A 56686-nucleotide genomic window follows, 5' to 3' on the forward strand; every position below is an offset into this window, starting at 1 on the left:
GGCAGCATGCGTTCCATCAGGCCGACCGGCCAGGTTTCCAGGGCTTCGGGCAACAGGGTGTGGTTGGTGTACGACAGGGTTTCGACGGTCACATCCCACGCGGCTTCCCACGGAATGTCGTGCAGGTCGACCAACTGGCGCATCAACTCAGCCACGGCGATCGAGGGGTGGGTGTCGTTGAGTTGGATCGCCGCGTGTTCGCCCAGGCTCAGGACCGAGCCGTGCATGTTTTTGTGGCGGCGCAACAGGTCTTGCAAGGAGGCGGCGACGAAGAAGTATTCCTGGCGCAGGCGCAGTTCCTGCCCCGCTTCGGTGCTGTCCGCCGGGTAAAGCACTCGGGAGATGCTCTCGGCGCGGGCCACTTCGGCGACGGCGCCCAGGTGGTCACCGGCGTTGAAGCGCTCCAGGTGCAGGTCTTCCACCGCACGGGCACGCCACAGGCGCAAGGTATTCACGCTGGCGCCGCGCCAGCCGACCACCGGGGTGTCGTAGGCAACGGCACGCACGGTTTCGTTGGGCGTCCACACCTGGATCAGCTTGCCGGAGGCATCCGGCAGGGTCTCGACGCTGCCGCCAAAGCCAATCGGGTAAATCACCTCGGCCCGCTCGAATTCCCACGGGTTGCCGAAATCCAGCCAGCGTTCGGTCTGTTCCTGCTGCCAGCCATCGACAATCGCCTGGCGGAACAAGCCGTGCTCATAACGAATGCCATAACCATGGCCGGCGATGCCCAAGGTCGACATGCTTTCCATAAAGCACGCGGCCAGACGGCCGAGGCCGCCGTTGCCAAGCGCCGCGTCGGGCTCCAGCAGGCGAATGCGTTCGAGGTCCACACCCAGCTCGGACAAGGCTTCGCGAGCGATCTCCAGCACGCCGAGGTTGCTCAGGCTGTCGTAGAGCAGGCGGCCGATAAGGAATTCCAGGGAGAGGTAATAAACCCGCTTCTGGCCTTTGCGGTAGATACGCCGCGTGTGATCCATCCAGTGGTCGACCATCTGGTCGCGGGCGGCCAAGGCAATGGCTTCGAACCAGTCATGGTCGAAGGCATGGTCCGGGTCTTTGCCCACCGCGTAGGTGAGTTTGGTCAAGACAGCATCGCGGAATGCGGCTACCTCTGCTTCTCGTGCAAGCGGTTCCTGAGACATCGGTGTGACCTCGGGCGAGATTGAAAGAGTTGCTAGAGCCTAGTCGGTCTGACAGACGGTAGACGCTCTGGTTCGGCAGTTTTTTAACTCATTCACCTTTACAGGCATTTGATGCAGGGGTCGTGCCCGATCGGCCCATGTCCAGCCTTTGAGCTGAAATACGCAAAATATTGTTCAAAAAACCACCAATCCCGGTATGATCGCGCGCCCGGATACAGCCCCACCTTTTGGAACCCCGATGAAGCCTCAACTGATCGCCGCCGCGGAACTCGACCGTCTCGAGACTTGGCAGAAATATTCCGCCCATATGTGCGGCGGCTGCGTGTCCAGCTGCTGCACGCTGCCGGTTGAGGTGAAGATCAAGGACCTGATCCGCATTGGCATCGTCGATGAATTCGAGCGCGGCGACCCGCCGAAGAACATCGCCAAGCGGTTGCAGAAGGAAGGCATCGTCGAGCGCTACAACAACAAATCCGAGATTTTTACCCTGCAGCGCATGAGCAACAACGACTGCCTGTACCTGGATCGTAAGACGCGCTTCTGCACTATTTATGACAAGCGCCCGGATACTTGCCGCAACCACCCGAAGATTGGGCCGCGCCCGGGGTATTGCGCGTACAAGCCGAAGGAAGTGGTGCGCGAGACCAAGTTCAAGACCCTCGACAAGTTCTGATCACAACCTTGTAGTGAGCGGGCTTGTTGTGGTGAGCGGGCGTGCCCCGCGCTGGGCTGCGAAGCGGCCCTAACCCGGTCTCTGCATTTTTCCAGATAAAACTCAGGTGCCTGGATTTGGGGTGGCTTCGCCACCCAGCGCGGGGCAAGCCCGCTCACTACAAGAGCCCGCACAACACAAATTGCAGGCAAAAAAAACGCCCCCGGCCTTTCGACCGGGGGCGTTTTTCATTCAGCCTGAGTTAACTCAGTTCTTGGCTTTCTTGGCAGCGCGGGTACGCTCGCCTTCGTCCAGGATCTTCTTACGCAGGCGGATCGACTTAGGCGTGACTTCGCACAGCTCGTCGTCCTGGATGAATTCCAGGGCCTGTTCCAGGGTGAAGCGAACAGGTGGGACCAGGGCGATGGTTTCGTCTTTGCCCGAAGCACGCATGTTGTCGAGCTTCTTGCCTTTGGTTGGGTTGACGCCCATGTCGTTGTCACGGCTGTTCAGACCAACGATCTGACCGTTGTAGATCTCTTGACCGTGCTCAACGAACAGCTTGCCACGCGCCTGGAGGGTTTCCAGGGAGTAGGTCAGGGCCTTGCCGGTTTCTACCGATACCAGAACACCGTTCTGACGGCCGGACATGTCGCCGGACTTCATGGTGTCGTAGCGATCGAAGATCGAGGTCAGGATGCCAGCACCGTTGGTCAGGGTCAGGAACTGGTTACGGAAACCGATCAGACCACGAGCAGGAATGTTGTATTCCAGACGCACACGGCCTTTGCCATCCGGCACCATGTTGGTCAGGTCGCCTTTACGCAGACCCATCTCTTCCATGACCTTGCCCTGGGATTCTTCCGGGGTGTCGATGGTGACGTTTTCGAACGGTTCCTGCTTCACGCCGTCAACCTGACGGATGATCACTTCTGGACGACCAACGCCCATTTCGAAGCCTTCGCGACGCATGGTTTCGATCAGTACCGAGAGGTGCAGCTCACCACGGCCGGAAACCTTGAACTTGTCAGCCGAGTCGCCTTCTTCAACGCGCAGTGCAACGTTGTACAGCAGCTCTTTGTCCAGACGTTCCTTGATGTTACGGGAAGTCACGAACTTGCCTTCTTTACCGCAGAAAGGCGAGTCGTTTACCTGGAAGGTCATGGAAACGGTTGGCTCGTCGACGGTCAGAGGCTTCATCGCCTCAACGTTGTCCGGCTGGCACAGGGTGTCGGAGATGAACAGGGAGTCCATGCCGCTCACGCAGACGATGTCGCCAGCGAAAGCTTCTTCAACGTCGATACGGTGCAGACCGTGGTGACCCATCAGCTTCAGGATACGACCGTTACGCTTCTTGCCGTCGGCGCCGATAGCAACAACCGGGGTGTTCGGCTTGACGCTACCACGAGCGATACGGCCAACGCCGATAACACCCAGGAAGCTGTTGTAGTCCAGTGCCGAGATTTGCATCTGGAACGGACCATCACGGTCAACTTTAGGCGCCGGTACGTTGTCGACGATCGACTGGTACAGCGGGGTCATGTCTTCAGCCATGTCGGTGTGTTCCAGACCGGCAATGCCGTTCAGGGCCGAGGCGTAGACGACTTTGAAGTCCAGCTGTTCTTCGGTGGCACCCAGGTTGTCGAACAGGTCGAAGATCTGGTCCAGAACCCAGTCCGGACGCGCGCCTGGACGGTCAACCTTGTTGATGCACACGATCGGACGCAGGCCGGCTTCGAAAGCCTTCTTGGTCACGAAACGGGTTTGCGGCATAGGGCCGTCTTGAGCGTCAACCAGCAGCAGAACGGAGTCAACCATCGACATTACGCGTTCTACTTCGCCGCCGAAGTCGGCGTGGCCCGGGGTATCCACGATGTTGATGTGGTAGCCGTTCCAGTTGATAGCGGTGTTTTTTGCCAGGATGGTAATACCGCGCTCTTTTTCCTGGTCGTTGGAGTCCATCACGCGCTCGTCGTTGAGCTCGTTGCGCTCCAGGGTGCCGGATTGACGCAGGAGTTTGTCTACCAGGGTGGTTTTACCATGGTCAACGTGAGCAATGATGGCGATGTTACGTAGATTTTCGATCACTTGTGTATCTCGATCAGAGGATTCGGTGTGCTGACAGGTCGTGGCAGCGATTAACAGTAGAGTCAGGCCTTGCCGTTACAGCTTGACGGCAGAGTCGGGGGGCCGGTGACGCAGGCCACAGGCAAACAGCCCCGGGCTCTTAGCTCGGTCGATAAACGCGCACATTGGCATGCCCCTCACTGAGCAAATGGTGGGCATGCAGGCGACTCATCACGCCTTTGTCGCAATACAACAGGTACTGACGGCTGTTATCCAGTTCCTTGAAACGCGCGTTCAATGCATAGAACGGCAGCGTTTGTACGTCGATGCCGGCGACTTCCAGCGGCTCATCTTCAGCGGCATCCGGGTGACGGATGTCGATGACGATTTGTCCGGCCAGGGCTTCGCTGACTTCTTCGATCTGCACATCCTGGCCCAGTTCGTCGATCACACGATCGATCGGGACCAGCTTGGCGTTCTCGAGCGCACGCTCCAGAACCGCCATATCAAACTGTTGTTCTTCGTACTCCACGCGGTTGCGCTTGGCGTGGGTCTTGGGGTTCACCGAAATGACCCCGCAATATTCAGGCATGTGCTTGGCAAAGTCGGCGGTGCCGATTTCTTCTGCCAAGTCGATGATGTCCTGCTTGTGGCTGGCGATCAGCGGACGCAGTACCAGCTTTTCAGTCACGCAGTCGATCAGTGACAGGTTCGGCAGCGTCTGGCTGGAAACCTGGGAAATCGCTTCACCGGTCACCAGCGCGTCGATCTGCAACTGATCGGCGATTCGGGACGCTGCGCGCAACATCATACGCTTCAAAACTACGCCCATATGACTGTTATCGACTTTACCGAGAATTTCGCCCAGCACTTCCTCGAACGGTACGCTCACAAATAGCACGCGCTGGGAGCTGCCGTACTTCTTCCAGATAAAGTGCGCAACCTCCATCACGCCCAATTCGTGTGCACGCCCGCCCAGGTTAAAGAAGCAGAAGTGGCTCATCAGGCCGCGGCGCATGATCTGGTAGGCCGCTACCGTGGAATCGAAACCGCCGGACATGAGGACCAGGGTCTGTTCCAGGGCGCCCAGCGGGTAGCCGCCGATGCTGTCGTGCTGGCTGTGAATCACAAACAACCGTTGGTCGCGAATTTCCATGCGCACTTCAATTTGCGGCGCCTTGAGGGAAATTCCGGCGGCGCCGCACTCGCGACGCAGCTTGCTGCCGACGTATTTCTCGACGTCCATGGAGCTGAACGGGTGCTTGCCGGCACGCTTGCACCGCACCGAAAAAATCTTGCCTTCAAGGCTGTCGCCGAAGTGCCGTTTGCATTTTTCGGTGATGTCGTCGAAGTCCCCCAGCGGGTACTCATCCACCTGCAGGAAATGCGCGATACCCGGCATGCAGCTCAGGCGCTCGGTCATGTCCTTCAAGGCTTTGACGTCGGTCAGGCGGGTTTCCAGCTCGAGGTTGTCCCACACACCGTTCACCACCACAGCCGGGTCCAGATCGCGGAGCACGGCACGGATGTTCTTGGCCAACTGACGGATGAAACGCATCCGTACCGGTCGGCTCTTGATGGTGATCTCGGGGAAGACTTTAACGATTAATTTCATGGAAACAGCGCGCGCAGGGCCTGCCGAAAAAGGGGGGCGCGGATTATAGCGGAAATCGCTCAAGGTTTAACCAGTTAATATGCACAACACTCGACTCGCACTAAAGGGGTGCATTTGCATCGCCTTGCGCCACATTTCGGTGCTCGTATTTCAGGCTTTTGTCGCTATGTACCCTTTATAGGGCGTTTTTGGAGCAAAAAACCCATGTTGGCGCACTGGCATGCAATTTGCTCTCTTGTGAGGCAGGTTGCCATGGCGGACTATCCGCGCCGGCATCACCCACATTCTAAGGGCTAACTCCACTACCCCAGCCCGAAGCCACCCGGAGGACACTATGTCGAAGTCGGTTCAACTCATCAAAGATCATGACGTTAAATGGATTGATCTGCGCTTCACGGACACCAAAGGCACTCAGCACCACGTGACCATGCCGGCTCGCGACGCGCTGGATGATGCTTTCTTCGAAGAAGGCAAAATGTTCGACGGCTCCTCCATCGCTGGCTGGAAAGGCATCGAAGCCTCCGACATGATCCTGATGCCGGACGACAGCACTGCCGTCCTCGACCCGTTCACCGAAGACCCAACCCTGATCATCGTCTGCGACGTGATCGAGCCTTCGACCATGCAAGGCTACGACCGCGACCCACGTGCGATCGCCAAGCGTGCCGAGGAATACCTGAAGTCCACCGGTATCGGCGACACCGTATTCGTAGGCCCGGAGCCGGAATTCTTCATCTTTGATTCGGTCAAGTTCAAGTCCGACATCTCCGGTTCGATGTTCAAGATCTTCTCCGAACAAGGTTCGTGGATGTCCGACCAGGACGTGGAAGGCGGCAACAAAGGCCACCGTCCAGGCATCAAAGGTGGCTACTTCCCGGTTCCGCCGTTCGACCACGACCACGAAATCCGTACCTCCATGTGCAACGCCATGGAAGAAATGGGCCTGGTCATCGAAGTTCACCACCACGAAGTGGCGACTGCCGGCCAGAACGAAATCGGTGTGAAATTCAACACCCTGGTCGCCAAGGCTGACGAAGTCCAGACCCTGAAGTACTGCGTACACAACGTGGCTGATGCCTACGGCCGTACCGCTACCTTCATGCCTAAGCCGCTGTACGGCGATAACGGTTCGGGTATGCACGTTCACCTGTCCATCGCCAAAGAAGGCAAGAACACCTTCGCTGGCGAAGGTTATGCCGGCCTGTCCGACACCGCCCTGTACTTCATCGGCGGCATCATCAAGCACGGTAAGGCCCTGAACGGCTTCACCAACCCGTCGACCAACTCCTACAAGCGTCTGGTCCCAGGTTTCGAAGCACCGGTCATGCTGGCCTACTCGGCTCGCAACCGTTCCGCCTCGATCCGTATTCCTTACGTATCCAGCCCGCGCGCTCGCCGTATCGAAGCTCGCTTCCCGGATCCAGCAGCCAACCCATACCTGGCCTTCGCTGCCCTGGTCATGGCCGGCCTGGACGGTATCCAGAACAAGATCCACCCTGGCGACGCCGCCGACAAAAACTTGTACGACCTGCCGCCTGAAGAGGCCAAAGAGATCCCACAAGTGTGCGGCAGCCTGAAAGAAGCCCTGGAAGAGCTGGACAAGGGCCGTGCGTTCCTGACCAAAGGCGGCGTATTCAGCGACGACTTCATCGATGCCTACATCGAGCTGAAAAGCGAAGAAGAAATCAAAGTACGCACCTTCGTACACCCACTGGAATACGAGCTGTACTACAGCTGCTGATCCGGTAGCGCTGCTAAGGTGGCGTGATGCGAAAAGACCTCCTTCGGGAGGTCTTTTTTTGCCTGGGGATTGTCAGGTGGCTGCTCGGCGGTCGAGCATATGGCTGACCATCGAAGACGGAGGGCGGTGGATTTGGGGTTGGCTTGAGCCCTACGCGACCACTGTAGGAGCGAGCTTGCTCGCGAAAAACGCCAGGGCACCGCATTTCTTCAACATTTACGCGTTATCGTTAACGACCTTCGCGAGCAAGCTCGCTCCTACAGGGGGATTTCCTTTGAAACATCGACTTGCGTTCACTTTGTTCTTTATCAGCGCCAGTGCATTGGCTGCGCCACCTACGCTTGAGCCTTTACTCAACAGCATCGCCGAGCGCCTGGAGATCGCCGACCAGGTGGCCTTGAGCAAATGGGACAGCAAAAAACCGGTGGAAGATAAGAAGCGCGAACAAGAAGTGATCGCCAGCGTTGTCGCCCAGGCGCCGAGCTACAAACTGGCACCCGCCGCCGCCGAGCAATTCTTCTCGGCCCAGATCGAGGCAAACAAGCTGGTGCAGTACACCCACCTGTCCGATTGGCAGTTCCAGGGCAAGGCACCCGACGATCCGCGCCCGGACCTGGTGAAGCAGATTCGCCCGCAGCTGGATCAATTGCAAACACGCCTGCTGCAACAACTGGCGGACTTCACCCCCCAACGTACCGACCCGCAGTGCCCTCACTGGCTGGCCGAAGCGGTGCATGAGCCGCTGAACGACCCGCTGCGGCAACTGGCGATGATCCGCGCCACGGCCGAGCTGTGTATTCGCACAGGCCAATAACGGATGACACCCACATTATTTTAGGCACCTTCCGGCATCCCTCCCCGAACAGCGATCGTAGCCTGACCGGCCACTCAGCGAACGGGATGAAACCAACCATGGAAGCCCTCAAATGCTTGATCGCAACAGCGGCCTGCTTGTCTGCCCTAGGCTGCAGCAGCCAGCCGAAAGTCGTCGTGCAAATCGAAAAGGAAATCCTGCTGCAGAGCAGCGCTTCATGGGACGGAACACCTTACAAGGCTTATCCCTCCGGCCCGCCGGAACTCACGCTGTTGCGACTCAAGATCCCCGCGAATACGCAGTTACCCTGGCACAGCCACCCCATGCCGAACGCAGCGTATATCCTCTCGGGCGAGTTGATCGTTGAAGCCCGTAAAGGTGGGCAAGCCCTCACCCTGACACAAGGGCAAACCCTGGCCGAGATGGTAGGCACAGTCCATCGCGGCAGAACCGGGAGCACACCGGTGGAACTGCTGGTCTTTTACGCCGGCAGCGCGGGCATGCCACTCTCCCAGCCACACTGATAAAGCCCCACCACTGAGATCGCTCTCGCACAGCCGCCGAGAGCCCTCTCTCATCACTTCCTGAACAAACCTCACAAAACCGCACTATATTGGTGCGACGACCTGCACCCTTCCCACTGACTCACCCCATTTTGGTTCGAAACTTCCCGGCCAAGCTGGCAGAACGCCACAGTTTCGCGCCTTAAACCCCTATTTCAGGGGATTAACGCTTCTTTTCGGAGCCTTGGTTTGGTTTTTGCATTTTCCTTGTATCAGCGCGTGCCTCAAGCCCGCGCCTTGCTCCAAAAGAGGTCCCGATGACCATCAGCGATGCACTGCACCGTTTGTTACTCGACAATCTGACTACCGCGACCATCCTGCTCAATGACGACCTGCGCCTTGAGTACATGAACCCGGCGGCGGAGATGCTCCTGGCCATCAGCGGCCAGCGCAGCCATGGGCAGTTCATCAGCGAATTGTTCACCGAGTCGGCCGAAGCCTTGAGTTCATTGCGCCAGGCGGTGGAGCAGGCACATCCGTTCACCAAGCGTGAAGCGATGCTCACGGCACTGACCGGCCAGACGCTGACCGTCGACTACGCCGTCACCCCGATCCTGAGCAACGGCGCGACCCTGCTGCTGCTCGAAGTGCACCCCCGCGACCGCCTGTTGCGCATCACCAAGGAAGAAGCCCAGCTGTCCAAGCAGGAGACCAGCAAGATGCTGGTGCGCGGCCTGGCCCATGAGATCAAGAACCCGCTGGGCGGCATTCGCGGCGCGGCGCAGTTGCTGGCCCGCGAGCTGCCGGACGAGCACCTCAAGGACTACACCAACGTCATCATCGAAGAGGCTGACCGCCTGCGTAACCTGGTGGACCGCATGCTCGGCTCCAACAAGCTGCCGTCGCTGGCGATGACCAACGTGCACGAAGTACTTGAGCGCGTCTGTCAGTTGGTAGAAGCCGAAAGCCAGGGCTGCATCACCTTGGTGCGCGACTACGACCCAAGCATTCCCGACGTGTTGATCGACCGCGAGCAGATGATCCAGGCGGTGCTCAATATCGTGCGCAACGCCATGCAGGCCATCAGCAGCCAGAACGAGCTGCGCCTTGGCCGCATCAGCCTGCGCACCCGTGCCCTGCGCCAGTTCACCATCGGCCACGTGCGCCATCGCCTGGTGACCAAGGTCGAGATCATCGACAACGGCCCAGGCATTCCTGCGGAACTTCAGGAAACCATCTTCTTTCCCATGGTCAGCGGCCGCCCGGACGGTACCGGGCTGGGCCTGGCCATTACCCAGAACATCATCAGCCAGCACCAGGGTCTGATCGAATGTGAAAGCCATCCCGGCCACACCACGTTCTCGATCTTTCTGCCTCTGGAACAAGGAGCCCCATCGACATGAGCCGTAGTGAAACTGTGTGGATCGTCGATGACGACCGTTCTATCCGCTGGGTCCTCGAGAAAGCCTTGCAACAGGAAGGCATGACCACCCAGAGCTTCGACAGCGCCGACGGGGTGATGAGCCGCCTGGCGCGCCAGCAGCCCGACGTGATCATCTCCGACATCCGCATGCCCGGCGCCAGTGGCCTGGACCTGCTGGCGCGGATTCGCGAGCAGCACCCGCGCCTGCCGGTGATCATCATGACTGCGCACTCCGACCTGGACAGCGCTGTCGCGTCCTATCAGGGCGGCGCCTTCGAGTACCTGCCCAAGCCATTTGATGTGGACGAGGCCGTGGCGCTGGTCAAGCGCGCCAACCAGCACGCCCAGGAACAGCAGAACCAGGAAGCCCCGCCGACCCTGACCCGCACCCCGGAAATCATCGGTGAAGCGCCGGCGATGCAGGAAGTGTTTCGCGCCATCGGGCGCTTGAGCCATTCCAACATCACCGTGCTGATCAACGGCGAGTCGGGTACCGGTAAAGAGTTGGTGGCCCACGCCCTGCACCGCCACAGCCCGCGGGCGGCCTCGCCGTTTATCGCGCTGAACATGGCGGCGATCCCCAAGGATCTGATGGAGTCCGAGCTGTTCGGCCATGAGAAAGGCGCGTTCACCGGCGCCGCCAACCTGCGTCGCGGCCGCTTCGAACAGGCGGACGGCGGCACGCTGTTCCTCGATGAAATCGGCGACATGCCGGCCGACACCCAGACCCGCCTGCTGCGCGTACTGGCGGACGGCGAGTTCTACCGCGTGGGCGGGCACACACCGGTCAAGGTCGATGTGCGCATCATCGCCGCGACTCACCAGAACCTGGAAACCCTGGTGCACGCCGGCAAGTTCCGTGAAGACTTGTTCCACCGTCTCAACGTGATCCGCATCCACATCCCACGTATGTCGGACCGCCGCGAAGATATCCCGACCCTCGCCCGCCACTTCCTCAGCCGCGCCGCCCAGGAGCTGGCCGTCGAGCCGAAGCTGCTGAAAAGCGAGACCGAGGAATACCTGAAGAACCTGCCATGGCCCGGCAACGTGCGCCAGCTGGAGAACACCTGCCGCTGGATCACCGTGATGGCGTCCGGCCGCGAAGTGCATATCGGCGACCTGCCGCCGGAGCTGTTGAGCCTGCCGCAGGATTCGGCACCGGTGACCAACTGGGAACAGGCGCTGCGCCAATGGGCCGACCAGGCCCTGGCACGCGGCCAGTCGAACCTGCTGGACAGCGCCGTACCGGCCTTCGAGCGGATCATGATCGAAACCGCCCTCAAGCACACCGCCGGCCGCCGTCGCGATGCCGCCGTGTTGCTGGGTTGGGGTCGCAATACCCTGACGCGCAAGATCAAGGAGCTGGGCATGAAGGTCGATGGTGGTGATGACGATGAGGGCGACGACGCCTGATCTCCAATCTATCGAGGTCTAATGTGGGAGGGGGCTTGCTCCCGATAGCGGTGGATCAGTCAGATAGATATCGACTGACACTCCGCCATCGGGAGCAAGCCCCCTCTCACATTTGGACCTCCACACGGACTCAGAACCGTGCACCGCTTCAATGCACCCTGTTCTAGCATCGCGCACACGTTCCAAGCCCGAAATAAGCGTTTTGTTAAGAAAATACTGACCCCCGAAAATACCAAAGCCCCGTATTCCGGGGCTTTGCGCTTTCTGGAGAAATTTTTTGGCACAACTCAGCCACTCTGGCACGCGCCCTGCAATAACCCCAGTACAACCCAGTTTCGGGGACCTTGGTACAGGCAGGCCGAGAATCCCCTCTTTACACCCGGGGTGCTTGATGCGAACCGCGTCGCGCTCCACACCGCTTTCGGGAACCTCGGTACAGGCAGGCCGGGGATTCCCTCTTTAACACCGAAGCCTCTGGCTTCACCCCGTTTTGGGAGCCCTGGTACAGGCAGGCCGGGAACTCCCTCTTTTATTGCTCTTGGAGATGGATCTCCAGCCGCCAGCGGTCATCGACCTCCTCGCCCTTCCACTCCCCGCGCAACGGCCGAGCCGCCACCAGGTTCAGCAGCAAGCCCGCATCGGTCTTGCGCACGCGCCAGTTCACATCCTTGTCGTTGACCTTGAGCTGCCCGCTGGCGGCTTTGCCTTGTGCATCGAACAACAGCGCCACGGTGCCGTCGATGTGCTCGCCGTGCAGCTTGGGTTCGCTGTTGAACCACACCACCACACCGTCCGCCGCCGTCTCTATCTGCTGCAACTCTACCGGGTCAGGGGTGGTCAGGCGGCCGATCATCAGGCCCACCATCAGGCCGACAATCGCCAATGAGCCCATGACCCTCGGCATTAGCTTCGGTCTTGGGTCTTCTTCAGGGGTAGAATGCAGCGCATCTTTGCCTTCGGAGCCGTGCATGTTTCACGTCATCCTTTTTCAACCAGAAATTCCGCCGAATACCGGCAACGTTATCAGGCTGTGCGCCAACAGTGGCTGCCACCTGCATTTGATCGAGCCCCTGGGCTTCGACATGGACGACAAGCGCCTGCGCCGTGCCGGCCTGGACTACCACGAGTATGCCACCCTGCAGCGCCATGCCGACCTGGCCAGCTGCCTGGAAAGCCTGGGCCACCCACGGCTGTTCGCGTTCACCACCAAGGGTTCGCGACCGTTCCATGATGCCAGCTTCGCCGAAGGCGACGCCTTCCTGTTCGGCCCGGAAAGCCGTGGCCTGCCGGCCGACGTACTCGACGCCCTGCCGGACGGGCATCGCCTGCGCCTGCCGATGCGCGAAGGCTGCCGCAGCCTGAACCTGTCGAACACCGTCGCCGTTGCCGTCTACGAAGGCTGGCGCCAACTCGGCTTCAAGTAACACACATAACAAATGTGGGAGGGGGCTTGCCCGATGGCGGAGTGTCAGTCGACATCTACGTGACTGATCCACCGCTATCGGGAGCAAGCCCCCTCCCACATTGGGTTCTGCGTCGGGTTCGAGATTACTGAACCGTCGGTGCGCCTTCCTGTTGCATGCGCTGCAGCTCTTGAGCGTACAGGGCATCGAAGTTCACCGGAGCCAGCATCAACGCCGGGAACGAACCACGGGTGACCAGGCTGTCCAGGGTCTCGCGGGCATACGGGAACAGGATGTTCGGGCAGAACGCACCCAGGGTGTGGCTCATGGACGCTTCGTCCAGGCCCTGGATCAGGAAGATACCGGCCTGTTGCACTTCAGCGATGAAGGCCACTTCTTCGCCATTCTTGACGGTGACCGACAAGGTCAGCACGACTTCGTGGAAATCGCCTTCCAGTGCCTTTTGACGGGTGTTCAGGTCCAGGGCAACGCTTGGGGTCCATTCCTGGCGGAAGATAGCCGGGCTTTTCGGCGCTTCGAACGACAAGTCACGCACATAGATACGCTGCAGCGAAAATTGTGGGCCTTGGGCTTCTGCTGCTTCGGTGTTCTGTTGGTCAGTCATCGCAGATCCTTCTTGATCTTGGGGTCTTTTAGGGGTTAGGAGTCAGACGAGCAGCAGCGCATCGAGTTTACCGGCGCGCTCCAGGGCAAACAGGTCGTCGCAACCACCGATGTGTTTGGCGCCGATCCAGATCTGCGGCACTGACGTGCGCCCCGCCTTCTGGGCCATTTCGGCACGCACCTGGGGTTTGCCATCGACCTTGATCTCTTCGAAGGCAACGCCCTTTTTCTCCAGCAGGGCCTTGGCCCGCATGCAGTAAGGGCACCAATCGCTGGAATATACGACGACCTGGCTCATATCACTTCACCAGCGGCAGGTTATCGGCGCGCCAGCTGCTGATGCCACCGGACAGCTTGGCGGCGGTGAAACCGGTCTTGAGCATCTCGCGGGCGTGGGTACCGGCGTGCTGGCCCTGGGCGTCGACCAGGATGATGGTCTTGGCCTTGTGCTTTTCCAGCTCGGCCAGGCGCGCGATCAGCTTGTCCTGAGGAATGTTCAGGGCACCGACGATGTGGCCGGCGGCGAAATCCTTGACTGGGCGGATATCCACCACAATGGCCTCATCCTTGTTGACCAGCGCGGTCAGCTCCGACGTGCTCAGGCTGCGGCCACCACGGCTCAATTCGTGAGCGATCAGCAGCGCCAGCAGGATGACGAAGGCACCCACGAGCAGATAGTGGGCAGTGGCAAATGCAATCAGGTGATCAACCATCAAGGAGGTTCCAGGGCGTTAAAATGGCGGTAAGTATACACAGCCGTCAGGGGGGGCCAACCCCCGTAAAGCGGTGACGTGGTCGGAACTTCGCTTTAAACTGCCACTCCCTTTTCAATTGCCTTCCTTTATTACCGCCGCGAGAGGATCTATGACTACCACGCCTAAACCTTTGGTCCTGATAATTCTCGATGGCTTCGGACACAGTGAAAGCCACCACGACAACGCGGTGTACGCGGCCAAGAAGCCCGTACTCGACCGCCTGACCGCGACGGTGCCCAACGGCCTGATCTCCGGCTCGGGCATGGACGTGGGCCTGCCGGACGGCCAGATGGGCAACTCGGAAGTCGGCCACATGAACCTCGGCGCCGGACGAGTGGTCTATCAAGACTTCACTCGCGTGACCAAATCGATCCGCGATGGCGAGTTCTTCGAGAACCCGACCCTCTGCGCAGCGGTAGATAAAGCAGTGGCCGCCGGCAAGGCCGTGCACTTCATGGGCCTGCTGTCCGACGGCGGCGTTCACAGTCACCAGGACCATCTGGTGGCGATGGCCGAGCTGGCCTTCAAGCGCGGCGCCGACAAGATCTACCTGCACGCCTTCCTCGATGGCCGCGACACCCCGCCAAAAAGCGCGCAATCCTCCATCGAGCTGCTGGACGCCACCTTCGCCGCCCTGGGCAAGGGCCGCATCGCCAGCCTGGTGGGCCGCTACTTCGCCATGGACCGCGACAACCGTTGGGACCGCGTGTCCCAGGCCTACAACCTGATCGTCGACGGCCAGGCCGAATTCCACGCCGCCACCGCCCAGGAAGGCCTGGAAGCTGCCTACGCCCGTGGCGAGAGCGATGAATTCGTCAAGGCCACCACCATCGGCGAGCCGGTCAAGGTCGAAGACGGCGACGCCGTGGTGTTCATGAACTTCCGCGCCGACCGTGCCCGCGAGCTGAGCCGTGTGTTTGTCGAAGACGGTTTCAAGGAATTCGAGCGGGCGCGCCAGCCAAAAGTCCAATACGTCGGCCTGACCCAATACGCCGCCAGCATCCCGGCCCCCGCTGCCTTTGCTGCCGGCAGCCTGGACAACGTGCTGGGCGACTACCTGGCGAAGAACGGCAAGACCCAGCTGCGTATCGCTGAAACCGAAAAATACGCCCACGTCACCTTCTTCTTCTCCGGCGGCCGTGAAGAACCGTTCCCAGGCGAAGAACGCATCCTGATCCCTTCGCCGAAAGTCGCCACCTACGACCTGCAGCCGGAAATGAGCGCGCCGGAAGTCACCGACAAGATCGTCGACGCCATTGACCACCAGCGTTACGACGTGATCGTGGTCAACTACGCCAACGGTGACATGGTCGGCCACAGCGGCAATCTGGAAGCTGCGACCAAGGCCGTGGAATGCCTGGACCTGTGCGTCGGCCGCATTGTCGAGGCCCTGGAAAAAGTCGGCGGCGAAGCGCTGATCACCGCCGACCACGGCAACTGCGAGCAGATGTCCGACGAAACCACCGGCCAGGCCCATACCGCCCACACCACCGAGCCGGTGCCGTTCATCTACGTCGGCAAGCGCGACTTCAAAGTGCGTGAAGGCGGCGTGCTGGCGGATGTGGCACCGACCATGCTGATGCTGATGGGGTTGGAGAAGCCCAAAGAGATGACCGGGACCTCAATTCTGGTCTGATCTCAACAAACATGTGGGAGGGGCTTGTCCCTTCCCACATGGGATCTGCGGTGTTTGGTAGATGTCTTTTTGCCATACCACCGCCGCTCGGCACCTATCTTGCCTTCCAGGCCGAATTGGGCGTTTTTTTTGCAGCGCTTGGCGGGCATACTAGGCCGTCCCTTTCCCTGGTGTCGCCCGCCTCTATGCTTCGCGCCTTGATTACCCTCGCTCTTGTCTGCCTGCTCCAACCGGCGTTTGCCGACGAGCGCGCACAAACTCAACAACAGTTGGACGCTACGCGTCAGGACATTACCGAGCTGAAAAAACTGCTCGGCAAGCTCCAGGAAGAAAAATCCGGGGTGCAGAAAGATCTGCGCGGCACGGAAACCGAAATGGGCAAGCTGGAGAAGCAGGTCCAGGAGCTGCAAAAAGAACTAAAGAAGAGCGAGTCGGAACTGGAGCGACTCGACGCTGAGAAAAAAAAACTCCAGAGCGCACGCGTTGAACAGCAACGCTTGATCGCGATCCAGGCCCGCGCCGCCTACCAGAGCGGCCGCCAGGAATACCTCAAGTTGCTGCTCAACCAGCAGAACCCGGAGAAATTCGCGCGCACCCTGACCTACTACGACTACCTGAGCAAGGCCCGCCTGGAGCAACTGAAAAGCTTCAACGAGACCCTGCGCCAGTTGGCCAACGTCGAACAGGAAATCGCCAACCAGCAGTCGCAGCTGGAGGACCAGAAAGCCAGCCTCAACGCCCAGCGCGACGAGCTGGACAAGGTCCGCAAGGAGCGCCAGCTGGCCCTGGCCAAGCTCAATGACGACGTGAAGGCCCGCGACGCCAAGCTGCAGGCCCGCGAGCAGGACCAGGCCGACCTGGCCAAAGTGCTCAAGACCATCGAAGAAACCCTGGCACGCCAGGCACGCGAGGCCGAAGAGGCGCGACAGAAAGCGCTGATCGCCCAGCAGGAAGCGGAAAAAAAGCGCCAGCGTGAGGCCGAACTGGCAGCCACCACCGATGCCCCGGCGCCGCGCAAACCGGTACATGCCGCCCCTGGCCCGCTGGTTTCCAGTGCCGGCGAGTCGTTCGGCGGCCCTTTTGCTTCAGCCCGCGGCAAACTTCCATGGCCGGTTGATGGTCGACTGCTGGCACGCTTTGGGGAAACCCGGGGCGATGACACCCGTGCCAAGTGGGACGGGGTGATGATCAGCGCCTCTGCCGGCAGCCAGGTCCACGCCGTACATGGCGGGCGCGTGGTGTTTGCCGATTGGCTGCGGGGCGCCGGTTTGCTGGTGATTCTCGACCACGGTAATGGCTATTTAAGCCTTTATGGCCACAATCAGACGTTACTCAAGTCGGCAGGTGATGTTGTAAAAGCCGGTGAATCTATCTCCACTGTCGGTAACAGTGGTGGCCAGGACACCCCGGCGCTGTACTTCGCTATTCGTCAGCAGGGTCGCCCGAGCGATCCCGCACAATGGTGCCGGTCCCAAGGATAGGGTCGCATCTACATTAGGAGTTCGTTCGACATGCTGCATTTGTCCCGCCTCACTTCGCTGGCCCTGACGATCGCCCTGGTCATCGGCGCGCCTCTGGCTTTTGCCGACCAGGCCGCCCCGGCTGCACCCGCCGCCACGGCCGCGACCACCAAGGCGCCATTGCCGCTGGACGAGCTGCGCACCTTTGCCGAGGTCATGGACCGGATCAAGGCCGCCTATGTCGAACCTGTAGACGACAAGACCCTGCTGGAGAATGCCATCAAGGGCATGCTCAGCAACCTTGATCCGCACTCCGCCTACCTGGGTCCGGAAGATTTTGCCGAGCTGCAGGAAAGCACCAGCGGTGAGTTCGGCGGCCTGGGCATTGAAGTCGGCGCCGAAGACGGCAATATCAAGGTGGTCTCGCCCATCGATGACACCCCGGCGTCCAAGGCCGGCATCCAGGCCGGTGACTTTATCGTCAAGATCAACGGCCAGCCGACCCGCGGCCAGACCATGACCGAAGCCGTCGACAAGATGCGCGGCAAGATCGGCCAGAAAATCACCCTGACCCTGGTGCGCGACGGCGGCAACCCGTTTGACGTGACACTCACCCGCGCGACCATCGTGGTCAAGAGCGTGAAGAGCCAGCTGCTGGAGTCTGGCTACGGTTACATCCGCATCACCCAGTTCCAGGTCAAGACCGGCGACGAAGTGGCCAAGGCCCTGGCCAAGCTGCGCAAGGACAACGGCAAGAAACTCAGCGGCATCGTGCTCGACCTGCGCAACAACCCGGGCGGCGTGCTGCAGTCGGCGGTGGAAGTGGTCGACCACTTCATCACCAAGGGCCTGATCGTCTACACCAAGGGCCGTATCGCCAACTCCGAGCTGCGCTTCTCGGCCACCGGCAACGATCTCAGCGAGAACGTGCCATTGGCCGTGCTGATCAACGGCGGCAGCGCCTCGGCCTCGGAAATCGTCGCTGGCGCCCTGCAAGACCAGAAGCGCGGCGTGCTGATGGGCACCACCAGCTTCGGCAAAGGCTCGGTACAAACCGTGCTGCCGCTGAACAACGATCGCGCCCTGAAGATCACCACCGCGTTGTACTACACGCCGAACGGCCGCTCGATCCAGGCCCAGGGCATCGTGCCGGACATCGAAGTGCGCAAGGCCAAGATCACCAACGAAATCGACAGCGAGTACTACAAGGAAGCAGACCTGCAAGGTCACCTGGGCAATGGCAACGGTGGTGCCGACCAGCCAACCGGCAGCAGCAAGAAAGCCAAGCCGATGCCGCAGGACGATGACTACCAGCTGGCCCAGGCGCTGAGCCTGCTCAAGGGCCTGAGCATTACGCGCAGCCGTTGATATGCGTGTTGCCCTGATCATCGCTGTGCTGTGCAGCCTGGCAGGGGTCGCCCAAGCGGCCCCTGCCGGCGAATCCCACAAAGCCTACCTGACCCTCATCATCGACGACCTGGGGCAAAACCTGCCCCGGGATCGTCGCGTGCTGGCCCTGCCTGGGCCGGTGACCACGGCGATCATGCCCGACACGCCCCACGCCGCCGAATTCGCCCGCGAAGCGCACAAGGCCGGCAAGATCGTGATCCTGCACATGCCCATGGACCCCGCCACCGGCCCGTTCGCCTGGCACCCGGAACTCTCCATGGAAGAACTTGGCCAACGCCTGGACGCCGCCTTCAAGGCCGTGCCCTACACCGCCGGCATCAACAACCATATGGGCAGTCGCATGACCGCCCAGCCGGCCGCCATGGCCTGGCTGATGGCGGAACTGCAGCGGCGCAACAAATTCTTCGTCGACAGCCGCACCAGCGCACAGACCGTGGCCGCCGCCGAGGCGCAGAAGATCGGCCTGGCCCATGTCTCGCGGGATGTATTCCTCGATGATGAGCGCACCGAAGCGGCGATTGCCACGCAGCTGCAAACCGCGATCAAGCTGGCGCATAAACAGGGTTCGGCGGTGATGATCGGCCACCCCTATCCGCAGACGCTGGCGGTGCTCGAGCGCGAATTGCCCAAGCTCCAGGCCCAGGGCATCGAGTGGATTGATATCAAGCTGATGATCAGTGTGCGCAGCAATCAAGCCATGGCGGGGCACGGCAAGAACGGCGTCTACCGCTACAAATAGTCCGCCATGATCTGTTCCACCCGCCCTTCAGAGCGCAACTGATCCAACGCTGCCTGCAGCCTGGCCACCGTCTCATCCGGTACATCCTTGTTCAGTGCCAGGTACAACTGGGCGCTGTTGAACCGCAGCACAGTCTTGAGCCCGGTCACACCGACCTGGCGCGCCAGGTAACGCCCGGCCGGGTCGCCGGTGGCCCACAGGTCGATCTGGCCATCCACGAGCTTTTGCGCGTTGTCCTGGTCACGCAACACCACCACCGGGTTAAGGCGCTGCTTCTCCAGGGTCTCGGCGATGGCATCGCCTTTATAGGCGCCGATCCTGTAGCGGCGCGCATGCTCCAGGTCGTCGAGCTGGATCTTGCTGTCGGCCTTGGCCAGCAGCACCCAGTCGTCCGGGCCGATGGGGCCAACCCACTTGAACAGCGCTTCACGATCCGGCAGGCGCGCCATCACAAACACGCCATAGCCGGGTTTCTCCAGGGCGAGCTTATAGATTCGCTCCCAGGGAAAACGCAGGGTGAGATTGTAGGAAATGCCGGCACGCTTGAAGGTTTCGCGCACGATGTCCACGGCGATGCCTTCGATGTTCTCGTCCCTGGCGAAGTTCTTGCCGTTCTTGGCCATGTTGTAGGGCGGGAAATTTTCCGTCAGCAACACCAGGGAGGCGTCGGACGGCTCTTCGGCGTGGGCCGCACTCACCATGAAGATGGAGGTGCTGGCGAGGGCAAGCAGCAGGGTCTTGAACATGAAGGCTACCGGAATCCATGGCAAGCGCAGAGAGTGCCGCGCGCCTGCCATGGTGTCCAGCAACGTTTAGCGAACGACGATACCGCGCGCCGCCATGTAGGCCTTGGCCTCGGGAACGGTGTATTCACCAAAGTGAAAAATACTCGCCGCCAGCACCGCGCTGGCATGGCCTTCGATGACGCCGTCGGCCAGGTGTTGCAGGTTACCGACGCCGCCGGAAGCGATCACCGGAATACCCAGCGCATCGCTGATGGCGCGGGTCACGCCCAGGTCGAAGCCGTTCTTCATGCCGTCCTGGTCCATGCTGGTCAGCAGGATTTCCCCGGCGCCCAGGCCTTCCATCTTCATCGCCCACTCCACCGCGTCCAGGCCGGTCGGCTTGCGACCGCCATGGGTGAAGATCTCCCAGCGCGGGGTTTCGCCCGGGCCGGAGACTTTCTTGGCATCGATGGCGACCACGATGCATTGCGAGCCGAAGTGCTGCGCGGCTTCGCCGACGAACTCCGGGTTGAACACCGCAGCAGTGTTGATCGAGACCTTGTCCGCACCGGCATTGAGCAGGTTGCGGATGTCCTGCACGGTGCGCACGCCACCGCCCACGGTCAGCGGGATAAACACCTGGCTGGCCATGCGCTCGACGGTATGCAACGTAGTGTCGCGGCCGTCGACGCTGGCAGTGATGTCGAGAAAGGTGATCTCGTCGGCACCCTGCTCATCGTAGCGACGGGCGATTTCCACCGGGTCGCCGGCGTCACGGATGTTCTCGAACTTGACGCCCTTGACCACGCGACCGTTGTCGACGTCCAGGCAAGGGATGATGCGTTTGGCCAGCGCCATGGTCAGTCCTCAGCCGTTGTAGGCATCGCAGTAAGCCTGGGCTTCGGCGACGTCCAGGGTACCTTCGTAGATCGCGCGGCCGGTGATGGCGCCGATGATCCCTGGCGCCTTGGCGTCCAGCAGCGACTTGATGTCGCCCAGGTTGTGAATGCCGCCGGAAGCGATCACCGGAATCTTTGTCGCCGCCGCCAGCGCCGCGGTGAACGGCACGTTGCAGCCCTGCATCATGCCGTCTTTGGCGATGTCGGTATAAACGATGGCGGACACGCCGTCGGCTTCGAACTGCCTGGCCAGGTCGATGACTTGCACGGTGCTGATTTCAGCCCAGCCGTCGGTGGCGACAAAACCGTCCTTGGCGTCCAGGCCCACGATCACTTTGCCCGGGAACGCGCGGCAGGCCTCGGCGACGAAGGCCGGGTCTTTCACGGCCTTGGTGCCGATGATCACGTAGCTCACGCCGGCCTTGACGTAATGCTCGATGGTTTCCAGGGAGCGGATACCGCCGCCGATCTGGATCGGCAGGTTCGGGTAGCGCCTGGCGATCGCGGTGACCACCTCGCCGTTGACCGGCTGGCCTTCGAAGGCGCCGTTCAAGTCCACCAGATGCAGACGCCGGCAGCCCCCTTCCACCCATTTGGCAGCCATGCTCACCGGGTCATCGGAGAACACGGTGGAATCTTCCATACGGCCTTGGCGCAGACGGACGCAGGCGCCGTCCTTGAGATCGATAGCGGGGATAATCAGCATCTGGCAAACCTTATTCGATATTCAGCAATGCTTGGGAAATCAGGGTTTCTCAAGCGACCACAGGTCGCTTTCGATGCTTTCGAACCTTTCTTTAAGGAGCGTCTGCGTATCGAAAATCGCCCTGTTGTAATAGTGCGGAGCCACTTCGGTGGTGAACAGCTCAAGAATCTCGGCGACCTCGAACGAGCCCAGCTTGAGCTCGAAGCGGTCTTCCATGAAGCGCTTGATCTTGAGGGTAGCCTCACTTTCCTGCTCTGGCGTGAGGTTCAAGATCGGCAGCTTCGGCTTCCTGGCCATTTACCAGCGCCCATCCCAGGCGGCGAAGTTCTGCAGCAATTGCAGGCCATGGGTATGGCTCTTCTCCGGGTGGAACTGCACGGCAAAACGCGAACCTTCGGCCAACGCAGCGGCGAAGTCGACGCCGTAGTGCCCACCCCCCACCACCTGGCGCGGTTTACCGGCGGCGATGTAGTAGCTGTGCACGAAGTAGAAGCGCGCCATATCCGGGATGTCGTGCCACAGCGGGTGATCCACCGCCTGGCTGACTTCGTTCCAGCCCATGTGCGGGACTTTCAGGTGGGCGCCGTCTTCGTGCAGGTCCTTGCCGAAGAACTTCACCTGGCCGGGGAACAGGCCGATGCAGTCAACGCCGTCGTTCTCTTCACTGCGATCGAGCAAGGCTTGCATACCCACGCAGATGCCGAGGAACGGACGATCCTGGCTGACTTCGCGCACCAGGCTGTCAAAGCCCAGGCGACGGATCTCGGCCATGCAATCGCGGATCGCCCCCACACCGGGGAACACCACGCGGTCGGCTTCGCGAATCACGCTGGCATCGCTGGTGATCAGCACCTTGCCGGCCCCTACGTGTTCGAGGGCCTTGGCCACCGAGTGCAGGTTGCCCATGCCGTAATCGATAACCGCGACCGTCTGCATTACAGGACGCCCTTGGTCGAGGGCATCTGCCCGGCCATGCGCTCATCCAGCTCCACGGCCATGCGCAGCGCGCGGCCGAAAGCCTTGAACACGGTTTCGATCTGGTGGTGGGTGTTGGTGCCGCGCAGGTTGTCGATGTGCAGGCTGACGAGTGCGTGGTTGACGAAGCCCTGGAAAAATTCCTGGAACAGGTCGACGTCGAAGCCGCCCACGGTGGCGCGGGTGTACGGCACGTGCATCTGCAGGCCTGGGCGGCCGGAGAAGTCGATGACCACACGCGACAGCGCTTCGTCCAGCGGGACATAGGCGTGGCCGTAGCGACGGATGCCTTTTTTGTCGCCGATGGCCTTGGCAAACGCCTGGCCGAGGGTGATGCCTACGTCTTCCACCGTGTGGTGGTCGTCGATATGCAGGTCGCCCTTGCTGACGATATCCAGGTCGATCAGCCCGTGACGGGCGATCTGGTCCAGCATGTGCTCAAGAAAAGGTACACCGATATCAAATCGGGCCTTTCCGGTGCCATCCAGGTTGATCGAGGCTTTGATCTGGGTTTCCAGAGTGTCGCGCTCGACGGACGCCTTACGTTCGGCCATCACCAGCTCCGCAAAATCATTGGGCGAAAAAGGCAGCCATTATAGGGGCGCGGGCGCTAAACAGAAACATCGAAGGGGATAAGACTGACGAGTTGAGGCGGGGAATGTCGGGGATAGACATGTATACACAAGCGGGCGCTCCAGGATGGTGCGCCCGCTTGTATTCAACTTAGTGGAACAGTACCGCCGTCTTCTGCAGGGTCACCCACACACCCCACGCCAACGGAATACCCACCACCAGCCAGGCGGCAATTGCCAATGGCACGGTGCCGGAGGCCGCTTTCCACTCCAGGGAAGTACTGGCATCGGCACCCTTGTCATGGCCCAGCGCTTGCTCTGCGGCAAGCTCTGCATCGGTCATGAAGTACTTGTCGGCCACCGGGCGGACCAGCATGTTGCAGATAAAGCCCAGCACCAGCAGGCCGGCGAGGATGTACAAGGTGATGTCATAGGCCGCAGCGCGTTCAACGCCGATGCTCAGTTGATACTCACGCAGGTAGTTCACCAGCACCGGGCCCAGCACGCCCGCCGCTGCCCAGGCGGTCAGCAGGCGACCGTGGATCGCGCCGACCATCTGGGTACCGAACAGGTCGGCCAGGTAGGCCGGGACGGTCGCAAAGCCACCGCCGTACATCGACAGGATGATGCAGAACGCCGCCACGAACAGCGCCACGTTGCCCAGGTGCCCCAGGTTCGGGATCAGCGCATACAGGGCAAAGCCCAGAGCGAAGAACACGAAGTAGGTGTTTTTACGCCCCAGGTAGTCGGAGAACGACGCCCAGAAGAACCGACCACCGATGTTGAACAGGCTCAGCAGGCCGGTGAAGCCCGCAGCGATGGCGGCAATCGACGCCAATTGCCCGGCGTCCAGTTGGCCAAACGGCACATCGACACCCAGCAGCTTGCCACCGAACACTTCCTGCAGCAGCGGCGAAGCCATGCCGAGGATGCCGATACCGGCCGACACGTTCAGGCACAGCACCAGCCATACCAGACGGAATTGCGGGGTTTTCCACGCCACATTCACGTGCACGTGACGGTGGGTGATCATCGCGTTACTGGCTTTTTTCGCCGGTGCGGTCCAGCCCTCAGGCTTCCAGCCAGTGGGTGGAACGCGGTAGGACAGCGCGCCGCCGATCATGAACACGAAGTAGATCGCAGCCATGACCAGGAAACTCTGCCATACGCCCACGCTGGTCGGCGAAGCAAAATGCCCCATCAGCGCAGCAGCCAGCGGGGCGCCCACCATTGCGCCGCCGCCGAAGCCCATGATCGCCATGCCGGTGGCCATGCCGCGCTTGTCCGGGAACCACTTGATCAGGGTCGATACGGGCGAGATATAGCCCAGGCCCAGGCCGATACCGCCAATGACCCCGGAGCCGATCCACATCAGCCAGATCTGGTGGGTATAGATACCCAGCGCCGAGATCAGCAGGCCGCCGCACCAGCACAACGCCGACACAACACCGGCCTTGCGCGGCCCGGCATGTTCCAGCCAGCCACCCCAGATCGCTGCCGAGCAGCCCAGGAAGATGAAGAACAGGGTGTAGATCCAGCCCAGCATGGAGATGGGCCAGTCGCATTGGGACGAGAAGACCTGGGCGATGAAGCTCATGTCCGGCGCACAGGCAACCGGTTTAGTGATACCCAGCGCCTTGGACAGCGGCAGCCAGAACACCGAAAAGCCGTAGGCCATGCCGATGCACAGGTGGATGGCCAGGGCGGCCGGTGGAACCAGCCAGCGGTTGAAGCCGGGCTTGGCGATAATGCGCTCCTTGGACAGGAACGCAGGCTGGGCGGCAGTAGTGCCGGCCACAGTGCTAGTGCTCATTGATGAATCCCCCAGTTATTAGTATGCGTTCGTCAGGCGCTCTCTCCCTCGGCCTTGCACGCAAAGCGTGGCCGTTTTTGTAGAGTGAAGCTCCATTTTGGCGCGACGATAAGTCGCAGAAGGCGAACGAACGGCCGAAGATTAGCATTAGCGAGTGACAGAAAAACCAAAATGACATCATCTTTTTGCGATTTTTCGGTTTTATTGGCGTCAAAAACCCGTTTTCGCCCCTATGGATACAATGTAACGATCGGTGACCTGACGCAGGCCGTCGGGCGTTATACTCTGCGGCTAAATTTTGAAATCGACATACAAGGACTCGCCCATGAAAGCGTTCGGCAAAATCCTGGGTCTGGTACTTCTCGGGCTGTTGCTGATCATTGTGGCTCTGGGCTTCGCCCTGACCCATCTCTTCGATCCCAACGACTATAAAGACGAGATTCGCCAGATTGCCCGCGACAAGGCCCACATCGAGCTGACGCTCAATGGCGATATCGGCTGGAGCCTGTTCCCCTGGCTCGGCCTGGAACTGCACGAAGCCAGCGTGGCGACCCTGACCACGCCGACCCAACCCTTCGCCGACCTGCAAATGCTTGGCCTGTCGGTACGCGTGCTGCCGCTGCTGCGTCGCGAGGTGCAAATGAGCGATGTGCGTGTCGAAGGCCTGAACCTGCGCCTCAACCGCGACAAGCAGGGCCATGGCAACTGGGAAGACATCGGCAAGACCGCGCCGGTGGCAACTGCCGGAACCCCCGCGCCAGCGCAAGCGCCTGCCGAGCCCGAAGCGGAAAAACCGTCCAAGCCGATCCGCCTGGATATCGACAGCCTGACGGTCAACAACGCCCGCGTCGAATACAACGATGAACAGACCGGCAAGCAATTCAGCGCCGAAAGTATCCAGCTGAGCACCGGCGCCGTGCACGAAGGTGCGAGCATCCCGGTGAAACTCACCGCCTTCTTCGGCAGCAACCAGCCAGTGATGCGCGTCAAGACCGAGCTCAACGGCAACCTGCGTATCGAACGCGCGCTCAAGCGCTACCAGTTCGAAGACATGAAAGTCACCGGCGAAGCCACTGGCGAGCCGCTGCAAGGCAAGACCGTGACCTTCTCCACACAAGGCCAGTTACTGGTGGACCAGGCGGCCAATATCGCCGAATGGACCAACCTGAAGCTCTCGGCCAACCAGTTGCGCGCCTTGGGCGAACTGAAGGTCAACGACCTGGACAAGACCCCGCAACTCAGCGGCGCGCTGTCCATCGCCCAGTTTGACCTGGCCAAGTTCCTCGACAGCGTCGGCAACCCGCTGCCGCCCATGGCCGAGGGCAGCCTGAGCAAGGTCGAGCTGGTCAGCCGCCTCAAGGGCACGCCGACCAGCCTGGCGCTGGAAGACCTGAACCTGAAACTCGATGGCAGCACCTTTACCGGTCGTATCGCCGTGGACGACTTTGCCAAGCAGGCGCTGCGCGTGCAGCTCAAGGGCGATACCTTCAACGCCGACAACTACCTGCCGGCCAAGTCCGAATCCGCCAAGGGCGCGACCGCCGCCCGCCAGGCCGAAGTGCAGAACAGCGAAGCCGGCGCCATGGCGGCCGGGGGCACCACGCCACTGCCGGAAGCACCGACCAAAGGCGCCTGGAGCACCGACAAACTGCTGCCATTGGCCCATCTGCGCAAGCTGGATGTGAATGCCGACCTCGCCTTCGGCCAACTGACCCTGAGTAAATTGCCGATCCAGAATGCCGTGCTGAAAGCGTCCGGCGTCGACGGCCAACTCAAGCTCGACACCCTGAGCGGCGGGCTCTACAACGGCACCTTCCAGGCCAACGGCAGCCTGGACGTGCGCCAGGACATTCCGCTGCTGGCCCTGCAAAGCCGGATCAGGCAGGTGCCGGTCGAACGCATCCTGCAGGCCCAGGGGCAAACGCCGCCGGTGAAAGGCCAGGTCACCCTCGACAGCAACCTCAGCGGCCGCGGCAACAGCCAGAAAGCCCTGATCGACAGCCTCAACGGTACCGCCAGCTTTGTGATCAACAACGGCGTGCTGCTCAACGCCAACCTCGAGCAGCAACTGTGCACCGGTATCGCCCTGCTCAACCGCAAGACCTTGAGCGGCGAACAACGCGGCAAGGACACCCCGTTCCAGGAGTTGAAGGGCAACCTGACCTTCCGTAACGGCGTCGCCAACAACCCCGACCTGAAAGTGCGCATCCCCGGGCTGGCGGTCAATGGCAACGGTGACATCGACCTGCGCGTGCTGGGCATGGATTACCGCGTCGGCATCATCGTCGAAGGCGACCAGCGCGAAGTACCGGACCCGGCCTGCGAAGTCGGAGCCAACTTCCAGGGCATCGAAGTGCCGTTGCGCTGCCGTGGCCCACTGGAACTCGGTGCCAAGGCCTGCCGCCTGGACAAGGACGGCCTGAGCCAGGTCGCGATCAAGGCGGCCGGCAACAAGCTCAGCGAGAAGCTGGAAGAGAAGCTCGACAAGGTCAATCCGCAGCTCAAAGATGCTTTGAAAGGCCTGTTCAAACGATGAAAAACGAGCAGTTTTCAACGGCGGTGCTGGACTGGTACGACCGCCACGGCCGCCATGACCTGCCCTGGCAACAGGGCATCACGCCTTACCGGGTGTGGGTTTCGGAGATCATGCTGCAGCAGACCCAGGTCAGCACGGTGCTCAATTACTTCGACCGCTTCATGGCCTCCCTGCCAACGGTCGAAGCCCTGGCCGCCGCGCCGGAGGACGAAGTGCTGCACCTGTGGACCGGCCTGGGTTATTACACTCGGGCGCGCAACCTGCAAAAGACCGCGAAAATCATCGTGGCCGAGTACGGCGGCGAGTTTCCCAGGGATGTGGAAAAACTCACCGAGTTGCCCGGCATCGGCCTGTCCACCGCCGGCGCGATTGCCAGCCTGAGCATGGGCCTGCGCGCGCCGATCCTCGATGGCAACGTCAAACGCGTGCTGGCGCGCTTCACCGCACAAGAGGGCTACCCCGGCGAACCCAAGGTGGCCAAGCAGCTGTGGGCCACCGCGGAGCGCTTCACGCCCCATGATCGTGTCAACGCCTACACCCAGGCGATGATGGACATGGGCGCCACCCTCTGCACCCGCAGCAAGCCCAGCTGCCTGCTGTGCCCGCTGGAAAAAGGCTGCGAAGCCCACCTGCTCGGCCTGGAGACACGCTACCCGATCCCCAAGCCGCGCAAGAGCATCCCGCAGAAGCGCACGCTGATGCCGATGCTGGCCAATGCCGAAGGCGCCATCCTGCTTTACCGCCGCCCCTCCACCGGCCTGTGGGGCGGCTTGTGGAGCCTGCCCGAACTGGACGACCTGCAAGACCTCGAACACCTGGCCAACCAGCACGCTCTCGAGCTGGGCGAGCACCAGGCACTGCCGGGGCTGATCCACACCTTCAGCCACTTCCAGCTGGCCATCGAACCCTGGCTGGTGCAGGTCGAGGAATCCGCCCATCACGTGGCCGAGGCCGACTGGCTCTGGTATAACCTCGCCACCCCGCCGCGCCTGGGCCTTGCCGCCCCGGTAAAGAAACTGCTGAAACGCGCGGCCGATGTATTGAACGCAGGAGAGTCGTCATGACCCGCACCGTAATGTGCCGCAAGTACAACGAAGAATTGCCAGGCCTGGAACGCCCTCCGTACCCAGGTGCGAAGGGCCAGGACATTTTCGATCACATCTCCGCCCAGGCATGGGGCGACTGGCTGAAACACCAGACGCTGCTGATCAATGAAAAACGCCTGAACATGATGAACGCCGAAGACCGTAAATACCTGTCAGGCGAAATGGACAAGTTCTTTTCCGGCGAGGATTACGCCAAGGCTGACGGCTACGTGCCGCCTGCTCAATAATTGATCAAAAATCGGGGTCGGCACGTAAGCGACGGTAATAATTAAATATTTTTTGAAAACTTGCTTGACGACCCCCTGAAAAACCCGTTTAATGCGCCCCGTTGCCCAGATAGCTCAGTCGGTAGAGCAGGGGATTGAAAATCCCCGTGTCGGCGGTTCGATTCCGTCTCTGGGCACCACCTTTCGTTTCCAGGTGATGCCAAGCACACCCGGAAGCACACAAGAAGCCCGCCTCGTGCGGGCTTTTTTGCTTTCTATGGTTCCCCACCGTTCCCTTGTAAGCCCAAACAGATGTGAGTAGATTCGTGAGTAGATCCAGTTCGGTCTAGAAATCTACTCACACCACGCCGGCAGAACGCCCGCCTGGTGCGGCCTGCAAGGGGGCTGCTTTGCCACTGTCAGATACCACCATCCGTACCGCCAAGCCCAAGGACAAGCTTTATCGCCTGACCGATGCCAACGGTCTATGCCTTGAAGTCACCCCTGCGGGATCAAAGCTCTGGCGCTATCGCTTCAACGGTAACGCTAAGATGCTGGCCCTAGGCACATACCCCGCTGTAAGTCTGCTCAAAGCTCGCCAGATGCGCGATGAGAGCCGTCAGATGCTTATTGATGGCATTGACCCAGGCGAACAGAAGAAAGCCGCCAAGCAAGCGCAGAAGGTCGAGGGGATCACATTCGAAACACTTGCACGTGAGTGGTTCGCCTATAACGCTCCTCGCTGGGCAGAAATGGCATCCTCATCGTCAGAATCATTGCCCCGTTCGCGACAGAGGCTGATGCAACAGAGGCAGTAGAACTCTTGAACCGTCGCTATCCAGGCAGCACATCAAGCATCGGCTCGTCCCAATACACGGCCGATCACAATGCTGAGGATCTGGACTGGCTCTATTGCCAAGCTCGAGGCGACCTCGCCGAAGTTTTGACTGACCTCACCAAGAGGGCCGTCCAATGAACCGCGCAGCTCATTGCACAGGCGACGTGCCCAGTGGTTTCGTTCGCTATGTAGTAAACGCCTACTTACCCGAGGCAGGCCTGAACATCCAAGTGGCTCAGTTGACACAAAGGGCGGCGGCGATTGATCTGGCCAACTTGATAGCTCCTGAATTCCCCGGCGCCACGGTACGAATCAGCATGTGGGCAGCTGAGTGCAAAGAATTGCCCGAAGCGAGCTGATGCATTCCTGCCCTGGTTGAGGGCCATCGCTAATGACCGAAACCCTCCGGAGACTGGCAACTTCAACCAGTTCCTCGACACGGCACGGACAAACACGTCCATCGTAGGACTAGGGCTTTCGACAACAACTCTAAGGGCCCAGAAGAGGACGAGAACACCGCAGCCTGGATGGCGAAAAGCACACTGGGTTTCGGTGTCTCTGGCTTTCCGGTCATTCGGGACACTATCGGCTCCGCACTGAGCGGTCACGCAGGGTCGTTGTCAGACGCATACATTGCTGCTCACTCGACTGATAAGCGCGCGCCATCTCAAAATGCATTGCCGTCTAAGCCGCATGCGGCGCTGAAGAGGCCACAGGTCACCTCCAGTAAATCAAACACTGCAGGAGCGCCAGATCCTCATGCGAAATCGAAAGAAGAATTCCAGAGAGTGCTCGACCTCGTGAGAGGGAAAAAACGTTCGTGATTGAAGCCGAATTACACAAACCAGAGGGCGCCTCGATGAAATTTATCATGGACTTCAAAGCAGACTGGCACGACACACTCATAGAAATCATGAGCAACGATTGGGGTATGGAGACGAAAGGACTCACAACAGACATCCCCGTTCATTACTTCAACGCAGCGCAAAGGCGCATATCCTCCAGGCCTAGGACGCTACTAATATCGGATACCTTTCATTGCCCCGCTGAACATCAAGCGGGCTGGGAGCTAATTCAGCAAAAAGTGAAAGATGGGCTAGATCTAATCCCACACTTGAGCAAGCTCATCGAAAAAACGAAAAAAACAGACCTGATGTTGAACGACTGGGGGGTGTATCACCTACATCTTGGAACTCGGATCGAAAACGGCTTCGTTGAAAGAGCGGGCCCTCTGCTTTTCGCTAGGATCACTGACGAATATTTTTATGCGATAGATGTTTACGATCATTCGTCCTGGACTAACGGCGGCATCGTGGAAACCGTTCATCGCAACTGGCCCGAGTCAGTTGCTCGTTGGGTGATGCATGGCGTAAAGGGGTCAACGCTCACCGATGAGGAGCGAGCGGCGCTGAGGAAAGTCCACACAAATACCTTTTTTCTTACCAAGGATGAGACCACATATGGCCCGATAGGAGGCGGCACGGTTGCGTCGGGCCACAACTTATTCTCAGTTATCCAAATGGACGTCGAGCATGATCGTCTTGAATGCTTGGAGCGTCGGCTAGTTGAAATAACCGACGAAATAATGCCTGCCCTTAAAAAAGCTGGTTACACGGATGCGACAGAGGTGATTGCAAAGCTCGTACTAACGGATGAGTTTTATGCCGCGCTTTTTCCTGATTACCGGCTCCTGGTCAACTTCTATCCTCGCGGCGTGTGACCGCTCGGCTATTGGCTACGATTGTTTGTTTGCTCCCCACTTTGACCACACGTTGACGGAAAGCGAGACGGGCATGAGATGGAACACTGGCAGGGCGGGCGCCTGAGACTTTTTCCATGCGCGAGCCTTCAACGGCCTTGGCTTTTCCGTCTCATGCCCCTGACAGGCCCCAGACAGTTATTCACGCCTCAGTGCCATGCTTTCTCCAAAAACGGAGAGCTACCATGACGGACACCAAACTCATCGCCAGCCGATTCGATCACCTTAATCAAAACCAGCTCCGCCTGGCGCCGCAGTGGAGGAACTTCCCAGCGGGGTCGAACAGCGCAGCGGCCGTTGCCATAAGCCTGCACGGCGCGCTAGAAACGCGGGATATGCACTGATGTTCATTGGCCAAGACGTGACTTAGCTGACAGTCACGGTCACTTTGGGCCAGGGCTTGCAAGCCTAGCGCTCGGAACATTCCTGCGCAGCAACAGACTGACATACCTTACCAATGAGACACTGCGAGCATAGACGGGGCAAGAGGCCGGGTATGCTCGGCGCGGTCTAGACTCATTGCTTAACTGTCATCACCGCTTGGATCGCATGAGTATCTGCCAATCTGAGCCAACCCCCAGCCTGTGGATAACTTGCGTAAAGCGCAGAAAAACCCTACCATTTCGTGACTTTTACACCCTCAGTTGATGTCTAACGGGTGTAATCAAGCAGCGCTCGCTGTAGGCCGCGTGAGCAAGGCAGCTCGATATCGCGGCCGCACCAATCTAGGGAGGGGAAATTATGACTACCGTCCAAAGCCTATATTCCGCCCTGGGTAGACAGGGGCTTCCCAAACGGAAGCTGTCTCATCTTCTGCCTGAATGGTGGACGGATGAGATCGAAGCCACCCCGTCAGGTGCTCAGCAAGCCAAAATTTACTTGGCTAAAGCTTTGAGCCTTCGCATGCGCGCATTCAGCGAAACCCCCCCAAGGGTTGAGTTCGACTTGCCTTCCGAAAAACGGTTCAAGCTTTCTGCAAAAACATCAGAGGCTCAGGTAGACCTCGCGGTTGCGCTAGCTCGTAGTGCTTCCAAGATCGCTATTGCAGCACATAACTCTGAGTTCACTCCTCCTCCACCGGACGCCTCTGCGCTCCGAGCTCATTTACTTTCAGCAGGAAGCAATTGGGTTGGGTTATCCGAACTTGTTGATTATTGCTGGAGCTGCGGAATACCCGTCATTCATCTTGCTACTCCATTGCTGGGTAAAAAGATGGATGGCATTGCCATGGCAATAAATGGCAGGCCATCGATTGTTCTGTCAAACAACAGAAGCAGCGGATTTTTGTTGTTTCATCTCGCGCATGAGCTTGGCCACATCGCACTGGGCCACGTCGGCGCGAATGGTGCAATCGTCGATGATGAAATTAAGAAAGTCGAAGATGACTCAAAAGATGCCGATGAAACTGCGGCTGATCGATTCGCTATCGAACTGCTTACAGGCAATGCTCACGGCAATCTCAAGCTTCAGCAATTGGTCAGGGCACCGGTGCTGGCACAGTTGGCAGTAACGTATGGCAAAGAACACAAAATTGATCCTACTCATGTAGTTCTCAATTGCGCCCATAACAATAAAAAGCTTTTTCCTCTCTGCGTTGCTGCTGCCAATCTGATCCCTGGGAACACTACTGATCAACAGTTGATTACGGCTAGGGTTTTCAAAGCTCTGGACGGCGGACTGGCAGAGGATAGCGAGCATTTACTGCGGAACTTGATCGCATAAATGATCCTGTTGACTGACAACGACATTCTTATAAAACTTTCTCAATGCGATCTCGTAGAGACTGCGCTCGATGTATTTCAATGCTCCTTAGCAGATTGCTATGTTCTGGATACCGCAAAACATTCACTCTACCTTTCGAATCCAGATAAATGCATTGAAAGACGCTTGGGAAGCGCTGCCGCCTATGATCGGCTTGCAGGACTGATTGATGGCTGTCGGGAGCTTGGTGCTGCCGGCGAGGATATTGACTTCTTGGAGGAGCTCATGGACGTCGAGGGCATAGATGCGGGAGAACTCTCGCTTCTGATGCACGCGCACGACCTCAATCAATCTGGCTCCCCCTTTCATTTCACCACTGGCGATAAAAGAGCCCTGGTGGGAATCGCCTCGTCTCAGTCTGAGAGAGTAAAACGCTTACTTCATCAGAAAGTCGACTGCGTGGAGTCGATCCTTCTCAAAGCAATCCACATGAAAGGATTTGACGAAATCAGCGGAAAGATTATTTCCGCAATGCAGGTAACTGATCCGAAAAAATTCGACACAGTTATGAGAATGTCGTTTGGTGAGGGCAGAAGCAAGGATCATGCGCACGATTGCCTCGTCCAGTATCTGAACCCAGTTCTGCAGTTCATTCGCCCTTAGATGCTCGATTGCGCCAGGTCTCTGGCTCAACATTTTTCAAGCCCTCACACGGCAACATGAGACAACCTTTCATCGGCGCGTCCAGCTGACCAAATCGAGCGACTTCCACTTGATCTACCTCTGCCTCTTGCAGGAGCAGCATTTCAAAAAGGGAGTAGATTTGTGAGTAGATCAAAAAATCGAAACCATAGAAAACCATAAAAACCGGTGCGTACAGACATGCATTCGATTCCGTCTCTGGCACCACTAATTGATTTCAGGTGGTGCAAAAACCACCCGAAAGCCCACAAGAAGCCCGCCCAGTGCGGGCTTTTTGTTGTCCGGGATTTATAGATGCCGCCTGGGGCGATCGAGCATCGCCCCAGGGGATTTCAGTTAGCTGCGATCCGACATCAATGTGAACACTGCCACCCGCTCCTGATCGGATATCTCAAAACCGCGCTCTTCCACCCGATCCAGCCAGCCCTGGGCTGACAGCTGCTCGCCAAAGCGCACCAGGCGCCCGTAACGCTCGAAGACCGCCCTCAACACATTGATCATCGCCGGATAGCTGCAACCGCCATCAAAGCCAATGCTCAGCCTTCCGATTCGCGAGCGCTCAATTACGTAGCCACTGACGGGCCGCTTAAAGTCCTTTTTTGTCATATCCCTGTGCTTCCAATACGGCAAGTTCAAAAAACGGCACAGCCAATTTGACCGACCGGTCACTCGATCGGCAAACATACAGCAAGGTGCCAGGTCACTTCAGCAAAAACACCATCAGCGGGTTGTCGTTCAATCGCCCCTCTAGGCTCGGCTGCAGGCGCTCCAGGGGCGTTCCCGGCAACAGCGCCGTTTCCTTGCGTGCCACGATCACCCAGGCAGGACGGGGCAAAGCATCCAGCCGTCCAACCTCGTTACCCGCGATAAACACGGGCTGCTCGTCGTGGTCCAGGTTCATCATGTAGCGCACGGCCCAGGTATCACGCCCCAGGTTGAGAAACACCAAGGTACCCGGCTGCTTCACGCGAAGCGCCTCCACCTGCCCCACGAATCTCCGGGTATCGAACTGCAAATCCTTGGCCGGCTCCACGACAGCCACCAACACCAGCCATTGCGCCGCCAATGCAACGAGGCTGAGCCACACCAGTCGCTGCGGCCGTCGCCAGACACCCAGCGTCGCCACTTGCAGCACCAACAGGACAGCAATCAGTAGCGGCAACGAAACGTTAGGCCAGTAACCGTGCTTCTGCCACCCATGCCGACAGACAAACACGGCAACCACGCACAGCGCCGGCAGCGCCGCGACAAGCCACTCGTAGCCCCTACGCACGCCCGAAAGCCAGCCTTGCGCCTGAAGCAGCCCATAGGCCGCGACAGCCGCAAACATCGGCACCATGGGCAGAATGTAATAGGCACGCTTGAAATGCGGCACCGACAAGCCAAGCAGGATCATCAACCCACAGGCACCGAGCCGCACCACCAATTGCACCGGATCATCAAACCGCTCCGCCCAACGATGACGCAGCGCAACCAATGTGACCAACGCCAGCGGCACCACGGGGAAGTAACGGTACAGGCTCAGCTGGAAGTAGAAATAGAACGGCTCGCCGCTTTCATCAAGGCGCCCGCCCACTTGCATCTTGAACACTTCATCGGCAAACCCATCGCCGCCGCTGATGCGCGCCAGCTTCACCAACAGCCACCAACAGGCCGCCAGCAACACCAGGCCGACGATGCCGTGGATCAACACCTGCCTGACCCGCGCTCCAGGTCTGCCCAGCGCCCAATACACGCACACCACGCCGCAGACTTCGATCAAGCCCAGCGGGCCGCGTATCGCGAAACCCAGGATGAACAGCGGGAACACCGCAAGTTGCCTGAGCCGCGAACCCAGGCGCTCACCACTGTGCAGCAGGTAGAAACTGCCGACACACAGCACCGCCACCATCTGGTCCAGGCATACCGAGCGGGACTTTTCGAGCAATTGGGTGGTGAGCAACGTCAGCAGCACCGTGAGCAACGCCCACGGGCGACTCGCCGGGACCAGCAAGCGATAGATCAAGGCTACGACCCCGGCGGATGCAAGGGCAGTGGGCAGCACATTGGCCAAATGGTTGGGCGCACCGAACAACCGGGCAAATACGTAACTGAAGAAGGTCGCGGTACCAGGGTAGTCCGCGTAAGGCTGCCCATAGGTGGTGGGGAAAAGACTCGCGCCATGGCGAAACATTTCCTGCAGGAACAGCGCCCAGCGCCCGTCAAAGCCCTGGGGTTGCTGGTCCCAGATACCCAGCGTGAACAGCAACAGCGCGAACAGGAAAATGCCCAGGGACTCCAGGCGGAAACGGTTGCAGTGATCCATGGGTTGGCCTGTCAGGTAGGGAACGCCGACCTAGGGTGCCGAACGTATCCCTAATAGCACCTGAACAAACCTGAACATTCACGTTTCACCGACCAGCAGGCCACACCAGCCTCGGGATCAGGCGCACGTAGATCAACTCGCCCACCAACTCGACCAGGGTTTGCAGGATCACCGCCGTCGCCGCCACGCCGCGCACGTCTTCTGGCAACGCCAGGGCCAGCGGCAACACCACCAATGAGTTACGCGTCGATGCGCTGAACGTCACCGCCCGTGCCGTCGCCGCCGGCAGCGCGAACAGCTTCGCGGCCAACGCCCCGATCACCGGCGCCAGCAACAGGAACGCCACGTACACCGGGATCGCCGGCAGCAACAGGTTAATGTCACGCACCACCGAAGTGATTTGCGAACCGATCACCACCACCAACACCAGCGCCATCGCCGGCACCGGCAACCATGCCCAGGCGTCGCTCCACGCACTGACGCCCGATGAGCGCCGTGCCAGGAATGTGGTGATCACCGCCAGCCCCATGGGCAGCACGATCAACAACAGGAACGCCTCGATAAACGGCCCCGCCTGCACCACCACCCCGGACTGCGCCCCCAGCATCAACCCCAGGTACACCGGCAACAGCAGCAACTGCAGCAACAACAGCACCGGCGTCGCCGCCAGCATCAAGCGCGAGTCGCCTTTACCGATATGGGTAAACACCACCACATAGTCGATACACGGCGTCAGCAACACCAGCAATGCGCCTACCAGCAACGCCGGGCGCTCCACCAGGCCACGGGTCAACCCCCACACCAGCAGCGGCACGAGGATGAAATTGGCCAGCAGCAGCGCCGACAGAAAGCGCTTATGGCCCAAGCCCTGGCGCAGGTCCAGAAAAGGAATTTGCAGGAACATCGCATACATCAACACCGCGATGGCGGGCGTGACCAGCGCGCCGAGGCCCTGGGCCAACGAAGGCGCGAGCAGGCCGAACGCACCAGCCAGGAGGACAGCGGCGAAGTAGAGGGGGATCTGGTGGTGTTCGAGGGTGTCGCGGGTCATGAAAACGCTCTGGTGGACCGCAGAGGTGCAAGCCTATGCGTCTACTGGCGCGAGGTCGAGTGCAGCGGACCGGTCGCCTCTGAAGGATATTCTTGGCGTGTATGCAATACGGTCAGGATCTCGACCTGTTCCATAACGCGATAGACGACCCGATAGTTTGGATGAACAACCATTTCACGAGTGCCGGACAAGCGCCCTTGCCTGAATCCGTATGGCATTGACGATAAACCCTCAGCGGCCGCCACAATCGTACGGTGCAACGAAGCGGCGGAAGCGGCGTTGTACTGCTCGATGTAATCAATAACTTCGGTCAAGGCGACGATAGCCTCAGGTCGCTATTTAACGAGCAGCACGACGAGCCTTGCGCCTCTCTTCCAGCATCCTATCGACTTCTGCCATTGCCTCATCGTGTGGAATACTTGGGTGAGGATCATCAATGGAAGCCTGTACCTTGGCACGAAACCAACGGTCGTAGCTGGCAGCCTGCTCTTCAGTTTCAAACTCTGAAACGATGGGAGAACGTGGGATGCTCATGGAGACCTCCGGAATAGGTGCCTGCCAGTCTAATCTGTCCATGGTTTGCTGTCGTTTCTCTCGGATGTATGGCTTTCGCCGGGGCTCTGCACGCTTTGCGAGCGCCGAAGGTTAATGACCCAATCAAAGGGCAGACAAGTGCTGGCAAACTGGCTAGCTGTTACTAAAAAATAATAATCCACGCAGGGGCTTCGAAACGATGAATTTGAATGACGCCTCTTCAGTAGAACTTGCAACTACCCCCCAAAATAGCCAAAGCGAATCCTTCAAGGAATCCGCCGCAGACGGCCACCCCCTCGGCGGCTTCACCTGGCGCCACCCGCGCACCGACCTAGAACGCCCGGTCGTCATCATCAACGCCGCCACCTCCGTGCGTTGCCGCCACTACTCACGTTTCGCCGACTACCTGTTTGCCAACGGCTTTGACGTGATCACCTACGACTATCGCGGCATCGGCGAGTCCCGCAGCGGTTCGTTGCGTGGGTTCAAGGCGTCGTGGTCGGATTGGGGCACGCTGGATTTCGAAGCGATCCTGCTGCGGGCGCAGCGGGAGTTTCCAGGCCAGCCGATTGATGTGGTCGGCCACAGTTTTGGTGGCTGTGCGGCGGGGCTGGGCGCATCCGGCGCGGTGATCCGGCGAATCGTGACCGTGGGCGCGCAGTTCGCCTACTGGCGCGATTACGCCGCCGCCGGGCGCTGGCAGATGTTTGCCAAATGGCATGTGGTCATGCCGATGGTCACGGCACTCTGCGGGTATTTCCCCGGCAAGCGCCTGGGTTGGCTGGAGGATACGCCGGCAGGCGTGGTGCGCGACTGGAGCACGCCAACACCCAGGTATGAGACGCGGCCCAGCGGGCGGGCCCTGGCGGACTTGCCATTCAGTCGCGTGAAGGCGCAGGTGCTGGCGATCAGCATCACCGATGACCCCTTCGGCACCGTGGCGGCGATTGAACGGTTGCTGGGTTACTTCGACGGCAGCGAGCGCACCCATCTGCGCATCGCCCCGGAAGACATCGGCGAAAAACAGGTCGGACATTTCGCGTTCTTTCGCAGGGAGTATCAGGATCGGTTGTGGCCGATTGCACTGGCCTGGCTGCAACACGGTCAATTAACGGCGGATACCCTTGGGATTTCCCTCAACCTGCGCTTCAATACCCCACCCAGATCCTGACCCAAGGACGTGAGCCCATGGCCTCGCCGAACAAGCAGCAAAAACGTGCCCACCGGGCCAAGGCCAAGGCCAAGCAGAACCGCACCCAGCGCGCCGTCGCGAGCAAACCGGATGCGTTTGCCGGCGATGACGACCGGATTGACCTTGAGTCAGTGGATTTGACCGAGCTGTTCGTGGAGATGCGCACCGCCGGCGAGACCAGCCAGCAGGCCCTCTGCGCGGTATTCCTGGCCCACCCGCTGCTCGCGCTGGTGCTGGAGCAGGAAGGCGAAGAAGAAGCCACCGACTTTATCCTGGCGGCACTGATCGAGTATCGGCAGTGGGCCACCGACAGCGACGATGAAGCCGCCGCACTGGCGTGGATCGAATCGCCGCAGTTCCAGGCGGATTACGTCGCCGCATCCGAGGCCCTCACCAACTAAAACCAAATGTGGGAGGGGGCTTGCCCCCTCCCACATTTGAACTGCGGCGCAATCGAGCACCGCATTCCATCACATCAATTCAGCACCGCAGCGCCCACTCTCTGCGCCTTGCGACGGCTGGACACAAACAACCCCGCCGCCACTACCAGCAAGCTCAAGACCCCGGTCGCGATGATCTCGACCCGATGCGCTTCCTGGAACAGCATGATGGTCAATGTGCCGACGATGAATACCATCACCGCGTAGGTCAGGCCTGGGAACAGCCACATCTTGAAGACAATTTTCTCGCCCGCCGCCATGCGCTTCTGGCGCATGCGCAGTTGCGACACCGCAATCACCAGGTACACCAGCAGCGCGATGGCGCCAGAGCTGGCCAGCAGGAATTCGAACACCGCTGCCGGCGCCACGTAGTTGGCAAATACCGCCAGGAACGCCGCGCCGGTGGACAGCAATACCGCCCAGTAAGGCGTGCCGCTTTTGTTGGTGCGCTTGGCCACGGCCGGTGCATCGCCGCGACGGCCCAGGGAGAACAGCATGCGCGAAGCGGTGTACAGCGCCGAGTTCAGGCAGCTGGTCACGGCAACCAGAACCACCAGGTCGACGATCAGCTTGGCGTTCGGGATACCCATGCGTTCCAGCACGGTCTGGTAGGAACCTACCGCCGCCAGGGTCGGATCATTCCAAGGCACCAGGGACACGACGATGAAGATCGACAACAGGTAGAACAAACCAATCCGCCAGATCACCGAGTTGGTGGCCTTGGTGATTTGCTGGCCCGGGTTCTTCGATTCAGCGGCGGCGATGGTGACGATCTCGGTGCCCATGAAGGAGAACATGGTGGTCAGGATCGCTGCCAATACCGCGCCCATGCCGTTGGGCATAAAGCCTTGGGTGTCAAAGAGGTGGGAAACGCCGCTGACCTGGCTGGTAGGAAGGAAGCCGAAAATCGCCGCCAGGCCGAGGATCACAAAGCCCACGATCGCCACGACCTTGATCAACGCGAACCAGAACTCGAACTCACCGTAGTTCTTCACGCTGAACAGGTTGGTGGCCGTCAGCAGCAACGTGATGATCAGCGTGAAGGCCCAAATGGCCACATCCGGGAACCAGGCGTTGAGAATGGTCGCGGCGGCGTTGGCTTCCAATGGAATCACCAGCACCCAGAACCACCAGTACAGCCAGCCGATGGTAAAGCCGGCCCAGTGACCGATCGCACGGTCGGCATAGGTGGAGAACGAACCGGTGTCCGGCGACGCCACGGCCATTTCGGCCAGCATGCGCATCACCAAGACCACCAGCGTACCCGCTGCGGCATATGCCAGCAGGACCGCAGGGCCAGCGGCAGCAATCGCGTGGCCGGAGCCGACAAACAAACCGGCACCAATGACGCCGGCAATCGACAGCATGGTGACGTGACGCGGTTTGAGCCCCTGTTCGAGGTCATTGGAGCTTTGCGTACTACTCATTGACACACCTTTGCGAGGAATTGCGAAAACGGTCCGCCCGGCCTGGGCTCTTCCTCGTGAAAAGAAACCAACAGGGCGTTCTTTATTTTTTACGCAAGATTTGCGCCAAAATGTTACAAAACCGCGATTGACGCGGCCTGCAGGATGATTCACCAGTCATCGCAAGTCATTGAGAACAATGGCATTTCGCTATAGCGTTACCGTGCGACTCACTTTCAAGACGAACAAGCGCACCAAAAACACACACGAAAAGTACGCGGCGCGCCATAAAAGGGCCGATAGCTACCGTTTGCCCGTTTAACCCTTCCAACACCCGGCCAAAGCTGGCACCATCGCGCCCTTTTTCACGCGAAGCCTGCGGATTCACGGGTTAAAACGGTTGTTCGGTTGTTGATGGCGCGACACCCTGCTGTGCCGATGCGACACCCTGCCGCACACCGCCCGTTTACCGCCCGCCGCGCTGTTGGCCGCCATCAGGACGCTATGCTAGCTTGGCGCCTCGCCAGGAAGGCGGCCCAACAGCGAAGATCGCAATGAACACAATGAGGACCCCACATGGCCGAGGCCACGCCCGCGCTTGAAATCCGCAACTTGCATAAACGCTATGGTGAGCTGGAGGTACTCAAAGGTATCTCGCTGACCGCTCGCGACGGCGATGTGATCTCGATCCTGGGTTCCTCCGGTTCCGGCAAGTCCACGTTCCTGCGCTGCATCAACCTGCTGGAAAACCCGCACCAGGGCCAGATCCTCGTGGCCGGCGAAGAGCTCAAGCTCAAGGCCGCGAAAAACGGCGAGCTGATGGCCGCAGACGGCAAGCAGATCAACCGCCTGCGCAGCGAAATCGGTTTTGTGTTTCAAAACTTTAACCTGTGGCCGCACATGAGCATCCTCGACAACATCATCGAGGCCCCTCGCCGTGTGCTCGGCCAGAGCAAGGCCGAGGCAATAGAAGTGGCCGAAGCCCTGCTGGACAAGGTCGGCATCGCCGACAAGCGCCATGCCTACCCCGCGCAATTGTCCGGCGGCCAGCAACAACGGGCGGCCATCGCGCGCACCCTGGCGATGCAGCCCAAGGTCATCCTGTTCGACGAACCCACTTCAGCCCTTGACCCGGAAATGGTCCAGGAAGTACTTAATGTGATCCGCGCGCTGGCCGAAGAAGGCCGCACCATGCTGCTGGTCACCCACGAAATGGGCTTCGCCCGTCAGGTCTCCAGTGAAGTGGTGTTCCTCCACCAGGGCCTGATCGAAGAGCAAGGATCGCCACAGCAGGTGTTTGAAAACCCGCTTTCGGCGCGCTGCAAACAATTCATGTCCAGCAACCGCTAACGGAGCAACATGCATGCAGAACTATAAAAAATTCCTTCTGGCCGCGGCCGTCTCGATGGCGTTCAGCGCCACGGCCATGGCAGAAACCTTGACCATGGGGATCGAAGCGGCCTACCCGCCGTTCAACAATAAAGACGCCAGCGGCCAAGTGGTCGGCTTCGACAAAGACATCGGCGACGCCCTGTGCGCCAAGATGAAAGTCGAAAAGTGCGACGTGTATGTGTCCGACTGGGACGGCATCATCCCGGCCCTGAATGCCAAGAAGTTCGACTTCCTGGTGTCCTCGCTGTCGATCACCGACGAGCGCAAGCAAGCCGTCGACTTCACCGACCCGTATTACTCCAACAAGCTGCAGTTCATCGCGCCCAAAGCCACCGCAGACTTCAAGACCGACGCCGCCTACCTGAAGGGCAAGGTCATCGGCGCCCAACGCGCGACGCTGGCCGGCACCTACCTGGAAGACAAGCTGCCTGACACCGAAGCCAAGCTCTACGACACTCAGGAAAACGCCTACCTTGACCTGACGTCCGGCCGCCTCGACGGGATCCTCGCCGACAAGTACGTGCAGTACGAATGGCTCAAGAGCAAAGACGGCCTGGCCTACGAGTTCAAGGGCGACCCGGTTGTCGAGAGCGACAAGATCGGTATCGCCGTACGCAAGGGCGACCCGCTGCGCGAGCGCCTGAACAAAGCCCTGGCAGAGATCAAGGCAGACGGCACCTACAAGAAGATCAACGACAAGTACTTCCCGTTCAGCATCGAATGACCTGAACGGCCTGCCCGGCGCGCTCACTTGAGCGCGCCGGCTTTCAGCAATGCCTGCCGCGATATGAAGACACCATGAATTTCGATCTCTACGGATTCGGCCCGGCGCTCGCTGCCGGCGCGCTGATGACCGTCAAACTGGCGCTCACGGCGTTATGCCTGGGGCTGGTACTCGGCCTCGCCGGTGCCCTGGCCAAGACTTCCCCGTACAAGCCGTTGCAATGGCTGGGCGGTACTTACTCGACAATCGTTCGCGGTGTGCCGGAGCTGCTGTGGGTGCTGCTGATCTACTTCGGCACGATCAACGCCATGCGCTCACTGGGTGAGTTGCTCGATATTCCCGACCTGTCCCTCAGCGCCTTTGCCGCTGGCGTGATCGCCCTGGGCCTGTGTTTCGGCGCCTACGCCACGGAAGTGCTGCGGGGTGCAATCATCTCCATTCCCAAAGGCCACCGCGAAGCGGGTGTGGCGCTGGGCCTGTCGAAGTTTCGTATCTTTACCCGGTTGATCATGCCGCAGATGTGGCGCATCGCCCTGCCGGGCCTGGGCAATCTGTTCCTGATCCTGATGAAAGATACCGCGCTGGTCACGGTCATCGGCCTCGAAGAAATCATGCGCCATGCGCAGATCGCCGTAACCGTCACCAAACAGCCTTTCACCTTCTATATGGTCGCCGCATTCATCTACCTGGGCCTGACGTCGCTGTCGATGGTGGCCATGCACTTCCTGGAACAACGCGCCGCCCGCGGCTTCGTGAGGACGACGTAATGGAATGGGAAGTCATCATCAAGTGGCTGCCGAAGTTTATCCAGGGCGCCATCCTGACCCTGGAGCTGGTGAGCATCGCTGTGATCCTCGGCCTGATCCTGGCCATCCCCCTGGGTATCGCGCGCTCGTCCAAGCACCTGTCTGTGCGCGCCCTGCCCTACGCCTATATCTTTTTCTTTCGCGGCACGCCGCTGCTGGTGCAGTTGTTCCTGGTCTATTACGGACTGGCCCAATTCGACAGCATCCGCTCAAGCTTCATGTGGAAGTACCTGCGCGATCCGTTCTGGTGTGCCACCGCCACCATGACGCTACACACCGCCGCGTACATCGCCGAGATCCTGCGGGGTGCCATCCAGGCCATTCCGCCTGGGGAAATCGAAGCCGCCCGTGCGTTGGGCATGTCCAGGCCCAAGACGCTGTTCTACATCGTACTGCCCCGGGCCGCGCGCATCGGATTGCCGGCCTACAGCAACGAAGTGATCCTGATGCTCAAGGCCAGCTCGCTGGCGAGCACCGTGACCCTGCTGGAACTGACCGGCATGGCCAGGACGATCATCGCGCGCAACTACCTGACGGTGGAGATGTTCTTCACCGCCGGCGTGTTCTACCTGCTGATCTCCTTCCTGCTGGTACGCGGCTTCAGGCTGCTGGAACGCTGGCTGCGCGTCGATGCCTGCCAGGGACGTTGAAGCCCGCTTCGAGGCGCTGGATGCGTTTCTGATCGAGCACCAAGGGCTGTGGCGACCACGGCCCTTTACTCATCGGCAGTTGCCTTGGGAAACCGAGCATCCGCAACTGGCCCGATGGCTGCGTCAACGCTCGTTGTCCGACGCGGAAACCAGCCACAACCATCCCCACACCCTACCGGCGCCGGCGCCTTTTCCCTCACTGGCCCGCGAAGCCTTGCGCCTCAGTGCTGTGGATAAGTTACCGACGCAGCCCCTGCAACCGGCGGCGCGCCGCCTGAATGTCGACGTACCCGGGCGCAAGTGGCAGCAAATCGAAGCCTTCGGCGCCGCGCTGCAGTTTGCGCAAACACCCCGGCATTGGCTGGACTGGTGCGCCGGCAAGGGCCACCTCGGCCGCCGCCTGCTGGACACCAACCAACAGCTGACCTGCCTGGAATGCGACCCGGCGCTGATCGCGGCAGGCCAGGCCTTGAGCGACCACCACGGCCTGCCCGTCACCCACCGCCTGCAAGATGTCATGGCGAACGTGAGCCTAGACCCCGAGCACACCTCCGTCGCCCTGCATGCCTGCGGCGACCTGCATGTGCGCCTGCTGCAATTGGCCAGTGCCGCCGGCTGCAAGCAACTAGCCGTGGCGCCGTGCTGCTACAACCGCATCAACACGGACGCCTACCAGCCGCTGTCCGAAGCGGGCCGTGCTTCAGCCTTGCAGTTGTCGGTCGACGATCTTGGCCTGCCCCTCAGCGAAACCGTCACGGCCGGTAAACGCGTGCGGCTGCAGCGGGACATCTCCATGGCGCGCCGCCTGGGCTTCGATCAGTTACAACGCCAATTACGCCACTGCGACGAGTACCTGCCCACACCGTCCCTGCCCGCCGGTTGGCTGGACAAACCCTTCGCCGACTACTGCCAGGCGTTGGCCAGTATCAAAGGGTTATCCACAGGTGAACAGGATTGGGCGGCGCTGGAAGCGCACGGCTGGCAACGTTTGGCCGAGGTCAGGAACCTGGAGTTGCTGCGTGGGCTGTTTAGGCGCCCACTTGAAGTGTGGCTGGTACTGGATCGGGCACTGTTTCTTGGCGAACGTGGCTACAGGGTCGAAGTGGGCAGCTTCTGCGAAACCACACTGACACCACGCAACTTGATGGTGCTTGCCGAGCGCGATTAAGGGGCAGGATTGTCGCACCCCAGCCTGTGGATAACTCTGTTGATGGAATCTTTACAAGGCCTGTGGCTACCTGCGCTACAGGCAAAAAGCCACGTTGTTCATTTTTTGTTCACAGAATAAAACGCACGTAAAACAGGCAGTTGCGGGGTGTTGAGAATGGCTCCACAACCTGATCATTTCGCGACAGCCCAAACAACCAATTGTGCATAAGCATCTGGCGTCAAGCACATAAACCGGCATTTACAGTTGCTTTTTGCGGGCAATCAGCAGACGGCAAAGCTCATTGATATCGTCACCGGCCAGGCTCAACGCCTGGCTGTCCAGCGGGTCGGCGCCGAACGCCAGGGCTTCGCTGATCCCTACGTCGTGATGCACCTCAAACGGCTCTTTCGTCCCCAGTCGCTGCCGGAATGCCTCAACCATATCCAGGCTGAAGGCACTGTCCTCATCCAGCTGGTTAAGCACGTAGTGAACGTGCGGCGCTCGGTCGCGCTCAAGGTGCGGCGCCAGCAGCCCATCGAGTTGGTCCAGGGTTCCCAGGGACGCCGCGTCGGCCTGGGCGACCACCAGCACCACATCCGCCACGCTCACGGCTTGATGGAAATAGACGCTGTTACCGGCGGGGGTATCGAGGATCACCGTGTGGCGGGCGTCCAGGCCCAAGGCGTGCAGCCGCTGCGCCAGCCAGTACGGTTCATGTTTCAGCCAGCGCTGCAGGGTGTCCTGCTGCTGGATATCGGTGTCGCCAAAGGTAATGACGCGGCTGCCGACAAAACCGGGCTGCTGGATGTGTTTCCAATGCGCATTCTGCAGGCTGGCGAGGCCGATGCCCGGTGAGGTCGGAGCGACACCGAAGTGACGGCGCAAGGCGTTTTGCGGGTCCAGGTCCACCGCCACCACCGATTCGCCCAGGCGCTGCAAACCACTGCTCAACAGGGTGGCCAGGGTGCTGCGCCCCACGCCTCCGTTGACCGACACCAGCGCCACCACGCAAGGGCGCCGCTCGGCCTTCTCCATCAGTGCGGACTGTACAGTGGAATCTTGAGGGGGAAAGGGGGTGCCATCCTCCACGGGAATGCTGCCAAAAAAGTGCAGTCGCGAATTCAGGCCACGGGGGTCACGCCTGACATCTTTGCCAAGCAGAGCAAGAAGACCGTCGGTAAAGCTCATAGCGCACCCTCCTCACGGCGAAGCTTAAAGACGTGAAAAGGTCAGCTGATACGACTGCTTACCGCAGGTCTTCTTATGGTCGCCCTTGTGCAGGCAGTCTGCTTCAAGCGCACAAAAGTGTCATTATTTTGATGGCTAAGCCGTCTATTTTTTAGATAAACGGCAAAACGTCAAATTACCGACCAATGCTGATCGCGTCGTATGGAGTCTGCAGATCCCGCTCAGGGATTTCCCAAATCAACAACTTCGGCGGGGTTTGTTTGAACGCCGGGCTGTCGAAGTACGCCTTGGCTGCGCCGGAGAACTCGCCGCCGTCCTTGCTGAAATTGCCCACGGGAGCGTTCAGGGCTTTCTGCAGGAAGCCGACAAAGTTGGAATTGCGCGAGAACGAAGTACCGATCAGTGCCACATTGGGCAACCCGGCGTCGCCGAACAGGTCATCAGTGTTGCTGGTGGCGCCACCCGCTTCGTGGGCGGAGCTGGCCGCGACCGACTCTCCCGGGGGCTGCAACTTCGGCGGTAACCAGTCGAGACCGGCCAGGCGCACCAGATCACCGGGGCGCACGGCAAGCGGTGCCTGGGTGATCTCAAAGGTTTGCTCGGGCGTAGCCTTGATCTCACGTTGCTGGATGCGTTTTGCCAGCGCCTGGGCGCCGGCGTTGGAGCCGATTTCGCTCCAGTGGGTGTCGGTGCGCAGGTATGCCTCGGGCCCGAGGGGTTTTAAGGTATCGGTGAGGTCCAGCGCGGACACTCCAGCGGCCTGCAAAGTGGCCGTCCAGTCCTGAATCCGGCTGTTGAGCACTGCCGGTCGGTACAAGCCACACAGCTGGGCAACCGCAATGCGGCTCTTGTCCGGTACCACCACCACTTGCAGCTCGATACCTTTTTCACCCAGTTGCCGCTGCAGGTCGATCACGGCCTGGGCCTTGGTCTGTGCGTTGGCCTGGGCGTGGCGGTTGATGCGCAGTTCATCGCTGATAAACAGCCAGCCCGGGCAACCCGGCCGCACGCGTGGGCCGGTGTCGCCGAACGCCAGCCAGCTTGCGCCACGTTCCAGGTTGGCCGCCTGGATCGCCATCGGCGCCTTGGCCAGTTCCTTGGCGAAACGGTGGGTCAACTCACCGTGCAGCAGCATGTCGCTGTCGACCTTGGCGGGCAAGAAGCTGATCGGCCCCTTCACCATCAGCCAGGCGCAGGACAGCAGCCCCGCCGCCAGGAAGGGCACCAGCACCCAGGCCGCCAGGGGGCTGGTGCGAACAGCCAAGTCGCTCGGAGGAGTCGGCGCGGTAGGAGCGGGCATGGTTGGGCGTCCTTAGAACTGAAAGTACAGAAACGGTACGGCGTCGCGGCTGGCGATCAGCGCGAACGACAACACAAACCCGGCCACCGGCCACAACGAAGCGGCCACCACAAACCAGGGCTGGGTACCGAAACGCTGCTCGCAACGCACCTGCCAGATCGGCGCAATGATGCATACCAGGCCCAGCAACGCCGCCATGCCGTGGGCCGGGCGCATGGCCACGGCCATGGCGTCACCCAAGGCCACGCCATGCATACCGAACTGGCCGGCGTACATGGTCAGTGCCGAATGGAAGTCCGGCGCGCGGAACAAGGTCCAGGCCAGGCACACAAACAGCAACGTCAGGATGTGCGACAGCACCGGCGGAATGCGCGGCAGGCTCGACCGCGACCAGGCGCGATCCACACACAGCGCGATACCATGCGCCGCCCCCCACAACAGGTAGTTCCAACTGTCGCCGCCGTGCCACAACCCGGCGATTGCCATGGTCAGGAACAGGTTGCGATAGGTACGCCACACGCCGTCGCGGTTACCGCCCAGGGCGATGTACAGGTAGTCGCGCAACCAACTGGACAACGACAAGTGCCAACGACGCCAGAAGTCCTGGATGCTGCTGGCCAGGTACGGGCGGTTGAAGTTTTCCGGGAAGTGAAAGCCCAGCATCAGGCCCAGGCCGATGGCCATGGCGCTGTAGCCGGCGAAGTCGAAGAACAGTTGCAGCGAATAAGCCAGGCAACCGATCCAAGCATCCACCAGGCTGGGGTTTTCCAGGTGGAAGGCAATGTCCACCAATGGCGACAAGGTGTCCGCCACCAGCACTTTCATGCCCATGCCGATCATGAAGCGCCGCGCGCCGAGGGAGAAATTCGGCCAGTTGAAATAACGCTGGTTAAGCTCACGGCGAACCCAGTCATAACGGATGATCGGGCCTGCAATCGAGTGGCCGAACATCGAAATGTACGTGGCGTAATTAATGAAGCTGCGTTCCACCGGCACCGTATGACGGTGCACGTCCACCAGGTAGGAAATCGCCTGCAGCACGATAAATGACAAGCCGGCCGGCAAGGCCACGCGCTGCCAATCCAGCGGCATGGCGCCGTACCAGGTGATCACCTCGCTCACGGTACCGGCGACGATGTTGGCGTACTTGTACCAACACAGCACCGCCGTGTTGAACACAATCAACGCGATCAACAGGCGCACCCGGCCTTTGCCGTCCTCACGGGAACGGTCCACCAGCAGGCCGCCGACCCATGCCACCACGGTCAACACCATGTGCAGGAACAGGAACAACGGGCTCAGCCAGCCGTAGAACAACCAGCTGCCGATCAACAGGATGACGTTGCGCCAGCTCGGACGAGCCAGGGCATAGATCAACAGGAAGGCCGGCAGGAACAGCGTGAGGAATTCGAGTGAGGCAAAGACCATGGTGGTGTCGGGCCCGATCAGTTAGCGAGTGCGTCGGAAGCGAACAGCAACTTCGAACCTGCAGCCGAAGGGACGGCCAGCACGCTATAGCGCTCACCCGCCTTGAGGGTGAACGTCAGCGGCTGGCCCACCGGAGCACCGGCGCACTTGAGCTGCACCGACAATTCCAGCGGGTTGATCATACGGCGTTGCAGCGAACCTTCGGCCACCTTCTTGAACAGCTCGGCCTTTTGGGCCACGGCTTCCAGGCTGGCGTCGGCGCAGGCGGCATCGGCGTTGATAAAGGCCAGGGAAGCCTTGAGCGCGTTGAAGTCGTCCGGTTGCTCACGCACCACCAACTGGCGCGTGGCGCCCTGGGCGTCGACCAACGCGACCACGGTGGCGAATTCGCCGGGGGCCACGGTCACCGACAGGTCGGCGTTTTTGCCGTCGCGGCTCAACACGCCCTTGATCGGCTTGTCACCCCCCACCACCGGCAGGAAGGCCGACACGGCTTTATCCCCGCTCAACACCAGGCTGGCCTTGGAACCGTCCGCCACCAGCTTCAACTCGCCGGGAGTGCCATTGGCAAAACGCAGGAACGCTGCGTCTTGCTCCGGCCCGGTGGGGTACAACGGGATGTCGGCGCTGTAGGCGCTGACACTGGCGAGCAAGGTCGCCAGGCCCAGAGTCATGCGTTTCATTATTTGCTTCCTTTACCGTAGGCCGATGGCGGCAGGTCGCCCAGGGCCGTACCAATGGCCTTGGCCCATTTCTGGTAGCCGTCGATGGTGAAGTGCTGGCCGTCAGTGGTGATCCACTCGCCCGGCTTGGAGAAGGCCAGCGAATCGATGTAGGTGCACGGCGCCACGTTACTGGCCAGGAAGGCCGACATCAGCTTGGTGCGGGTGTCGTCCTTCTTGTACTGGGAACCGACCTTGCCCCACGGCGGACCGACCCACACGCACTTGGTGCCGGTGTCGGTGATCGCCTTGGTCAGCGAGGTCACGCTTTTCCAGGCCCAGGCCTTGGGGAACACCGGGTTGGTGTACGAGCCCATGGTGTCGCCGATGATCAGCACGACAACGTCGGGTTTGTCCTTGGCAATCAGTTCCTGGATCGGCGTGGTGCTCATGGCGTTCTTGCCGTAGATCACCGCTTTGCCGGTGGGCAGGCGCTCGCCGCCACACTCGACTTTTTTCGGTACGACCCAATCCGCCGCACCAGCACCGCAGGCACCGATGGAATGAACCACCGCGCCTTGCTTGGTCAGGTTGTCTTGCAGCGGGTTGAGCAACGAATCGGGAAAGCTCATATGACTTTCGCCCAGTACCAGCATGGTTAGGCCGGCAATCGCAGAAACAGGCATGAATGACTCCGATTTAATCAGTTGGAATAAGGGGAACGGTACGGGCTGACCGGCAAAGGCATAGGTCCGCTCAGGTCTTCGAACAAGTAGCGCAGATAGGCATTACCCGCGTACTGGCGGTAATCCTGGGCGTTATCGAGTCCGATTTCACCTCCCAGGTAGAACCGCGAGCTGAGACGGTATTCGGCAGCCGCGTTGAAGCTGTAGCCGACGCCGGTTTTGCTGGTGCTCTCGTACTTGGGATTACCCCTGGACGCTTGCAGCGTGCTTTCGCCCGGGAAGAAATCCGCCCCATCTTGCGCGATATGCTGCAGGCCTACCGAACTTTTTACCTGGTAACTGAAGCGATCAAAGCTTTGTGCCCAACGAATCGGCACGCCCAGGGAGAAGAAGCGCTGCGGACTGAAGTAACCACCGTTGCCGTAGGTGTAGAAGTCCTGGTTTTCCTTGAAGGTCATCGCCGAGCCGCTGATACCCAGGGTCAACGTGTCCCGCTGGTTGTTGCGCAGATACCAGTAGATGCCGCTGCCCAGTTCCAGGCGGGTGTTGTCTTCGACGTTATTGCCCAGCAATTCATGCAGCGACGCGTAGCCGTAGACGCCCAGCTTCTGGTTGTCATAGCTCAACTCACCACGGCCGCCGTTGGCGGTGACGCCGCCCCATTTGTTGCCATCGCCGTCTTCGGAACCCGCGAAGGAAGTGACACTGTCGGTGACCGGACGCCGGGAAATATTGGCGCCATAGCGGAAGTTCGAATTGGCCTCGAACGGACGCGAGACACTCACGCCACCCACCAGGGTGTTGTAGAGGAAGCCCAACGGGCTGACCCCGACGTCGGCCTTGAGGCCTTCATCCGGATTCTCGAACGCGACGGCCAAGCCAACACCGGTGTCGCTCTGGGAGCCCGCCGGGGTGGTGGTGCCTTTGCCGAAACGCGACAACGCATCGCTGCCCACGCTGCCCGCACTCAAGTGCACCGGCGTGACGCGCAACGCTATGGTGTTATCGCCCACCGGCATGCGCGCTTCGAACGGCGCTTCCACATCGGTGATCTTGCTCAAGCCTTTCTCGCCGTTATTGCTGCGCACGCTCAAGCCCTGCACCACATACCCGGTACGGTCACGCAGGATGGTATCCAGCGCACGCCGTGCCGGGCTCAGCTCGGGGCTGTCGATGGAGGCGATGGTCGACGGCGGCACAAACGGGTCGCTCAGGTCGTTGGACGTCGCGCTGGCAAACGCGCTGGACGTGACGGTCTTGGTCGGTGCATCGATCGGCGGCGGCACGGCGCCGGCGACAGTCAGGTCGGTGACCTGGCGGCGCTGGCCCGGCAAGCCCACGAAGGGGTTATACGATTTGCCCTGAGGTTCGGCCTGGGCCACCTGGGTCCTGGCCTTCATCGCGGTTTCAATCGCCAGGGCCTTGCGCAGCAGTTCAGCGGCTTCGCTGTTCTTGCCCAGGCCCTGATAGATGCGTGCCGCCGAAGTGAGGATCTCCGGGTTGCCCGGTTCGAGCGCCAGGGCCTTGTCGCTGGCCGATTGCGCCAGGCTGCGGTCGTTGCCTTTCAGGGCGATGTCCGCCAGACCCAATTGCAGGCGCGCATTGTTCGGGTTCTGCTGGATCAACGGCGTGTACAGCTCCATGGCCTTCTTGCCATTGCCGCTGGCCGCGTACATGCGCGCCAGGGCACCGACACCCAATGCGTCGTTCGGGCGCTGGGCCAGGGCTGGGGAAAGCATGTCGTAGGCCGCCACCAGGTCGTTCTTCTCGCGCAGGGCGTCGGCCTGCTTGACCCGGTACAGGTAGATCAAATCGTCATAGCGCTGGCGACCGATCTCGGTCAACGGCTGGCCTTGCACTTCGCGCAGGATCTCGCCCGCCTCGCTGTACTTGTTGGCCTTGAGCAGTACGTTGGCGTACAGCAGTTTCTGGTCGACGGTGGGGTTGGGGTTGTTCTCCACCACTCTCTGCATCATGTCCAGGCCGAACTGCGGGGCGCCCACTTCAACATAAGCAGCAGCCAGCACCGCCACGCGCTCAGGTTTTTGCCGGGTCAGCGACTCGGAACGACCAAGCAGCGCCAGGGCTTCCGGACGCTGGCCACGGCGCGCCGTTTCGATGGCGATGTCCGTCTGCTGATGCAGGGCGATATCGATCGCCAGCTCGTTCATGTCCGCCGTGCGCTGGGCGGTGGGGATGCGCCCGAGGGTGGCCTCGGCTTGTTTCCACTCGCTCAGTTCAGCCGACAACAGGGTACTGGTGTACAGCGCATCCGGTTGGTTGGGCTGGGTCTTGAGCAGGCCGTCGATCAGGGCACGCGCATTGCGGATCTGACCGTCGCGCAGGTACATGCGCGCCAGGGCAAAGCGGGTCCAGGGGTTTTCCGGGTCGGCGTCGAGGGCCTGGCGGTAGGCGGCTTGCGCAGCCTTCAGGTCACCGCGCTGCTCGGCCAGTTTGCCGACCTGGGTAGCGCGCAGTGCGTTGATTTTCACGCTCGGCGCAAACTTGGCGCGCTGGGCCGGCGACACCGAGTCGATCAGCTTCAGGGCTTCATCCGGCTGGCCGGATTGGGACAATACGTTGATCAAACCGCTGAGCGCATCCGGGTCGCCAGGGTGACGGGCCAACACCTTGCGGTAGCCGGCTTCGGCAACGTCGAACTGGTTGTCCTGGGCCTGGAAACCGGCCAAGGCGATTGCCGCACCCGGTTGGCCCGGGTTCAGGCGCTCGGCCTGGGCCACCAGGTCACGGGCCTGGGCACCGCGGCCGGCGCGCTGGGCGTCACGGCTCTGGCTGATCAGATTCCAGTAACGCACGTCGTTCAGGGCCGACTGCCATGCGGCGCCACCGGGCAAGCGCGTGGCCTGCACCAGGTAGTTTTCCGCATCGCTGAAACGCTCTTGCTGTTGACGCAACACGCCCATGCCACCAAGGGCATCGACGTCATTGGATTTTTGCGCAAGGCGCGCCGTGAGCAGTGGCTCGGCGGTTTTCAAGTCGCCGTCGTCCAGGGCCTTGAATGCCTTGGTCATCTGCGGATCACGCTGCCAGGCACCGCCGCCCTTGCCTTGGGCGATGCCCTTGTCCATGAGCGCGCGGATCTCGGTGTCATCCGGGTGCACGGTGAGAAATTGCTGGAACAGCGACACCTGGTCCGGCTTCGGTGGGCCGAGCCAGACCAGCGCAAAGCGCCAGGTTTCATCGGCGTTGCCGCCCACGTCGTTGTTCGAGGCCAGCTTGGCCAACGCACGGATACCGTCCGGCCGGGTTGCCGGGTTGCGTGCCAGGTGCTTGGCCAGGAACAGCGCAACGATCGGATCGTTGGGCCGCTCACGGGTCAGGCGCTGCAGGCCGGCAATGGCCTCATTGGTGCCCTTGGCGGTAAAACCCAGGGTGTTGTAGTACTCACGGGCGATCAGGCCCTGGGGCTGGCGGCCCTGGAAAATCTGACGGTACAAGGCCACGGCCTTTTCGCGCTCGTCTTCGGGCTCACCCAATTCACGCGCCTGCTCCAGCAGCTTGGCATTTTCCGGCATGTTGACGGTGATGTCCTGCTCCAGCTGCAACGCCTGGCGCGGCACCGGGCTCAGCGCTTGCAGTCGGGCCAGGTACTTTTGCGCCTCGGCCGGGTGGTTCTGCTGCATCTGGATCAGGCCGATGCCATAAAGCGCGTCCGGCTGCTCGGGGCTCAGGTTAAGCAGTTTCTGCCAGGTCTCCAGGGCCCGCTCGGGGTTTTTCTTCGCCTGCCAGTAGTAGCCCTGCTCGATCAGCAGGGACTGCGGGTCGCTGGTTTCAGCGAAGCTGGCGGTCGAGGCCAGGGCGGCGAGAATCGCAATGGCTAGCGTGTGACGGCGCATGCTGCCTCCCAGGAAAGTTTGACCGTACCGTCTTGTTCAAAACGGTACTTCTGATCGGAAAAGCCTTGGCTGAACAGGCTGAGCATGTAGTCGTAGTAGATCGGCTGCGCGCTGTCCGGCGCCGAGGGAGCCAGGGCTTTGTTGAGCGCGTCGTCGACCTTGGCCTTTTGCAGTTGTGCCAGGGCGGTTTCGCCACGGGCCTGGAAGAAGGCAATGGTCGACGCCGAGAAGCCGATCGGCGAATAGCCGTTGTTCTTCTCGACTTCGCCGGTGGTGACGTGGATTTTCTCCGGCGGGAAGCCGGTGGCCGCCGCAGCCGTCGCCCGGGACATGCCCCCCAGGGACTTGAGCATGCCCGCCGCGAGTGGATCGGCCTTGGCGGTCATGCCGGCCCACATGTAGGTGCGGATCGCGTCGTAGCTGCCCAGGTCATCGGAGAACGGGTCGACCACAAACAGCCCGGTGTTGGCACTGGTCGCGCGGTAACCGACCCAGTTAGCCGCCAGGCCATGGGGGTTGCTGGCGGTGTCGGCGAGCATCCGCGCGTTGCTTTCGGCCACTTCGTTCCAGCCGGCATTCGGCCGCTCTTTATGGAAGCGACGTAGCTGCGCCAGCACCTGGTAGCTCGGGTTGAACCGCCACAGACCACCGGCATGGGCGTAACCCACCGGCCCCGGCAACAGCATCTTGCCCAGGCCCGGCACACGCACGATCAGGTTGCGTTCCACATTGGCCAGCATCAATTGCGCATCGGCGCGGTATTGCGGTGCATTCCACACGCGGGCCGCTTCAAGCAGGGCGTAGGCCATCCACAAATCCGCGTCGCTGGCAGAATTGGGGTCGATCACGCCCCAGGTGTTGTCAGGCTTTTTGCCCCACAACCAACCTGGCAGGTTCTGGCCGATATCGGCCCCCGACATGTTGGCCTTGGTCCAGGTCCACAGCTTGTCGAAGCTGCCACGGTCGTTGCCGACCAGGGCGAAGAACATCGCGTAGGACTGCCCTTCCGAGCTGCTCTCGGTAGGTTTCATGGAGGAGTTGAGCACGCGGCCGTCGTCCTGCACGAAGCGCTTGGCATAGTTCTGCCACAACGGCCAGTCGCAGCTCTGCGCCTGCGCCACACCAGCACACATCAGCGAGCCCAGCGCTATCAGGGCCATGCTACGCAGCGGGCTCATGCCAACCGCCGTTTTGCACGGGCACGCAGCGACAGGTAGATCAGCGAAGTGACCACCGCCAGACTGAGGAAGGTGATCAACAGCATCCACCCCAGGTGCTGGGACAGTTGCCACTGCATGAACTTGAAGTAGTTGAGCTTGCCGACGTAGTACTGCTCGTCCGCCACCAGCGAGCTGATCTGCGTGCCTTGCACCACCGCCAGGCTGCCCTGGATCGAATCTTTGTAGTCGTCGCCGCCGATCAGGGCGGAGGTAGCTTCCAGCAGGCCTTGCGGCTGGTTGCTGGCGATCAGGACCACGCTGCGCCCGGACTTGAGCGGCGATTGGAAACCGGCCAGCCAGGTGCTGCTGCTCAAGCTGTTGAAGGTGATCCCGGTATTGGCCTTGTGGATATTGGCCGCCGGATCGGGGCTGACCCAGCTGCGCACATAACGCGGCAGGTCCGACAACAGGAACTGATGCTGCGCGCCATCGCTGGTCGCCGGCAGGTACTGCTGCCACTGCTTGAGCAGCGGTTGGTTGGCGGCGGTGGCGAGCACCAGCAGGTCCTTGTCGGCGACGCTTTGCACATCTTTGGCCTGTACCACTTTCACGGCAGTCGCCGGGTAACCGGTGGCTTCGCCGAAGCGGCCGAGCACGGTCAGGTAAGCGGTGATTTCATCGGTGCCGAAGTTGTCCGGCATGACCACGGCGGATTCCGACAGGTCGGCCAGGCGCGTGAACGGGAAACCGGAGTCGTTGAACACACCCAGGTTAGGCATGGCGATGTAGTGCTGGTAACCGGTGACATCGAGGGTCG

Annotated in this window: 54 protein-coding genes, 1 tRNA gene and 1 pseudogene (2 of these 56 cut by a window edge); 28 read left to right on the forward strand and 28 right to left on the reverse strand. The window is 60.5% G+C overall.

The annotated features are described in order from the left end of the window. On the reverse strand, positions 1-1145 hold the 5' portion of the coding sequence (locus tag PspCFBP13509_RS05195; RefSeq protein ID WP_065925746.1) for a glycogen/starch/alpha-glucan phosphorylase. Its footprint begins 1306 nt before the window's first position; 1145 of the gene's 2451 nt are visible here — the first part of the coding sequence; the start codon lies at positions 1143-1145; the stop codon falls past the left edge of the window. Positions 1146-1383: 238 nt separating this feature from the next. On the opposite strand from PspCFBP13509_RS05195, the gene PspCFBP13509_RS05200 reads away from it, so the two are divergent. Continuing rightward, positions 1384-1818 (forward strand): YkgJ family cysteine cluster protein, encoded by a 435-nt coding sequence (locus PspCFBP13509_RS05200; protein WP_024072902.1) that lies wholly within the window; start codon positions 1384-1386, stop codon positions 1816-1818. 246 nt (positions 1819-2064) lie between these two features. Here the strand turns inward: PspCFBP13509_RS05200 and typA are convergent, their stop codons facing one another. Then, a complete protein-coding gene (gene typA / locus PspCFBP13509_RS05205; protein ID WP_032890153.1) occupies positions 2065-3885 on the reverse strand; it encodes a translational GTPase TypA in 1821 nt (606 codons plus the stop codon). A 139-nt stretch (positions 3886-4024) separates the two neighbouring features. Beyond that, on the reverse strand, positions 4025-5479 hold the full coding sequence (gene thiI, locus PspCFBP13509_RS05210; RefSeq protein ID WP_065925747.1) for a tRNA uracil 4-sulfurtransferase ThiI: 1455 nt from the start codon (positions 5477-5479) through the stop codon (positions 4025-4027). Positions 5480-5813: 334 nt separating this feature from the next. On the opposite strand from thiI, the gene glnA reads away from it, so the two are divergent. The 5 genes from glnA (at position 5814) to ntrC (ending at position 11373) form a co-directional block, all read left to right on the forward strand. Continuing rightward, positions 5814-7220, forward strand: a complete 1407-nt coding sequence (glnA, locus tag PspCFBP13509_RS05215) for a glutamate--ammonia ligase (protein WP_024072899.1) — start codon at positions 5814-5816, stop codon at positions 7218-7220. A gap of 274 nt (positions 7221-7494) precedes the next feature. Further along, positions 7495-8034 (forward strand): chorismate mutase, encoded by a 540-nt coding sequence (locus PspCFBP13509_RS05220; RefSeq protein ID WP_065925748.1) that lies wholly within the window; start codon positions 7495-7497, stop codon positions 8032-8034. 98 nt (positions 8035-8132) lie between these two features. Then, entirely contained in the window at positions 8133-8558 is a 426-nt protein-coding gene (locus tag PspCFBP13509_RS05225; protein ID WP_065925749.1) for a cupin domain-containing protein, read from the forward strand. A gap of 296 nt (positions 8559-8854) precedes the next feature. Next, positions 8855-9940, forward strand: a complete 1086-nt coding sequence (glnL, locus tag PspCFBP13509_RS05230; RefSeq protein WP_024072896.1) for a nitrogen regulation protein NR(II) — start codon at positions 8855-8857, stop codon at positions 9938-9940. Continuing rightward, the gene (ntrC, locus tag PspCFBP13509_RS05235; RefSeq protein WP_027605069.1) at positions 9937-11373 is read left to right on the forward strand and encodes a nitrogen regulation protein NR(I); all 1437 of its coding nucleotides are present in this window, start codon (positions 9937-9939) and stop codon (positions 11371-11373) included. The genes glnL and ntrC overlap by 4 nt, the downstream gene beginning before the upstream one ends. A 529-nt stretch (positions 11374-11902) precedes the next feature. On the opposite strand, the gene PspCFBP13509_RS05245 is transcribed toward ntrC, so the two are convergent. Further along, positions 11903-12343: a hypothetical protein gene (locus PspCFBP13509_RS05245; protein ID WP_053140400.1), complete on the reverse strand. Its 441-nt coding sequence runs from the start codon at positions 12341-12343 to the stop codon at positions 11903-11905. On the opposite strand from PspCFBP13509_RS05245, the gene PspCFBP13509_RS05250 reads away from it, so the two are divergent. Next, positions 12342-12797: a tRNA (cytidine(34)-2'-O)-methyltransferase gene (locus PspCFBP13509_RS05250; protein ID WP_046070509.1), complete on the forward strand. Its 456-nt coding sequence runs from the start codon at positions 12342-12344 to the stop codon at positions 12795-12797. The two genes, PspCFBP13509_RS05245 and PspCFBP13509_RS05250, sit on opposite strands and share 2 nt — an antisense overlap. Positions 12798-12921: 124 nt before the next feature. On the opposite strand, the gene secB is transcribed toward PspCFBP13509_RS05250, so the two are convergent. Genes secB through PspCFBP13509_RS05265 form a run of 3 tightly spaced genes read right to left on the reverse strand, consistent with a single transcriptional unit; the run spans position 12922 to position 14113 of the window. Then, positions 12922-13401: a protein-export chaperone SecB gene (gene secB / locus PspCFBP13509_RS05255; protein WP_014716520.1), complete on the reverse strand. Its 480-nt coding sequence runs from the start codon at positions 13399-13401 to the stop codon at positions 12922-12924. Positions 13402-13443: 42 nt separating this feature from the next. After that, positions 13444-13698: a glutaredoxin 3 gene (gene grxC, locus PspCFBP13509_RS05260; protein ID WP_010213876.1), complete on the reverse strand. Its 255-nt coding sequence runs from the start codon at positions 13696-13698 to the stop codon at positions 13444-13446. A gap of 1 nt (position 13699) precedes the next feature. Beyond that, positions 13700-14113 (reverse strand): rhodanese-like domain-containing protein, encoded by a 414-nt coding sequence (locus tag PspCFBP13509_RS05265; RefSeq protein ID WP_065925750.1) that lies wholly within the window; start codon positions 14111-14113, stop codon positions 13700-13702. A gap of 151 nt (positions 14114-14264) precedes the next feature. Here PspCFBP13509_RS05265 and gpmI point away from each other — a divergent pair, with 151 nt between their 5' ends. The 4 genes from gpmI to PspCFBP13509_RS05285 all read left to right on the forward strand — a co-directional run bounded on the left by gpmI (position 14265) and on the right by PspCFBP13509_RS05285 (position 19400). Continuing rightward, entirely contained in the window at positions 14265-15791 is a 1527-nt protein-coding gene (gpmI, locus tag PspCFBP13509_RS05270; RefSeq protein ID WP_065925751.1) for a 2,3-bisphosphoglycerate-independent phosphoglycerate mutase, read from the forward strand. A gap of 185 nt (positions 15792-15976) precedes the next feature. After that, positions 15977-17272: a murein hydrolase activator EnvC family protein gene (locus PspCFBP13509_RS05275; RefSeq protein ID WP_137211655.1), complete on the forward strand. Its 1296-nt coding sequence runs from the start codon at positions 15977-15979 to the stop codon at positions 17270-17272. A gap of 30 nt (positions 17273-17302) precedes the next feature. Then, entirely contained in the window at positions 17303-18619 is a 1317-nt protein-coding gene (locus PspCFBP13509_RS05280; protein ID WP_027605074.1) for a S41 family peptidase, read from the forward strand. Position 18620: 1 nt separating this feature from the next. Then, positions 18621-19400 (forward strand): divergent polysaccharide deacetylase family protein, encoded by a 780-nt coding sequence (locus tag PspCFBP13509_RS05285; RefSeq protein ID WP_074848446.1) that lies wholly within the window; start codon positions 18621-18623, stop codon positions 19398-19400. On the opposite strand, the gene PspCFBP13509_RS05290 is transcribed toward PspCFBP13509_RS05285, so the two are convergent. The 7 genes from PspCFBP13509_RS05290 to PspCFBP13509_RS05320 form a co-directional block, all read right to left on the reverse strand. Further along, positions 19391-20146 (reverse strand): substrate-binding periplasmic protein, encoded by a 756-nt coding sequence (locus tag PspCFBP13509_RS05290; RefSeq protein WP_137211656.1) that lies wholly within the window; start codon positions 20144-20146, stop codon positions 19391-19393. The two genes, PspCFBP13509_RS05285 and PspCFBP13509_RS05290, sit on opposite strands and share 10 nt — an antisense overlap. 66 nt (positions 20147-20212) lie before the next feature. Further along, the gene (gene hisF / locus PspCFBP13509_RS05295) at positions 20213-20983 is read right to left on the reverse strand and encodes an imidazole glycerol phosphate synthase subunit HisF (RefSeq protein ID WP_003171107.1); all 771 of its coding nucleotides are present in this window, start codon (positions 20981-20983) and stop codon (positions 20213-20215) included. Positions 20984-20992: 9 nt separating this feature from the next. Continuing rightward, positions 20993-21730, reverse strand: coding sequence for a 1-(5-phosphoribosyl)-5-[(5-phosphoribosylamino)methylideneamino]imidazole-4-carboxamide isomerase (gene hisA, locus PspCFBP13509_RS05300; protein WP_027605077.1), 738 nt, complete (start codon positions 21728-21730; stop codon positions 20993-20995). Between the two features lie 39 nt (positions 21731-21769). Next, a complete protein-coding gene (locus PspCFBP13509_RS05305) occupies positions 21770-22027 on the reverse strand; it encodes a DUF2164 domain-containing protein (RefSeq protein ID WP_065925755.1) in 258 nt (85 codons plus the stop codon). Then, positions 22028-22666: an imidazole glycerol phosphate synthase subunit HisH gene (gene hisH, locus PspCFBP13509_RS05310; protein WP_065925756.1), complete on the reverse strand. Its 639-nt coding sequence runs from the start codon at positions 22664-22666 to the stop codon at positions 22028-22030. Continuing rightward, positions 22666-23259, reverse strand: a complete 594-nt coding sequence (gene hisB / locus PspCFBP13509_RS05315; RefSeq protein WP_017849940.1) for an imidazoleglycerol-phosphate dehydratase HisB — start codon at positions 23257-23259, stop codon at positions 22666-22668. The genes hisH and hisB overlap by 1 nt, the downstream gene beginning before the upstream one ends. A 169-nt stretch (positions 23260-23428) precedes the next feature. Then, positions 23429-25090: an OFA family MFS transporter gene (locus PspCFBP13509_RS05320; protein ID WP_074848444.1), complete on the reverse strand. Its 1662-nt coding sequence runs from the start codon at positions 25088-25090 to the stop codon at positions 23429-23431. A 325-nt stretch (positions 25091-25415) separates the two neighbouring features. Here PspCFBP13509_RS05320 and PspCFBP13509_RS05325 point away from each other — a divergent pair, with 325 nt between their 5' ends. The 10 genes and pseudogenes from PspCFBP13509_RS05325 (at position 25416) to PspCFBP13509_RS05365 (ending at position 33899) form a co-directional block, all read left to right on the forward strand. Further along, positions 25416-27626: an AsmA family protein gene (locus PspCFBP13509_RS05325; RefSeq protein ID WP_137211657.1), complete on the forward strand. Its 2211-nt coding sequence runs from the start codon at positions 25416-25418 to the stop codon at positions 27624-27626. Beyond that, complete coding sequence (mutY, locus tag PspCFBP13509_RS05330; protein WP_065925759.1) at positions 27623-28690, forward strand: A/G-specific adenine glycosylase; 1068 nt, start codon at positions 27623-27625, stop codon at positions 28688-28690. The genes PspCFBP13509_RS05325 and mutY overlap by 4 nt, the downstream gene beginning before the upstream one ends. Further along, complete coding sequence (locus PspCFBP13509_RS05335; RefSeq protein WP_027605083.1) at positions 28687-28959, forward strand: oxidative damage protection protein; 273 nt, start codon at positions 28687-28689, stop codon at positions 28957-28959. Before mutY ends, PspCFBP13509_RS05335 begins: the two co-directional genes overlap by 4 nt. Positions 28960-29062: 103 nt before the next feature. Continuing rightward, positions 29063-29138 (forward strand) — tRNA-Phe (locus PspCFBP13509_RS05340). 210 nt (positions 29139-29348) lie between these two features. Continuing rightward, a pseudogene (locus PspCFBP13509_RS05345) lies at positions 29349-29690 on the forward strand (Arm DNA-binding domain-containing protein); the annotation flags it as partial. Between the two features lie 220 nt (positions 29691-29910). Further along, positions 29911-30135, forward strand: coding sequence for a hypothetical protein (locus PspCFBP13509_RS05350; protein WP_137211658.1), 225 nt, complete (start codon positions 29911-29913; stop codon positions 30133-30135). A gap of 461 nt (positions 30136-30596) precedes the next feature. Further along, positions 30597-31496 (forward strand): hypothetical protein, encoded by a 900-nt coding sequence (locus tag PspCFBP13509_RS05355; protein WP_081782151.1) that lies wholly within the window; start codon positions 30597-30599, stop codon positions 31494-31496. Between the two features lie 224 nt (positions 31497-31720). Continuing rightward, complete coding sequence (locus tag PspCFBP13509_RS31345; RefSeq protein ID WP_155952216.1) at positions 31721-31879, forward strand: hypothetical protein; 159 nt, start codon at positions 31721-31723, stop codon at positions 31877-31879. A 397-nt stretch (positions 31880-32276) separates the two neighbouring features. Next, positions 32277-33257, forward strand: a complete 981-nt coding sequence (locus PspCFBP13509_RS05360) for an ImmA/IrrE family metallo-endopeptidase (protein WP_081782150.1) — start codon at positions 32277-32279, stop codon at positions 33255-33257. Continuing rightward, complete coding sequence (locus tag PspCFBP13509_RS05365; RefSeq protein ID WP_025859209.1) at positions 33258-33899, forward strand: hypothetical protein; 642 nt, start codon at positions 33258-33260, stop codon at positions 33897-33899. Positions 33900-34274: 375 nt separating this feature from the next. Here the strand turns inward: PspCFBP13509_RS05365 and PspCFBP13509_RS05370 are convergent, their stop codons facing one another. From PspCFBP13509_RS05370 to relB, 5 genes are all read right to left on the reverse strand, one after another. Continuing rightward, positions 34275-34544 (reverse strand): hypothetical protein, encoded by a 270-nt coding sequence (locus PspCFBP13509_RS05370; RefSeq protein WP_027605084.1) that lies wholly within the window; start codon positions 34542-34544, stop codon positions 34275-34277. A 94-nt stretch (positions 34545-34638) separates the two neighbouring features. Continuing rightward, positions 34639-36243, reverse strand: coding sequence for a hypothetical protein (locus PspCFBP13509_RS05375; protein ID WP_137211659.1), 1605 nt, complete (start codon positions 36241-36243; stop codon positions 34639-34641). An 85-nt stretch (positions 36244-36328) separates the two neighbouring features. Further along, positions 36329-37294, reverse strand: coding sequence for an arsenic resistance protein (locus PspCFBP13509_RS05380; RefSeq protein WP_137211660.1), 966 nt, complete (start codon positions 37292-37294; stop codon positions 36329-36331). A 41-nt stretch (positions 37295-37335) separates the two neighbouring features. Beyond that, complete coding sequence (locus PspCFBP13509_RS05385; protein ID WP_256097741.1) at positions 37336-37617, reverse strand: type II toxin-antitoxin system RelE/ParE family toxin; 282 nt, start codon at positions 37615-37617, stop codon at positions 37336-37338. Positions 37618-37633: 16 nt separating this feature from the next. Then, positions 37634-37828, reverse strand: a complete 195-nt coding sequence (relB, locus tag PspCFBP13509_RS05390) for a type II toxin-antitoxin system RelB family antitoxin (protein ID WP_137211661.1) — start codon at positions 37826-37828, stop codon at positions 37634-37636. Positions 37829-38027: 199 nt separating this feature from the next. Here relB and PspCFBP13509_RS05395 point away from each other — a divergent pair, with 199 nt between their 5' ends. Both PspCFBP13509_RS05395 and PspCFBP13509_RS05400 read left to right on the forward strand, forming a co-directional pair. Further along, positions 38028-38999, forward strand: coding sequence for an alpha/beta hydrolase family protein (locus tag PspCFBP13509_RS05395; protein WP_074848436.1), 972 nt, complete (start codon positions 38028-38030; stop codon positions 38997-38999). A 17-nt stretch (positions 39000-39016) separates the two neighbouring features. Further along, positions 39017-39421, forward strand: a complete 405-nt coding sequence (locus PspCFBP13509_RS05400; RefSeq protein WP_027605088.1) for a hypothetical protein — start codon at positions 39017-39019, stop codon at positions 39419-39421. Positions 39422-39495: 74 nt separating this feature from the next. On the opposite strand, the gene gabP is transcribed toward PspCFBP13509_RS05400, so the two are convergent. Next, positions 39496-40887, reverse strand: a complete 1392-nt coding sequence (gene gabP / locus PspCFBP13509_RS05405; RefSeq protein ID WP_065925763.1) for a GABA permease — start codon at positions 40885-40887, stop codon at positions 39496-39498. A gap of 555 nt (positions 40888-41442) precedes the next feature. Between gabP and PspCFBP13509_RS05410 the strand changes: the two genes are divergently transcribed. The 5 genes from PspCFBP13509_RS05410 to PspCFBP13509_RS05430 all read left to right on the forward strand — a co-directional run bounded on the left by PspCFBP13509_RS05410 (position 41443) and on the right by PspCFBP13509_RS05430 (position 45606). Continuing rightward, positions 41443-42216 carry an ABC transporter ATP-binding protein gene (locus PspCFBP13509_RS05410; protein ID WP_065925764.1) on the forward strand — a complete coding sequence of 258 codons (774 nt, stop codon included), beginning with the start codon at positions 41443-41445 and terminating at the stop codon, positions 42214-42216. A 13-nt stretch (positions 42217-42229) separates the two neighbouring features. Further along, on the forward strand, positions 42230-42982 hold the full coding sequence (locus PspCFBP13509_RS05415) for an ABC transporter substrate-binding protein (RefSeq protein WP_065925765.1): 753 nt from the start codon (positions 42230-42232) through the stop codon (positions 42980-42982). A gap of 74 nt (positions 42983-43056) precedes the next feature. After that, positions 43057-43749: an ABC transporter permease gene (locus PspCFBP13509_RS05420; protein ID WP_027605092.1), complete on the forward strand. Its 693-nt coding sequence runs from the start codon at positions 43057-43059 to the stop codon at positions 43747-43749. Next, positions 43749-44438 carry an ABC transporter permease gene (locus PspCFBP13509_RS05425; protein WP_065925766.1) on the forward strand — a complete coding sequence of 230 codons (690 nt, stop codon included), beginning with the start codon at positions 43749-43751 and terminating at the stop codon, positions 44436-44438. The genes PspCFBP13509_RS05420 and PspCFBP13509_RS05425 overlap by 1 nt, the downstream gene beginning before the upstream one ends. Further along, entirely contained in the window at positions 44419-45606 is a 1188-nt protein-coding gene (locus PspCFBP13509_RS05430; protein ID WP_137211662.1) for a methyltransferase, read from the forward strand. The genes PspCFBP13509_RS05425 and PspCFBP13509_RS05430 overlap by 20 nt, the downstream gene beginning before the upstream one ends. 240 nt (positions 45607-45846) lie before the next feature. On the opposite strand, the gene bcsQ is transcribed toward PspCFBP13509_RS05430, so the two are convergent. The 8 genes from bcsQ to bcsB form a co-directional block, all read right to left on the reverse strand. Further along, complete coding sequence (gene bcsQ / locus PspCFBP13509_RS05435) at positions 45847-46776, reverse strand: cellulose biosynthesis protein BcsQ (protein WP_065925768.1); 930 nt, start codon at positions 46774-46776, stop codon at positions 45847-45849. 175 nt (positions 46777-46951) lie between these two features. Further along, positions 46952-48076 (reverse strand): alginate O-acetyltransferase AlgX-related protein, encoded by a 1125-nt coding sequence (locus PspCFBP13509_RS05440; RefSeq protein ID WP_074848431.1) that lies wholly within the window; start codon positions 48074-48076, stop codon positions 46952-46954. A gap of 12 nt (positions 48077-48088) precedes the next feature. Continuing rightward, positions 48089-49504 carry an MBOAT family O-acyltransferase gene (locus tag PspCFBP13509_RS05445; protein WP_027605097.1) on the reverse strand — a complete coding sequence of 472 codons (1416 nt, stop codon included), beginning with the start codon at positions 49502-49504 and terminating at the stop codon, positions 48089-48091. A 17-nt stretch (positions 49505-49521) separates the two neighbouring features. Continuing rightward, positions 49522-50187 (reverse strand): DUF4397 domain-containing protein, encoded by a 666-nt coding sequence (locus tag PspCFBP13509_RS05450; protein ID WP_065925770.1) that lies wholly within the window; start codon positions 50185-50187, stop codon positions 49522-49524. Then, complete coding sequence (locus PspCFBP13509_RS05455; RefSeq protein ID WP_065925771.1) at positions 50187-50852, reverse strand: SGNH/GDSL hydrolase family protein; 666 nt, start codon at positions 50850-50852, stop codon at positions 50187-50189. Before PspCFBP13509_RS05455 ends, PspCFBP13509_RS05450 begins: the two co-directional genes overlap by 1 nt. Before the next feature lie 17 nt (positions 50853-50869). Beyond that, positions 50870-54709, reverse strand: coding sequence for a cellulose biosynthesis protein BcsC (locus PspCFBP13509_RS05460; protein ID WP_137211663.1), 3840 nt, complete (start codon positions 54707-54709; stop codon positions 50870-50872). Continuing rightward, positions 54691-55887, reverse strand: a complete 1197-nt coding sequence (gene bcsZ / locus PspCFBP13509_RS05465) for a cellulose synthase complex periplasmic endoglucanase BcsZ (protein WP_074848428.1) — start codon at positions 55885-55887, stop codon at positions 54691-54693. Before bcsZ ends, PspCFBP13509_RS05460 begins: the two co-directional genes overlap by 19 nt. Beyond that, positions 55884-56686, reverse strand: partial view of a cellulose biosynthesis cyclic di-GMP-binding regulatory protein BcsB gene (bcsB, locus tag PspCFBP13509_RS05470; protein WP_027605102.1) — the final stretch only. 1465 nt of this gene lie beyond the right edge of the window; 803 of the gene's 2268 nt are visible here — the last part of the coding sequence; its start codon lies off the right edge, out of view; it ends in the stop codon at positions 55884-55886. Before bcsB ends, bcsZ begins: the two co-directional genes overlap by 4 nt.

Source organism: Pseudomonas sp. CFBP13509 (genome assembly GCF_005233485.1).
Lineage (GTDB): Bacteria > Pseudomonadota > Gammaproteobacteria > Pseudomonadales > Pseudomonadaceae > Aquipseudomonas > Aquipseudomonas marginalis.

Coding starts and splice junctions, on each gene's coding strand:
- PspCFBP13509_RS05320 (WP_074848444.1), bottom strand. CDS start 25,090: ATGAGCACTAGCACTGTGGCCGGCACTACTGCCGCCCAGCCTGCGTTC.
- PspCFBP13509_RS05460 (WP_137211663.1), bottom strand. CDS start 54,709: ATGCGCCGTCACACGCTAGCCATTGCGATTCTCGCCGCCCTGGCCTCG.
- PspCFBP13509_RS05420 (WP_027605092.1), top strand. CDS start 43,057: ATGAATTTCGATCTCTACGGATTCGGCCCGGCGCTCGCTGCCGGCGCG.
- PspCFBP13509_RS05415 (WP_065925765.1), top strand. CDS start 42,230: ATGCAGAACTATAAAAAATTCCTTCTGGCCGCGGCCGTCTCGATGGCG.
- hisB (WP_017849940.1), bottom strand. CDS start 23,259: ATGGCCGAACGTAAGGCGTCCGTCGAGCGCGACACTCTGGAAACCCAG.
- PspCFBP13509_RS05440 (WP_074848431.1), bottom strand. CDS start 48,076: ATGCCCGCTCCTACCGCGCCGACTCCTCCGAGCGACTTGGCTGTTCGC.
- PspCFBP13509_RS05450 (WP_065925770.1), bottom strand. CDS start 50,187: ATGAAACGCATGACTCTGGGCCTGGCGACCTTGCTCGCCAGTGTCAGC.
- PspCFBP13509_RS05445 (WP_027605097.1), bottom strand. CDS start 49,504: ATGGTCTTTGCCTCACTCGAATTCCTCACGCTGTTCCTGCCGGCCTTC.
- PspCFBP13509_RS05430 (WP_137211662.1), top strand. CDS start 44,419: ATGCCTGCCAGGGACGTTGAAGCCCGCTTCGAGGCGCTGGATGCGTTT.
- PspCFBP13509_RS05455 (WP_065925771.1), bottom strand. CDS start 50,852: ATGCCTGTTTCTGCGATTGCCGGCCTAACCATGCTGGTACTGGGCGAA.
- PspCFBP13509_RS05360 (WP_081782150.1), top strand. CDS start 32,277: ATGACTACCGTCCAAAGCCTATATTCCGCCCTGGGTAGACAGGGGCTT.
- PspCFBP13509_RS05400 (WP_027605088.1), top strand. CDS start 39,017: ATGGCCTCGCCGAACAAGCAGCAAAAACGTGCCCACCGGGCCAAGGCC.
- secB (WP_014716520.1), bottom strand. CDS start 13,401: ATGACTGACCAACAGAACACCGAAGCAGCAGAAGCCCAAGGCCCACAA.
- PspCFBP13509_RS05350 (WP_137211658.1), top strand. CDS start 29,911: ATGAACCGCGCAGCTCATTGCACAGGCGACGTGCCCAGTGGTTTCGTT.
- hisA (WP_027605077.1), bottom strand. CDS start 21,730: ATGCTGATTATCCCCGCTATCGATCTCAAGGACGGCGCCTGCGTCCGT.
- PspCFBP13509_RS05265 (WP_065925750.1), bottom strand. CDS start 14,113: ATGGTTGATCACCTGATTGCATTTGCCACTGCCCACTATCTGCTCGTG.
- gpmI (WP_065925751.1), top strand. CDS start 14,265: ATGACTACCACGCCTAAACCTTTGGTCCTGATAATTCTCGATGGCTTC.
- bcsZ (WP_074848428.1), bottom strand. CDS start 55,887: ATGAGCCCGCTGCGTAGCATGGCCCTGATAGCGCTGGGCTCGCTGATG.
- PspCFBP13509_RS05365 (WP_025859209.1), top strand. CDS start 33,258: ATGATCCTGTTGACTGACAACGACATTCTTATAAAACTTTCTCAATGC.
- PspCFBP13509_RS05245 (WP_053140400.1), bottom strand. CDS start 12,343: ATGCACGGCTCCGAAGGCAAAGATGCGCTGCATTCTACCCCTGAAGAA.
- hisF (WP_003171107.1), bottom strand. CDS start 20,983: ATGGCGCTGGCCAAACGCATCATCCCTTGCCTGGACGTCGACAACGGT.
- PspCFBP13509_RS05285 (WP_074848446.1), top strand. CDS start 18,621: ATGCGTGTTGCCCTGATCATCGCTGTGCTGTGCAGCCTGGCAGGGGTC.
- PspCFBP13509_RS05305 (WP_065925755.1), bottom strand. CDS start 22,027: ATGGCCAGGAAGCCGAAGCTGCCGATCTTGAACCTCACGCCAGAGCAG.
- PspCFBP13509_RS05290 (WP_137211656.1), bottom strand. CDS start 20,146: ATGTTCAAGACCCTGCTGCTTGCCCTCGCCAGCACCTCCATCTTCATG.
- PspCFBP13509_RS05375 (WP_137211659.1), bottom strand. CDS start 36,243: ATGGATCACTGCAACCGTTTCCGCCTGGAGTCCCTGGGCATTTTCCTG.
- hisH (WP_065925756.1), bottom strand. CDS start 22,666: ATGCAGACGGTCGCGGTTATCGATTACGGCATGGGCAACCTGCACTCG.
- relB (WP_137211661.1), bottom strand. CDS start 37,828: ATGAGCATCCCACGTTCTCCCATCGTTTCAGAGTTTGAAACTGAAGAG.
- PspCFBP13509_RS05225 (WP_065925749.1), top strand. CDS start 8,133: ATGGAAGCCCTCAAATGCTTGATCGCAACAGCGGCCTGCTTGTCTGCC.
- PspCFBP13509_RS05250 (WP_046070509.1), top strand. CDS start 12,342: ATGTTTCACGTCATCCTTTTTCAACCAGAAATTCCGCCGAATACCGGC.
- PspCFBP13509_RS05325 (WP_137211657.1), top strand. CDS start 25,416: ATGAAAGCGTTCGGCAAAATCCTGGGTCTGGTACTTCTCGGGCTGTTG.
- PspCFBP13509_RS05335 (WP_027605083.1), top strand. CDS start 28,687: ATGACCCGCACCGTAATGTGCCGCAAGTACAACGAAGAATTGCCAGGC.
- PspCFBP13509_RS05380 (WP_137211660.1), bottom strand. CDS start 37,294: ATGACCCGCGACACCCTCGAACACCACCAGATCCCCCTCTACTTCGCC.
- ntrC (WP_027605069.1), top strand. CDS start 9,937: ATGAGCCGTAGTGAAACTGTGTGGATCGTCGATGACGACCGTTCTATC.
- grxC (WP_010213876.1), bottom strand. CDS start 13,698: ATGAGCCAGGTCGTCGTATATTCCAGCGATTGGTGCCCTTACTGCATG.
- PspCFBP13509_RS05410 (WP_065925764.1), top strand. CDS start 41,443: ATGGCCGAGGCCACGCCCGCGCTTGAAATCCGCAACTTGCATAAACGC.
- PspCFBP13509_RS05200 (WP_024072902.1), top strand. CDS start 1,384: ATGAAGCCTCAACTGATCGCCGCCGCGGAACTCGACCGTCTCGAGACT.
- PspCFBP13509_RS05395 (WP_074848436.1), top strand. CDS start 38,028: ATGAATTTGAATGACGCCTCTTCAGTAGAACTTGCAACTACCCCCCAA.
- PspCFBP13509_RS05425 (WP_065925766.1), top strand. CDS start 43,749: ATGGAATGGGAAGTCATCATCAAGTGGCTGCCGAAGTTTATCCAGGGC.
- bcsQ (WP_065925768.1), bottom strand. CDS start 46,776: ATGAGCTTTACCGACGGTCTTCTTGCTCTGCTTGGCAAAGATGTCAGG.
- PspCFBP13509_RS05275 (WP_137211655.1), top strand. CDS start 15,977: ATGCTTCGCGCCTTGATTACCCTCGCTCTTGTCTGCCTGCTCCAACCG.
- mutY (WP_065925759.1), top strand. CDS start 27,623: ATGAAAAACGAGCAGTTTTCAACGGCGGTGCTGGACTGGTACGACCGC.
- glnL (WP_024072896.1), top strand. CDS start 8,855: ATGACCATCAGCGATGCACTGCACCGTTTGTTACTCGACAATCTGACT.
- glnA (WP_024072899.1), top strand. CDS start 5,814: ATGTCGAAGTCGGTTCAACTCATCAAAGATCATGACGTTAAATGGATT.
- PspCFBP13509_RS31345 (WP_155952216.1), top strand. CDS start 31,721: ATGACGGACACCAAACTCATCGCCAGCCGATTCGATCACCTTAATCAA.
- PspCFBP13509_RS05370 (WP_027605084.1), bottom strand. CDS start 34,544: ATGACAAAAAAGGACTTTAAGCGGCCCGTCAGTGGCTACGTAATTGAG.
- gabP (WP_065925763.1), bottom strand. CDS start 40,887: ATGAGTAGTACGCAAAGCTCCAATGACCTCGAACAGGGGCTCAAACCG.
- PspCFBP13509_RS05280 (WP_027605074.1), top strand. CDS start 17,303: ATGCTGCATTTGTCCCGCCTCACTTCGCTGGCCCTGACGATCGCCCTG.
- thiI (WP_065925747.1), bottom strand. CDS start 5,479: ATGAAATTAATCGTTAAAGTCTTCCCCGAGATCACCATCAAGAGCCGA.